The sequence below is a fragment of the Streptococcus sanguinis genome (assembly GCF_003943655.1).
GTDB classification, from domain to species: domain Bacteria; phylum Bacillota; class Bacilli; order Lactobacillales; family Streptococcaceae; genus Streptococcus; species Streptococcus sanguinis_F.
This window is the reverse complement of sequence record NZ_RJMM01000009.1, coordinates 1-57,671: the sequence shown is the minus strand read 5'-3', so window position 1 is coordinate 57,671 and position 57,671 is coordinate 1. Positions and strand designations below refer to the sequence as shown.

Annotated in this window: 57 protein-coding genes (1 of these 57 running past the window's edge); 15 read left to right on the top strand and 42 right to left on the bottom strand. The window is 43.5% G+C overall.

Going from position 1 to position 57,671, the window contains the following annotated elements; genetic code table 11:
• From essC to hisS, 7 genes are all read right to left on the bottom strand, one after another.
• On the bottom strand, nt 1–1,770 hold the 5' portion of the coding sequence (gene essC / locus D8886_RS05555; protein ID WP_125434485.1) for a type VII secretion protein EssC. The gene continues 2,646 nt to the left of window position 1, outside the view; only the first 1,770 of its 4,416 coding nucleotides appear in the window; it begins with the start codon at nt 1,768–1,770; the stop codon falls past the left edge of the window.
• A gap of 2 nt (nt 1,771–1,772) precedes the next feature.
• Nucleotides 1,773–3,032: a type VII secretion protein EssB gene (gene essB / locus D8886_RS05550; RefSeq protein ID WP_125434484.1), complete on the bottom strand. Its 1,260-nt coding sequence runs from the start codon at nt 3,030–3,032 to the stop codon at nt 1,773–1,775.
• A gap of 1 nt (nt 3,033) precedes the next feature.
• Nucleotides 3,034–3,273, bottom strand: a complete 240-nt coding sequence (locus D8886_RS05545) for an EsaB/YukD family protein (RefSeq protein ID WP_002894139.1) — start codon at nt 3,271–3,273, stop codon at nt 3,034–3,036.
• A gap of 1 nt (nt 3,274) precedes the next feature.
• Nucleotides 3,275–3,733, bottom strand: a complete 459-nt coding sequence (gene essA / locus D8886_RS05540; RefSeq protein WP_125434483.1) for a type VII secretion protein EssA — start codon at nt 3,731–3,733, stop codon at nt 3,275–3,277.
• 6 nt (nt 3,734–3,739) lie between these two features.
• Complete coding sequence (gene esaA / locus D8886_RS05535) at nt 3,740–6,643, bottom strand: type VII secretion protein EsaA (RefSeq protein WP_125434482.1); 2,904 nt, start codon at nt 6,641–6,643, stop codon at nt 3,740–3,742.
• A gap of 235 nt (nt 6,644–6,878) precedes the next feature.
• The gene (locus D8886_RS05530) at nt 6,879–7,166 is read right to left on the bottom strand and encodes a WXG100 family type VII secretion target (protein WP_227965047.1); all 288 of its coding nucleotides are present in this window, start codon (nt 7,164–7,166) and stop codon (nt 6,879–6,881) included.
• A 167-nt stretch (nt 7,167–7,333) separates the two neighbouring features.
• Nucleotides 7,334–8,614, bottom strand: a complete 1,281-nt coding sequence (hisS, locus tag D8886_RS05525; RefSeq protein WP_125434481.1) for a histidine--tRNA ligase — start codon at nt 8,612–8,614, stop codon at nt 7,334–7,336.
• 180 nt (nt 8,615–8,794) lie between these two features.
• Here hisS and D8886_RS05520 point away from each other — a divergent pair, with 180 nt between their 5' ends.
• Nucleotides 8,795–9,136 (top strand): metal-sulfur cluster assembly factor, encoded by a 342-nt coding sequence (locus D8886_RS05520; protein WP_002899327.1) that lies wholly within the window; start codon nt 8,795–8,797, stop codon nt 9,134–9,136.
• A gap of 82 nt (nt 9,137–9,218) precedes the next feature.
• On the opposite strand, the gene ilvD is transcribed toward D8886_RS05520, so the two are convergent.
• Nucleotides 9,219–10,922: a dihydroxy-acid dehydratase gene (ilvD, locus tag D8886_RS05515; RefSeq protein WP_023917059.1), complete on the bottom strand. Its 1,704-nt coding sequence runs from the start codon at nt 10,920–10,922 to the stop codon at nt 9,219–9,221.
• A gap of 256 nt (nt 10,923–11,178) precedes the next feature.
• Between ilvD and rpmF the strand changes: the two genes are divergently transcribed.
• Both rpmF and rpmG read left to right on the top strand, forming a co-directional pair.
• The gene (rpmF, locus tag D8886_RS05510) at nt 11,179–11,361 is read left to right on the top strand and encodes a 50S ribosomal protein L32 (RefSeq protein ID WP_002907528.1); all 183 of its coding nucleotides are present in this window, start codon (nt 11,179–11,181) and stop codon (nt 11,359–11,361) included.
• Nucleotides 11,362–11,376: 15 nt separating this feature from the next.
• Entirely contained in the window at nt 11,377–11,526 is a 150-nt protein-coding gene (gene rpmG, locus D8886_RS05505; RefSeq protein WP_001265622.1) for a 50S ribosomal protein L33, read from the top strand.
• Nucleotides 11,527–11,587: 61 nt separating this feature from the next.
• Here rpmG and D8886_RS05500 read toward each other — a convergent pair whose 3' ends face one another.
• The 23 genes from D8886_RS05500 to D8886_RS05390 form a co-directional block, all read right to left on the bottom strand.
• Nucleotides 11,588–12,106 (bottom strand): ATP-binding protein, encoded by a 519-nt coding sequence (locus tag D8886_RS05500; protein WP_185761258.1) that lies wholly within the window; start codon nt 12,104–12,106, stop codon nt 11,588–11,590.
• 149 nt (nt 12,107–12,255) lie between these two features.
• Nucleotides 12,256–12,480 (bottom strand): helix-turn-helix transcriptional regulator, encoded by a 225-nt coding sequence (locus D8886_RS05495; RefSeq protein ID WP_002894155.1) that lies wholly within the window; start codon nt 12,478–12,480, stop codon nt 12,256–12,258.
• 2 nt (nt 12,481–12,482) lie between these two features.
• Nucleotides 12,483–13,079 (bottom strand): hypothetical protein, encoded by a 597-nt coding sequence (locus D8886_RS05490; RefSeq protein ID WP_125434479.1) that lies wholly within the window; start codon nt 13,077–13,079, stop codon nt 12,483–12,485.
• 197 nt (nt 13,080–13,276) lie between these two features.
• Nucleotides 13,277–14,311, bottom strand: a complete 1,035-nt coding sequence (locus tag D8886_RS05485; protein WP_125434478.1) for a SepM family pheromone-processing serine protease — start codon at nt 14,309–14,311, stop codon at nt 13,277–13,279.
• Between the two features lie 51 nt (nt 14,312–14,362).
• On the bottom strand, nt 14,363–15,253 hold the full coding sequence (locus D8886_RS05480; RefSeq protein WP_125378284.1) for a hypothetical protein: 891 nt from the start codon (nt 15,251–15,253) through the stop codon (nt 14,363–14,365).
• A gap of 48 nt (nt 15,254–15,301) precedes the next feature.
• Entirely contained in the window at nt 15,302–16,216 is a 915-nt protein-coding gene (locus D8886_RS05475) for a hypothetical protein (protein ID WP_125434490.1), read from the bottom strand.
• A 167-nt stretch (nt 16,217–16,383) separates the two neighbouring features.
• Entirely contained in the window at nt 16,384–16,983 is a 600-nt protein-coding gene (locus tag D8886_RS05470) for a glucosaminidase domain-containing protein (RefSeq protein WP_125434477.1), read from the bottom strand.
• A gap of 34 nt (nt 16,984–17,017) precedes the next feature.
• Nucleotides 17,018–17,830, bottom strand: a complete 813-nt coding sequence (locus D8886_RS05465; RefSeq protein WP_185761257.1) for a prepilin peptidase — start codon at nt 17,828–17,830, stop codon at nt 17,018–17,020.
• Nucleotides 17,827–18,891, bottom strand: coding sequence for a VanW family protein (locus D8886_RS05460; protein WP_125434475.1), 1,065 nt, complete (start codon nt 18,889–18,891; stop codon nt 17,827–17,829). Before D8886_RS05460 ends, D8886_RS05465 begins: the two co-directional genes overlap by 4 nt.
• Nucleotides 18,892–18,898: 7 nt before the next feature.
• Entirely contained in the window at nt 18,899–19,987 is a 1,089-nt protein-coding gene (locus D8886_RS05455) for a PRC-barrel domain-containing protein (protein ID WP_125434474.1), read from the bottom strand.
• 55 nt (nt 19,988–20,042) lie between these two features.
• Nucleotides 20,043–21,758 (bottom strand): SSA_2305 family type IV pilus system protein, encoded by a 1,716-nt coding sequence (locus tag D8886_RS05450; protein WP_263280871.1) that lies wholly within the window; start codon nt 21,756–21,758, stop codon nt 20,043–20,045.
• A gap of 288 nt (nt 21,759–22,046) precedes the next feature.
• Nucleotides 22,047–23,633 (bottom strand): hypothetical protein, encoded by a 1,587-nt coding sequence (locus D8886_RS05445; RefSeq protein WP_125434472.1) that lies wholly within the window; start codon nt 23,631–23,633, stop codon nt 22,047–22,049.
• Nucleotides 23,617–24,198 carry a PilN domain-containing protein gene (locus D8886_RS05440; RefSeq protein WP_002908286.1) on the bottom strand — a complete coding sequence of 194 codons (582 nt, stop codon included), beginning with the start codon at nt 24,196–24,198 and terminating at the stop codon, nt 23,617–23,619. Before D8886_RS05440 ends, D8886_RS05445 begins: the two co-directional genes overlap by 17 nt.
• On the bottom strand, nt 24,198–25,610 hold the full coding sequence (pilM, locus tag D8886_RS05435; protein ID WP_125434471.1) for a pilus assembly protein PilM: 1,413 nt from the start codon (nt 25,608–25,610) through the stop codon (nt 24,198–24,200). The genes D8886_RS05440 and pilM overlap by 1 nt, the downstream gene beginning before the upstream one ends.
• Nucleotides 25,611–25,654: 44 nt before the next feature.
• Complete coding sequence (locus D8886_RS05430) at nt 25,655–27,142, bottom strand: type II secretion system protein (protein ID WP_125434470.1); 1,488 nt, start codon at nt 27,140–27,142, stop codon at nt 25,655–25,657.
• A gap of 12 nt (nt 27,143–27,154) precedes the next feature.
• Nucleotides 27,155–28,459 (bottom strand): VWA domain-containing protein, encoded by a 1,305-nt coding sequence (locus D8886_RS05425; RefSeq protein WP_125434469.1) that lies wholly within the window; start codon nt 28,457–28,459, stop codon nt 27,155–27,157.
• A 28-nt stretch (nt 28,460–28,487) separates the two neighbouring features.
• A complete protein-coding gene (locus tag D8886_RS05420; protein WP_125434468.1) occupies nt 28,488–28,976 on the bottom strand; it encodes a hypothetical protein in 489 nt (162 codons plus the stop codon).
• Between the two features lie 123 nt (nt 28,977–29,099).
• A complete protein-coding gene (locus D8886_RS05415) occupies nt 29,100–29,543 on the bottom strand; it encodes a prepilin-type N-terminal cleavage/methylation domain-containing protein (RefSeq protein ID WP_125434467.1) in 444 nt (147 codons plus the stop codon).
• Nucleotides 29,544–29,694: 151 nt separating this feature from the next.
• Nucleotides 29,695–30,168 carry a prepilin-type N-terminal cleavage/methylation domain-containing protein gene (locus D8886_RS05410; RefSeq protein ID WP_125434466.1) on the bottom strand — a complete coding sequence of 158 codons (474 nt, stop codon included), beginning with the start codon at nt 30,166–30,168 and terminating at the stop codon, nt 29,695–29,697.
• A 172-nt stretch (nt 30,169–30,340) separates the two neighbouring features.
• Complete coding sequence (locus D8886_RS05405; RefSeq protein WP_125434465.1) at nt 30,341–31,567, bottom strand: type II secretion system F family protein; 1,227 nt, start codon at nt 31,565–31,567, stop codon at nt 30,341–30,343.
• A gap of 3 nt (nt 31,568–31,570) precedes the next feature.
• Complete coding sequence (locus tag D8886_RS05400; protein WP_002899359.1) at nt 31,571–32,635, bottom strand: type IV pilus twitching motility protein PilT; 1,065 nt, start codon at nt 32,633–32,635, stop codon at nt 31,571–31,573.
• 1 nt (nt 32,636) lies between these two features.
• Nucleotides 32,637–34,319 carry a GspE/PulE family protein gene (locus D8886_RS05395; protein WP_125337742.1) on the bottom strand — a complete coding sequence of 561 codons (1,683 nt, stop codon included), beginning with the start codon at nt 34,317–34,319 and terminating at the stop codon, nt 32,637–32,639.
• A 1,124-nt stretch (nt 34,320–35,443) separates the two neighbouring features.
• Nucleotides 35,444–36,331 (bottom strand): cation diffusion facilitator family transporter, encoded by an 888-nt coding sequence (locus D8886_RS05390; protein WP_125408848.1) that lies wholly within the window; start codon nt 36,329–36,331, stop codon nt 35,444–35,446.
• 169 nt (nt 36,332–36,500) lie between these two features.
• Between D8886_RS05390 and D8886_RS05385 the strand changes: the two genes are divergently transcribed.
• Nucleotides 36,501–37,022, top strand: coding sequence for a TetR/AcrR family transcriptional regulator (locus D8886_RS05385; protein ID WP_002910979.1), 522 nt, complete (start codon nt 36,501–36,503; stop codon nt 37,020–37,022).
• 38 nt (nt 37,023–37,060) lie between these two features.
• Entirely contained in the window at nt 37,061–38,227 is a 1,167-nt protein-coding gene (locus tag D8886_RS05380) for a CynX/NimT family MFS transporter (protein ID WP_125408849.1), read from the top strand.
• 26 nt (nt 38,228–38,253) lie between these two features.
• On the opposite strand, the gene D8886_RS05375 is transcribed toward D8886_RS05380, so the two are convergent.
• Entirely contained in the window at nt 38,254–39,516 is a 1,263-nt protein-coding gene (locus D8886_RS05375) for a S41 family peptidase (protein WP_125434464.1), read from the bottom strand.
• A gap of 3 nt (nt 39,517–39,519) precedes the next feature.
• Nucleotides 39,520–40,101 carry a DNA-3-methyladenine glycosylase gene (locus D8886_RS05370; RefSeq protein ID WP_185761256.1) on the bottom strand — a complete coding sequence of 194 codons (582 nt, stop codon included), beginning with the start codon at nt 40,099–40,101 and terminating at the stop codon, nt 39,520–39,522.
• 280 nt (nt 40,102–40,381) lie between these two features.
• Here D8886_RS05370 and D8886_RS05365 point away from each other — a divergent pair, with 280 nt between their 5' ends.
• From D8886_RS05365 to D8886_RS05355, 3 genes are all read left to right on the top strand, one after another.
• Entirely contained in the window at nt 40,382–40,777 is a 396-nt protein-coding gene (locus tag D8886_RS05365; protein ID WP_125434462.1) for a hypothetical protein, read from the top strand.
• Between the two features lie 163 nt (nt 40,778–40,940).
• A complete protein-coding gene (locus D8886_RS05360) occupies nt 40,941–41,687 on the top strand; it encodes a DeoR/GlpR family DNA-binding transcription regulator (RefSeq protein WP_125434461.1) in 747 nt (248 codons plus the stop codon).
• A gap of 32 nt (nt 41,688–41,719) precedes the next feature.
• Nucleotides 41,720–42,547, top strand: a complete 828-nt coding sequence (locus D8886_RS05355) for a Cof-type HAD-IIB family hydrolase (protein WP_125434460.1) — start codon at nt 41,720–41,722, stop codon at nt 42,545–42,547.
• A gap of 30 nt (nt 42,548–42,577) precedes the next feature.
• Here the strand turns inward: D8886_RS05355 and D8886_RS05350 are convergent, their stop codons facing one another.
• Genes D8886_RS05350 through D8886_RS05325 form a run of 6 tightly spaced genes read right to left on the bottom strand, consistent with a single transcriptional unit; the run spans nt 42,578 to nt 47,566 of the window.
• A complete protein-coding gene (locus D8886_RS05350) occupies nt 42,578–43,063 on the bottom strand; it encodes a GNAT family N-acetyltransferase (protein WP_125434459.1) in 486 nt (161 codons plus the stop codon).
• 40 nt (nt 43,064–43,103) lie between these two features.
• Complete coding sequence (dltD, locus tag D8886_RS05345) at nt 43,104–44,372, bottom strand: D-alanyl-lipoteichoic acid biosynthesis protein DltD (protein WP_125434458.1); 1,269 nt, start codon at nt 44,370–44,372, stop codon at nt 43,104–43,106.
• Entirely contained in the window at nt 44,365–44,604 is a 240-nt protein-coding gene (gene dltC, locus D8886_RS05340; RefSeq protein ID WP_002894204.1) for a D-alanine--poly(phosphoribitol) ligase subunit DltC, read from the bottom strand. The genes dltD and dltC overlap by 8 nt, the downstream gene beginning before the upstream one ends.
• Nucleotides 44,605–44,623: 19 nt before the next feature.
• The gene (gene dltB, locus D8886_RS05335; RefSeq protein WP_125434457.1) at nt 44,624–45,868 is read right to left on the bottom strand and encodes a D-alanyl-lipoteichoic acid biosynthesis protein DltB; all 1,245 of its coding nucleotides are present in this window, start codon (nt 45,866–45,868) and stop codon (nt 44,624–44,626) included.
• Nucleotides 45,865–47,415 carry a D-alanine--poly(phosphoribitol) ligase subunit DltA gene (gene dltA / locus D8886_RS05330; protein ID WP_125331273.1) on the bottom strand — a complete coding sequence of 517 codons (1,551 nt, stop codon included), beginning with the start codon at nt 47,413–47,415 and terminating at the stop codon, nt 45,865–45,867. Before dltA ends, dltB begins: the two co-directional genes overlap by 4 nt.
• A gap of 19 nt (nt 47,416–47,434) precedes the next feature.
• Entirely contained in the window at nt 47,435–47,566 is a 132-nt protein-coding gene (locus D8886_RS05325; protein ID WP_002894209.1) for a teichoic acid D-Ala incorporation-associated protein DltX, read from the bottom strand.
• Nucleotides 47,567–47,824: 258 nt separating this feature from the next.
• On the opposite strand from D8886_RS05325, the gene D8886_RS05320 reads away from it, so the two are divergent.
• The 4 genes from D8886_RS05320 (at nt 47,825) to D8886_RS05305 (ending at nt 50,868) form a co-directional block, all read left to right on the top strand.
• Entirely contained in the window at nt 47,825–48,163 is a 339-nt protein-coding gene (locus tag D8886_RS05320) for a PadR family transcriptional regulator (protein ID WP_002913906.1), read from the top strand.
• Nucleotides 48,138–48,737: a DUF1700 domain-containing protein gene (locus tag D8886_RS05315; protein WP_125331274.1), complete on the top strand. Its 600-nt coding sequence runs from the start codon at nt 48,138–48,140 to the stop codon at nt 48,735–48,737. The genes D8886_RS05320 and D8886_RS05315 overlap by 26 nt, the downstream gene beginning before the upstream one ends.
• Entirely contained in the window at nt 48,730–49,770 is a 1,041-nt protein-coding gene (locus D8886_RS05310; RefSeq protein WP_125434456.1) for a DUF4097 family beta strand repeat-containing protein, read from the top strand. The genes D8886_RS05315 and D8886_RS05310 overlap by 8 nt, the downstream gene beginning before the upstream one ends.
• Nucleotides 49,771–49,914: 144 nt before the next feature.
• A complete protein-coding gene (locus D8886_RS05305; protein ID WP_125434455.1) occupies nt 49,915–50,868 on the top strand; it encodes a S66 family peptidase in 954 nt (317 codons plus the stop codon).
• 79 nt (nt 50,869–50,947) lie between these two features.
• Here D8886_RS05305 and D8886_RS05300 read toward each other — a convergent pair whose 3' ends face one another.
• The 3 genes from D8886_RS05300 to D8886_RS05290 form a co-directional block, all read right to left on the bottom strand.
• Nucleotides 50,948–52,207, bottom strand: coding sequence for a carbohydrate-binding domain-containing protein (locus D8886_RS05300; RefSeq protein WP_185761255.1), 1,260 nt, complete (start codon nt 52,205–52,207; stop codon nt 50,948–50,950).
• 19 nt (nt 52,208–52,226) lie between these two features.
• Nucleotides 52,227–52,940 (bottom strand): polyphosphate polymerase domain-containing protein, encoded by a 714-nt coding sequence (locus D8886_RS05295; protein ID WP_125434453.1) that lies wholly within the window; start codon nt 52,938–52,940, stop codon nt 52,227–52,229.
• A gap of 189 nt (nt 52,941–53,129) precedes the next feature.
• The gene (locus D8886_RS05290) at nt 53,130–55,553 is read right to left on the bottom strand and encodes a YhgE/Pip domain-containing protein (protein WP_125434452.1); all 2,424 of its coding nucleotides are present in this window, start codon (nt 55,551–55,553) and stop codon (nt 53,130–53,132) included.
• 373 nt (nt 55,554–55,926) lie between these two features.
• On the opposite strand from D8886_RS05290, the gene D8886_RS05280 reads away from it, so the two are divergent.
• The 3 genes from D8886_RS05280 to D8886_RS05270 all read left to right on the top strand — a co-directional run.
• Complete coding sequence (locus tag D8886_RS05280; protein WP_125434451.1) at nt 55,927–56,610, top strand: DUF4947 domain-containing protein; 684 nt, start codon at nt 55,927–55,929, stop codon at nt 56,608–56,610.
• 232 nt (nt 56,611–56,842) lie between these two features.
• Complete coding sequence (locus D8886_RS05275) at nt 56,843–57,373, top strand: TetR/AcrR family transcriptional regulator (RefSeq protein WP_004189391.1); 531 nt, start codon at nt 56,843–56,845, stop codon at nt 57,371–57,373.
• Between the two features lie 139 nt (nt 57,374–57,512).
• Nucleotides 57,513–57,671, top strand: a 159-nt coding sequence (locus tag D8886_RS05270; protein ID WP_142999460.1) for a helix-turn-helix domain-containing protein, incomplete at its 3' end; no start/stop codon positions are given.

The following is a 57,671-nucleotide window of genomic DNA, read 5'->3' as shown; positions in this document are numbered from 1 at the left end:
ATTGAGCGGCGCCAAAGTCCGAGCGATTCGTTCCTTGTCATAGCCTTCTGGGAAATGATCCAGTCGGAAGTCAATCTCTCTGAGGATTCCCTCTTCCATGACCAACTGACCAGTGTTGCGGTCCTTGATATTGACAACCGTCTTGATATTTTCAGACAGAGAGCTCATGACATCCTGCACGAAGATGAGTGAGCAGCCTAGGTCCGTCGGATCCTCAGTAAAGAACTCCATGATGATATGGTCGAGAATCAGCTTTTCATCTGTGACCAATACCACATAGTGAGGACTGTAGAGTGTCGTCTCCTGCCGGGTCGCTTCTTCCTTCTGAGCCTTGCGTAGTTTCAGGATTTGGTTCAGGCTGTTTAGAACCTGATCGTGCGTCCGTTGGTTATAGACAAAGCCACGGACATTCAGCTCTTGCAGAGTCGCATGCGGCAGCCAACGCAGCCAATCCCACTGGTCACGCTCCTCCTCTGGCATGATGGTAATCACCTGCACATCGTGGTATGAGTGAAAGACCGCTAACTGCATGACCAAGAGCTGGAGCTGTTCCAGGACCAGATTGCGCGGACCGATATAGCCGACCGGTCCATGGCTGAGATTAGCCACGATAGGAAGATCGGGAATTTTCTTATGCCGAGTGTAGAGAGCATAGCCCTCCTCTTCCAGCGCATCTTTCTTGCCGCTTCGCTCCTCTTGACCGTAGGTCAGCTTATAGGAGGTTGGCACCTGGCCAAGTCCCAAGCGATAGTAAAGAAAGTCAAAGTGCAGCGGTGTTTTCTCGTAGATGCGGTGGCTGTAGTCTGTCACCAAACCCGTCAGTTCGTTAATGTTTGGGAAATGGTAAAGCATCCCATCACGCTGCTCACGCTCCAGCTTATTCAGCTCAATAGCCTTGTCTTTTAAATAGAGGTGATAAAGATCGATGCGCTCCTTCTTGTCTTCCTTGAACTTCTTGCGATTTTTGAAGAAACCGCGCACCGAAAAGATAGCACTGGCAATGGACATGGTAACCGTTACTAGGATATAAATCCCCCGCGGCTGAACCAGTGTGATTAAGACCGTCACCCCAACCATGAGAAGTGGTGGCACAATCAGTCTCAAGAGCTCATCATTAGGCTTTTGAGGCTCCTTGCTTGGCGGAGCAATCTGAATCTTGTCCTCTGAACTCCGATAGATAATCCGCGGTGAGCGGTGATAGTCTGGATAGTCTGGATAGAAACCATGGCGAGAAGCCCCCCGCAAGGTGAGGTTAGAACTGACCGTAGCTGGACCAGTCACCCAGATTTCTTCTGGATAGACCTTGAGACAAATACCTTCCAAGCTCAGCTCGTCGCCGGCTTCCAGCTGGATTTGGTCTCCCGTCCACTCAACGTGATTGAGGTAAACTTGACCTCGCATCTTAGTCAAAAGCCAAGAATCATTCGTTCGCTTCAAGAGTAACTCCAAAGGCGCTTCCAGACTGATAGCTGCTCCCTTCTGGTCGCTGATGAGCAACTCTTTTCTGTCCAGCAGGTCATAAACAGCCGGTTCTGAATCAGATTGATACAAGGTGAGATTACCCAAGGCCATACCGTCAGTTACAACGCCCGTTTCTTCCCCCATCTGATAAAAGACTTGACCTTCAGCTAGCTGAATCTGGATAGGAGTCTCCTGATGAGGCAGGTAAAGCTGAGCCTTCTCACTCGCTGCTAGGAGAACTTTCTTATCCTCTGTCAGCTGCAGCTCATAGCGCAGATGGTCTGTATAGATGATGATTGTCTTGCCCATACTTACTCCTTCGCGCTACTGCTAGATGACGCTTCACTGCTAGAGGAAGAGTTTGCTCCTGAGGAACCTTCCTCGCTAGAAGCGCTTGAGCCAGAATCACCAGTTAGAAGCTCCTTGCGGCTATCCCAGTATTTCTTATACTCGCCTTCCAAGGACTCAAGCTTAGTCTCCCGATCCTTACCAGACAAACTATCGTCCTCACGCACCTTTTTCATCTCCTGCGTCAAGGCATAGATGATCAGATCTGAGTCATTAATCCGTTTGGCCGTGTCCAAAGCATCTTCAAAATCATTACGTCCAACTTGAATCCAGTAATTGAGATACAAATCATCTGATTTTAGTGTGACATTGTTCAGGATGACCTTACGCTGATCATCGGAAAACTCTAGCCCCTGGATATAAGAGTAGGCCAGTTCATATTTCTGTGTATTCGGTAGGCTCTTAGGAGAGATTCCTTCCAGCTCATCGATGACCTTGCTGTAGTCCACTTTGATAAAGGCAGTATCCGCCTGTAGCAACTTTTCCTTGAAAGGATTTTGTATGAAAATCAAGTAAATCAAAGGAATGGTCAAAATCACAACAGCTGCTGTCAGCCAGATGGTCGCCAGTTTGAAAATCTTATGCTGGCGCTTGGAGACCAGTGTCTGCTTCTCTGCTTCTTCTGCAACCTTTTCCTGATAGGATTTTTCTAAAACTGCAACCGCATCTTCCAGACTGTCAGCCTCACGCAGCTCCACTAGGAAATCCGGCAGATTTTCTAGCTCTAATGAGCCCTTGTAAAGCTCCATAAAGTCCAGATCTGCAAAGAGCGTCACCGCAAAGCACTTAGCCTGACGCAAGAAGTCCTCCCGAGAAATAGACTGAGGTGTCATGATACCTGGAACACCGCGGTAGGCTATCTTCGCCTGCGCATCCTTGGTAATAAAGAGATTACTAGGATGCAGCAAAAAAGTCACTGGCAACTCCAGTGCAGCTTCTAGAGCAAACACATTAAGAGCCAGACGAATCCGCTCAGAAATCGTGCGCTTTTCAATCTCTTCCTTGGACAGCCCCAAAGGCTCAATCTGATAGGTGAAATAGACACTATCATGGTCGGCCTTAGTCTCCTGCTCCAAGAAAAGTGGATGGTGCAGGTCCAAAAGCAAGAGCTCCCGCAAATCCTGCGTTGCCACATCCGACCGCTTCAGCGTTAGGCTCCAATTCTTGTCATTTTTTTCATAGATAAACTCTTGTTCAGCAAATACAAATTTTTCCTCAGTCACCTTAAATCTCCTCAATCTCTACTAAATCTCCCGTTGTGACTGGATAATCAGCCAAAACCTTGCCCTCGTCCAGTATCAACCCCTTGTTAATAATCCGCAGCTGATACTTATGGCGCTTTCCTTCGATATTGAAAATCTGATCAATCTCCCGAATGAAGCGACGGACCTCAATCCGCTTAGGAATGCGAATATCCACGTCCTTATCCCGCAAACGGAGGGTGATATTGATATGTCCTTCCATCTTATACTTCTCCCTTACTGATACGATAGCTGACAAAGACAGTCATACTGACCAAGAGTATGGCTGCTACAAAGTAGACTACTCCTGGCAGAAAATCATCCCAGCTGCTCTCTTCATCGCTTTTCAAACTCGTCTGCAACTTGGACAATTTTTCCGTTCCCGGCTGAAAAAGCTCCTTGGAATGGTAAATATCCGTCGGCCCCTGTATAGCAGAAAACAGTTGTCCCGCTTCTGTGGCCAACTGTTTATTTTGATACTGCTTCATTTCCTGAATTTTTTCCTGATTCTCAGCAACGAAAAGAGACTTGGTGCCTTCCGATTGTGCACCAAAGTTCAGTTCTTGCTCTTTTTCAATCCGCGAATTATCTATCTGCAGACGATTATCCTTTAGCTCATCTGCGGCGACAACTGTCACCGCAAACGAACTTAGGAGTAGGAATAAAAACAGAATTCTTTTCATACTCTTTTAAACTTCCTCAGTTTTTAATGTTCTAGTCTTGACAAAGATATTAGCTGCAACCAGCAGAGCCAGCAAGACAATCAGACCAAATATGGCAAAGAAACCAGCGGTCTTGCCGTCAAAGTAACCTGACAGCATGCCTTCTAGCACAGACAAGGCATTCAAGCTCTTGATAAAGGCTGGGAAGCCAGTCAAACTAGCCGTTGTACCAATAGCATTAGACAGGTAGACAAAGCTAATAATCATGAAGAAGGCTAAGCCCATACCCATCACGCGCAAGTGCTTGAGGATCAAATACTGCCCCTGAATCAAGACAAAGCTAGCAACTACAATCAGCAAGACCCAAGATGGTACATATTCCTTGCCGATGTGAAGCTGCATGCTAGATACAATCCCGATAACTAGCCCAATCGTCAGAGACAGGAAGCCTAGGATGCCCACAGTCGTAATATCTGTATCTTGTAGTTTATTAAGCTTAAAGCGGTCTTTAACCTTGCGTACAATGTTCTGTGTTGCAAAGAGATAGGCCGTAAAGAGACTGACAATCTCCAACAAGAGAATCCATGTGAATGGACGATAAACATTGACAGTCGCTTTGACAGATGAAGAAGATTGAGCAACTGGATTCGATAAGAAGTCCAGCAATACTTCATTAGGAACACCGTTCTCATAGGCATTGTTAAGAACCTTAACAAAGGACTCCACAAAGTTGCCATTATCTTCCAATTCCTTATTGAATTGCCCCATCAAGCTCTCAGCATTCGCAGACAGTTTCTCTGTCGTCCCTTGTGCATTTTCCAGCTCACGATTGAAACTGCTGAAGATCTGGTTGACACTATCAGCTGCTTGCACATTGGTCTGTGAAGAAGACTTAACGCCAGAAGTCGAAGACAGCAAGGATGAGAATTCTGAATTCAGAGATGACAAATCGGTGTCAGTTTTAGCCAACGCTTCTGTAGAAGAAGCCTGAGCTTTTGAAATATCTGTCATTCTAGTTTGTAGGTTTTCATAAAGGTTGAGCTGTTCTCCGATTTCTGTTGCGAGTTTAGCGTTAGTTCCTTTGATATCTTCAATCTTACTTTTCAGACTGGTAATCGTATTATCCAACTTCCCTTTGACACTATTCTCAGGCTTGCCATCTTTACTATCAGACAAACTATTTTCATAAGCACCCAGATTAGATTCAACCGCCTGTACTAAAAGCTTCGATAAAGATTCAGACATATCTTTATTTTTTAACTCATCAAAAGAATTATAAGCTTGAATTAAATACATAACGTGTTGATAGGCAGAAGAAATCTCCTGTACTTTAGCTCCATATGCCGCTGCAGCTTTTTGTGCATCCTCTACATTCACCGGCGCACTTGCAACCTTAATACCATTCAGAGAAATATCAATTGCGCTGTCAACTGAAGTGGCTGCAGCATCATTAACTACATTGAACTGCACATTAAAATTAGCGCCTTCAGCTAAATTAATTTCTTGCCCATTGGTTACTGCTTCACCATTGTATGTAATAGTTTTAATTGTTACNCCTGTTGGTGGAGTGACCGACAAAGTAGCCTTTCCAACCTGGCTACTAACTGGGCCGGTTGTAGAGCTAGCCGCTTTTTCTGCAACTGCTGCTAGTTCTTCTAACTTAGCCCCCCCCTCTCCTTGTGGTGTTCCAAACGGAGAAATGATTGAATTGTCAGGAACAGGAATAGTCAAACCAAATTTTATCTCTGATGGCAGATAAGCTGGCAAAGCAGCTACTGCTTCGGCTATTTGGGTTTTTAAGGAATTTTCATAGCTTGTTAAAGCATCTCCAAAAACTGCGCTAAGAGCAATAGGCTTACCTTCTTCAACACCATAGTAGGTCCTTAATTTATTATCAACAAAGTCCTTAATCTGCTGTTTATGGACATCTAATTGACCACGTTCTGTTTCCAAAGCAGATTCCAAATCCGCTAATTGCTTACTAACATTATCAGCATCAACATCTTTTACTTCATCGGTCTGGCCAAGCTGTTTAGTGAAATTTTTTTGTGTTTCTTCTAACTTAGCGTAGAGTTTTTGAGTATCATCATGGACAACTTTTTCATCCATTTCCATCAGTTGCTTCANAAAAGCAGCATAGTTGATTTGGTCATCCGCCCGCTGTTTGAGAAGGCTATCAAAATTCTTTCCATAAGTGGCCTGAGAATTATCTAAGTCATCGAAAGCCTTAGCATAAGTTTCCAGAGTCGTCTTCAGAGAGTTATTGGCTTCGACAGATGAGGCAGACATACTAACCAACGTTGGGAAGATATTCTTAGAGCCAATAGCAGACTCCAACAAGTTGGTTCGATAATTGCCAATATTGGTAATTTGCACCTCTGAACTAGCCTGCACATTTTGCTGAGCTGTATATAGATTGCTCAAGATGCTTGCCATATACATATCAACCAACTGGCTATTCAGATCTGCGATAATATCCTTAGCCAGATTATTAGCTTCATTTTCAATCTGCTGATTTCCAGCAGCATTGACCTTATAAGTAACGATTGTCCGATCTGCGCTGATAGCATTAACATCTAACACCTTCTCTGAAAAGTCACTTGGAATTGTTACGACCAGTTGATATTTGCCATTTTCAAGACCAGTATCCGCAGCTCCACGCGTCACAATATACCAGTTTTGAGAGTCATCTCGTTCCAGATTCTTGACATAGCTAGCACCAAGATTGTACTCTTTCTTGTCAACCTTGACAGCCCGATCCTCATTGACAACCGCAACATTTAGTTTAGTCTTTTGGTCAGTGCGAATCTTGCTGTCCCTAGCAGTGCTTGTATTCTTTTGCACTGCGACATTCAGCGTCACTACTGCAGCCAGCAAGGCAATAACCAAAACAACGTTTCCTATATACTTAAGTAATTTTTTATTTCCCATGGATGTAAATTTCTTTTTCTTTTTAAATTTTTTTAGTTTATTGTTACATAAAAAAGCACACAGAAAGACACAAACAGCTCTAACAGTCTAATTCAGATATTGATTCAGATTGTCAGAGCTTGCCTTTACATTGCAGCGATTTTCTTATCAAACATGAAAGAAACTGCCATTTTTTCATTTTTAATCTTTACAAAAATAGGAAGGCTCTTGCCTTCCTAAAGCCGTTATAACAAAATTAGTGAATTTGTGAAGCAATATTTTCATCTGTTTCTTCAACAATGTCAGCAACTTTAAGCAACTGAGCATTAATATCTTGAAGCAAGTGTGCAAATTCTTCAATCTTTGGAGATAGTGCTTCAAATTGTGCATCAAAGCTACGAAAAGCAGAACCATCCCAGTTTCCTCTGATAACTTCTTGTTCATGTTTTAAGCTGCTAAGAACTTGACTAACATCTTCAGAACCACGAGTATATTTTTGCGCAGAAGTCCGAAGATCTTCTGGAGTTAATTTAATTTGTGACATAGTTGTCTCTCCTTTAGCAAATTTATATAACGGGTACATTATATCAATAATCACTTTATGTTTCAAGCTTTTAAAGATATTTTTTTAGAAAATATATTGACATGTTGTCAACCAAATTCGCTCAAACGCCTGATACTATAGCATTTTCAATTGTTAGGATCAAGCCTTTAAAACNCCAATTTCTCAAAAATAAGCTGATAGTTTTCTTGGATTTGGTCTAGGCTAACAATAATCTCCTCACGATTATGATTGTTCTTAACAGTCACCTGACCGCTCTCCAATTCGCTTTCACCCAAGGTGATAAGAGTTTTGGCTCTAAAGATATCCGCTGATTTGAACTGAGCCTTGAGCTTGCGGTCGAGATAATCCCTCTCTGCCGCAAACCCTTGTGCGCGGAGAGCCTGCACTAACTCCAAAGCTCTGCCATTGGCACCTGCTCCTAAAACAGCTACATAAACATCTAGAGCGGTTTCAATCGGCAGCTCTACTCCTTGCTTGTCAAGCACGAGAAGTAGGCGTTCTAAGCCCATACCAAAGCCAACACCTGGCGTCTCTGGACCACCAAAGTAAGCAACCAGCCCATCATAACGGCCGCCAGCACAAATGGTCAGTTGACTGCCAGCCACCTCTGTCGTAAACTCGAAAATTGTGTGATTATAGTAGTCCAAACCACGGACCATGTTGGTATTGATGACATAAGGAATCTGCAAGGTCTCCAGCATGGAGCGAACAGCCGCAAAGTAGGTACTGCTCTCCTCATCGAGATAATCCAGAATGGACGGTGCACCTTCTACTGCCGCCTTATCCTCTGACTCCTTAGAATCCAGCACGCGCAGCGGATTCTCCTCCAAGCGACGTTGGCTATCTGCTGAAAGGCTAGGCTTCAGTGGGGTAAGATAATCAATCAAGGCCTGACGGTAAGCAGCTCTGCTCTCAGGATTCCCCAGCGAGTTAAGCTCCAAGCTGACATTAGTAATACCAATATCCTTGAAAAATTGAGCCGCCATGGCAATCATTTCTACATCTGTAGCAGGATTACTAGAGCCAAAACACTCTGCACCAATCTGGTGAAACTCCCGCAGACGGCCAGCCTGAGGCCGCTCATAGCGGAACATAGATCCCATATAATAGACTTTAACAGGCTTTTGAACTTCCGGAGCAAAAAGCTTATTCTCCACATAAGAACGCACCACTGGCGCTGTCCCCTCTGGACGCAGCGTGATATGACGGTCGCCCTTGTCATAGAAGTCATACATTTCCTTAGTCACGATGTCTGTCGTATCCCCGACCGAGCGGCTGATGACCTCATAGTGCTCAAAAATCGGCGTGCGGATTTCGCCGTAATTGTATTTTTTAAATGTCTTGCGGGCAAAGTCTTCTAAATACTGCCACTTGGCTGATTCCTGAGGAAGAATGTCCTGAGTTCCTTTAGGTTTTTGTAATTTCATCTTCTGACCTCCGCCTTCTTTAGTACTTATATTCTATCATAAGTCCGCCATTTTGAGGAGCCCGAAAGGGATTTTTCGTTTGGAAGAACTAAATCCGTTTTCATGTTCCAAAATAGCTTGAAAAAAAGTCTGAATTGTGAGAAAATAAAAACAATTCAACTCAGATAGAAGGGGATAGCCATGAGAGACGATATCAAAATCAATGACCGAGCAGCTGCAATTCAGGATAAATTGGTGGAAAAGCTCGAGCGTATTTACGATCCGGATGTAGAGCTGGATGTCTATAACTTAGGGTTGATTTATGAAATTAACTTAGACGAAAATGGCCACTGCAAGGTTGTTATGACCTTTACCGATACAGCCTGTGACTGTGCTGAGAGCCTGCCCATCGCCATTATGGACTCTCTTAAGAAAATCGATGAGATTGAAAGTGCCTCTGTCGAGGTTACTTGGTCTCCTGCTTGGAAAATCACTCGTATCAGTCGCTTCGGCCGCATTGCTTTGGGAATCAGTCCTAGATAAGAAGATAATTAACTTATCAGTATTTAAAATAAAAATATCAAACCCGCTAGAAAAACTAGCGGGTTCTTTTGTCATATATAGGCTATTTCTTACCTGTTTCTTCTGGTTTCCAGAAGTCAGTAACAGCACCTTTAGCGGCAGAGGATACCATGTGAGCATATTTACCAAGTACCCCGCGACTATAAAGCGGTGGAATAGTCGTTTCTGCCTTACGTTTCGCCAGCTCTTCATCAGAGACCGCCATGGAAATTTCCTTGGTGTCTTGGTCAACCGTGACCATATCGCCTGTACGAAGATAGGCAATCGGGCCACCATCCTGGGCTTCTGGAGCAATATGTCCAACAACCAAGCCGTAAGTACCACCTGAGAAGCGACCGTCTGTAAGAAGGGCCACCTTGTCCCCTTGGCCTTTCCCTACAATGATAGACGAAAGTGACAGCATTTCTGGCATACCAGGGCCACCTTTTGGTCCAACATAGCGAACTACAACCACATCGCCATCAACTACTTCATCAGCCAGTACCGCATCAATAGCGGCTTCTTCTGAGTCAAAGACCTTGGCTGGTCCGACGTGACGGCGTACTTTAACACCAGAAACCTTAGCAACAGCACCATCTGGAGCCAGATTACCATGCAAGATAATGAGTGGACCGTCCGCACGTTTTGGATTTTCAAGCGGCATAATGACCTTTTGACCTGGTGTCAGATCAGCAAATTCTGCCAGATTCTCTGCCACAGTCTTACCTGTACAAGTAATGCGGTCACCATGCAGGAAGCCGTTCGCCAAGAGATATTTCATCACAGCCGGCACTCCACCAACCTCATAAAGGTCTTGGAAGACATACTGACCGGACGGTTTCAAGTCAGCCAAATGTGGTACCTTCTCTTGAATGACATTGAAGTCATCAAGCGTCAGCTCAACATTGGCCGCATGCGCCATGGCCAGCAAGTGCAGAGTAGCATTGGTCGAGCCACCCAGAGCCATGGTAACTGTGATTGCATCTTCAAAGGCTTCACGTGTCAAAATATCAGACGGCTTCAGCCCCATTTTCAGCATTTTTACAACAGCACGACCAGCTGCTTCGATATCCTCTTGCTTGTCTTTGGACTCAGCAGGGTGAGAAGATGATCCTGGCAGACTCATGCCTAGAACTTCAATAGCCGTCGCCATAGTATTGGCCGTATACATACCGCCACAGCCACCAGGACCAGGGCAGGCATTACACTCAATGCGCCGCACTTCCTCAGCTGTCAAGTCACCATGGTTCCATTTCCCGATTCCTTCAAAGACAGAAACCAAATCAATGTCCTTGCCGTCCAGATTCCCCGGTGCAATCGTTCCGCCGTAGGCAAAGACAGCAGGAATATCCATGTTAGCAATGGCAATCATGGAGCCAGGCATATTTTTATCACAGCCCCCGATAGCTACAAAAGCATCCACGTTATGCCCACCCATTGCAGCCTCGATGGAATCTGCGATGATGTCGCGTGAGGTCAGAGAGAAGCGCATCCCTGGCGTCCCCATGGCAATCCCGTCTGCAACCGTAATAGTCCCGTACTGAACAGGCCAAGCGCCCTCTGCTTTAATGCCTTCCTTGGCTAGCTTGCCCAAGTCATGCAAATGGATGTTACAAGGTGTATTTTCCGCCCAAGTGGAAATCACCCCAACAATAGGCGTTTCAAAATCTTTATCAGTCATCCCCGTCGCGCGAAGCATGGCACGGTTAGGAGATTTAACCATACTGTCATAAATCTTACTTCTGTGACGAATATCCTTATCTGTCATAGCTTTCCCTTTCATTACAGTAATCTTTGTGCTTTATTATACCACACTTAGGCTATATTTTACAGAGGAAAATTTTTAAATTTTCAGAAGATTGGGAAAAATATAGAGGCGAATTTGAAACTTTTTCCTATCAAGCAAAAAGAAGAAAAAAATCTGTCAAGTAACTTTACTTTACAAAAAAGTTTTGTTATACTGTTAAAGTTGATGAAAATCATCAAATTGAATCGAATTCACAATCTAAAAGGAGAAACAAACAATGGCAGTACCTGCACGTCGCACTTCCAAAGCGAAGAAAAACAAACGCCGCACTCACTACAAAGTGACAGCTCCAACTGTAACTTTTGACGAAACTACTGGTGATTACTCACGCTCTCACCGTGTATCCCTTAAAGGATACTACAAGGGCCGTAAGATTGCCAAAGCTGCTGCAGAAGAATAATAGAAGGGAGCTACCATGCGCGTAAATATCACACTTGAACACAAAGAATCTGGTGAACGCTTGTACCTTACTTCTAAAAACAAACGCAACACACCAGACCGTCTTCAATTGAAGAAATACTCACCAAAACTTCGCAAGCACGTTGTGTTTACAGAAGTTAAATAATTGAGATAAAGAAAAGCCTTTGAAATCAGTATTTCAAAGGCTTTTTTTCTTTTATTCGTTCTTAAACAAAAAATCGATCTTCTGTTTTTATGAGATTCACAGTTTCTCTGATATCTAACTGATCCGTATAAAGGAAATGCTCCTGAGTAATATTTTTAGCTAGAAACTCTTTTCTAGATTTGATTGATAAGTCACCCGTTCTTTCTATTTCATTTCTGAATAGGTCCCTTTCTTTAAGCTTTTCTTCTTCTGCCAGCAATACACAGTATTTTAATCTTGTTTGTCTGGCCTTTAAAAAATCTGTAATTTTTTTGATTTGTTCCTCGAATATGACATAGTCTATGATGATAGTCATGCTTCTATTAAGTAAATTGCTGGTAAGACTAATGATATTGTCCCAGAATAAATCCATGTAGTAGCCATCGTCTTCCCAAGGTGCTACTAAGCCGCTTTTAACCATTAAATAAATCATGTCGCCTTCTATCACAGCACTCTTGTCAAAAGAATAGGCTAATTCTTTACTGACACTGCTTTTTCCAACACCTGGAGGACCCGAAATGATATAAACACAATTTTCCAACCTAATACCTCTATACTCTACATACTTGCTCATATTATAGCATTTTTTGGAAAAAGATAAAAACGATGATTCATATACAAATTGAATACTCTAAGCAGCAAACTGCCTAGAGTATTCTGGTTTATGTCACTAGCAGGTCTCGAAAAGAATTATGCCTCCTCTTTCTGTCTGAGTTCAAAGAGATCTTCTACTTTCAGATTAAAAACTTGAGCAATTTTGAGAGCCATTTCCAGCGAAGGATTGTAACGGTTATTTTCCAAGTGCAGAATTGTCTCGCGCCGCATGCCGATGCGGTCGGCTAACTCCTGCTGGGTCATGCCCATGGACTCACGAACAGATTTGAGATTAGTGATAATCTTGCTTTCTTTGGCCATGGTTATCCTCTCCGTTCCAAAATAAGATAGACAACCGCAAAGATGCAAATCAAGGCAGCTATGCTAATAAAGAACTGGCCCATGTAAAGAGTGAGAGAACCCATGTACCCAATGATAACTGCTAGGATTATCAGTGCGCCTAGTATAAAAACAAACATCAAGCTAGCTGCCTTAGCTAGATTAGCATAGAAGCGTTCGTCTGGAGTTTCCTTGACATTTTTCAAAGAGAAAAAACCAAATACAATCGCTTCAATAACGAGGCCGACTCCCAAAATCCATTCCTTAATACTGGATCCTTCGCTTGGGGTCGCAACCCAAATTCCTACTGTATAAAAAATGGTTGCTGCAAACAAAAGCATCGTGTAAAGCTTAGCAGACAAGTCAAAAATAGTCTTTCCCTTACCTTTCTGACTCTTATGAGGCCATGGTTTCATGTGCAGCCAGCCCCAAATAGCTACAATCTGACCTAATACTGAAATACCGAGAATAATCAACTTGGGACCCCAACTAAGATTAGAACCAAATAAAACAGTAAAATCAATAAAAAGAGCTGCGGCAATCATTGTAATGAGGCCACCCGTTTTTTGACTTTTTTTCATGATAGACTCCTTTCCTTATGTTATAAATATTTAACACTCTTTATGTTATAAACATATCACACTTCAATTTGGAAAGCAAGAATTTATGTGCCAAGGTGGCAATTATTTGAAAAAATTCTATAATAAAAGCCCTCGCCAGATAAATAACTAGCAANAGCTTGTGTTTCTATTGACTATTCATAGAGTAGTAAAGTCTCTTATTCCATCTCTCTGAGATAGTTCAAAGCTTCGTTGAAGGTTTTGACAGGGACGATTTTCATTTTACTCTTGATTTTGATAGAAGCACGAAGTGCCTCATGGTAGTTAGAGCGCAGCTTGGGATTGTACTGGGCAATATCAGCGTCAATGGTATCATCAGGAACAAAGAAAATCTCAGCACCTGCCTTATCGGCAGCCATGACCTTCATCTCTATCCCGCCAATCCGGCCAACATTTCCCTTGTGGTCAATCGTTCCAGTACCAGCAATAGCTTTTCCTTTGGTAATGTCTTCAGACACGAGCTGATTGTACAGCTCCAGACTGAACATGAGTCCACCAGAAGGACCTGCTACACCGTTGCTCTTAAACTCCGTCAGAGGATTCATGGCAACACTGGCTTTAGAACCCAATGCAATCCCTAAACCAGGCTTACCAGTTGTCTCATCCACAATCACAGGACCGCTAGCCAAACCGATTACACCATTTCGACTGTACTCAATTGATACCACATCGCCGACTGGCCGCTGTTCCATCTGATCAACGATGTCGTATGGGCTAGTGTAAGTCTGATTGTCAATCTTTAAAATCACATCGCCTTTCTGCAGCTCCTGAGCTAACGGCGTCTCTTGGCTGACAGCATCCACAAAAATCTCTTTATGTCTAATCTCAACAGTATGACCGGATGCTTGATAAGCTACCTGCAAGGCATTGAGATGGGAAGACCCCATAGTGCTGTTCTCTCGCTCTTCCCGTCCCTTCTCCTTATCGAAATAGTTTTCAGGTACAGAGACATACTCTGTTTCTAGCCTGTAATTAGGCAGCAAAGTCAAAAAGAGACTGAACACCCGGGCATCGGAAACACCGACAGCCATGACATAGATTTGACCTTTTCCTTGACTAGTTCCTCCTTGAACTTGGACAAAGTCTTTGGCATTCAAAGCCGGTCTCAAGGTCTCCACTTGATAAGGCAGGGGGATAAAGCCAATCCCAGTTAACACCAAAGCTGTTATTAAAATTCTTGTTACTGATTTCATATCCTTCCTCTTGTTTCTATCAAGTATTGTCTGGTCTTGCAACTTCCTAAACTAATCACCAAAATCCACCACTTCTACATCATTTTCCATCAGAGTATCGGCAAAAACTGTCCTAACAACCAGAACAAATACACAGTAAAAGCTACTGAAAACTAGGACAGGAATCATCTGGATCAGGCCAAGTAAATCATCCAGTTCCCCCAGCAAGGGACCAATATACTGCCTTATCAGATCCATCAGGAGATGAGTACCCAGGCCAATCAACCCACCAAAAGAAGCTAGAAAAAAGCTGAGCAGAACATAGCGACCCCTGCGCTCCTTCATCAACAGGACTGACTTTCTCAAACAGCCATAAAAAGAAAGCGGCTTGGCCAGATTGTCTCTGGAGCTAGTATCCTGAATGATATAGGACAGCAAAAAGAAGTGGGAATCAACCAGATAAGTGAAGAGCAGATAAAAGACCATGAACAAGAAAGGAAAGAGAAACTGGAAAATCACAATGGCCTCTGGACTTACTGCCCTCCGATAAAAGGCAAAGAGACTAGCCACCCCAAGATTGATGCCAATTGCCGACCAACCCATGTACAGAATCAGGACTTGGACTGCACTGACAATGAAGGAATAAAAGAGGCGGGTAAGCAAGCCATCTGAGATACTGTACCAAACTGCATAGCCAAAATAGAGCTTAACCATCTGCGGATTTCGTATCACTGTCAAGGCAAATTTATTGACGTAAGCAAAACCGAAGGCAATTATAAATGCCAAACAAGTCAAGACTAAAATGGACCGGTAAGACCAACTCGAAACCAGCGGAAAAAGAAACCAGCCCAGCACTGCAAGCGGGATTCCGACCAGCAAAAGGCCTTTCAGCCAGACAAAATAATATTCTGTAACAAAAATCCAAGCTTCTCTGAAAACCCTTGTTACTTTTACATCATTCATCGTTCATTATCCTAAATCCTAAAACCCTTTCTAATTTTTTCATAAATATTAATCTCCAAAATTAACTATTTCCCGATCATAAGACATCAGGATGTCAGCCATAACCGAACGGGCTGCCAAGGCATAAATCAGCAAAAAGCCATTTATCATACTAACAATCATTCCCACAACATTAGACACGCCATCGCCAAAAAGTAAACTCAAAACTTCTATTAGACCCAATACTACAGGAATAAGCTTTAAGACAAGCTCTACCAGTAAGTAACGCCCCCTCTGACCATTCATACGAGAAAAGGACTTACCCAAGCTGCCAAAGGCTGACAGAGGACGCAAGAGGTTATCAGAGGAGTTGGTATCCTGAATAATATAGGGCAACAAGAAGAAGTGAGAGACGATAAAATAACTGTAAAATAAATGGAACAACAAGTTAAACATTGGTGCTATCAAAAACATCAGAAAGAGTATACTTGTCATTTTTTCTCGATTATTTACAGCCCAAATAGCCAAAGCATGCCAGATTTCCCGAACATTTGAACCAGGCACCCACATATGATACAAGTATACAAAAAGAAGTAACATAGCCAAGAAAAAGATGAAGACGTAAATAGACATAGAAAGCAAACGCCCAAAAAAGCCATCAGAAATACTGTAGCCAACAGCCCTCCAGAAGTTTCTTCGCACCATCTGCGGATTACGAACCATGGTCAAGGAAAACTTATGGATATAAGCAATCACAAATGCACACAGAAATCCAAACAGAATTATACTTGGAAGAAATGTAGAAGTCCATGGAGAAAAAAATAGAATTAACAGCCCCAGAATAAAAAATGGCAGTTGAATGATAGCAAGCCCTGCTGTCCATACAAAAAAGTAATCGACAGTCAGTCCCCAGGCTTCCTTTAACACATCGCTTACGTCAAACTTTTTTTTCATAAATCCCCTAATTAAGTCATTTTTCGCCAGAAAAGACGATGTAGATATCACAGAAGCAATTTTTTTATTTTTTAGTCCCGAGAGGATGATTAGGAATTTTTAGAGCCCCAGAGAGCAGCAAAAACTCCATCAGTCGCCTCACCAAAAGAAATTCTTTCTATAATAAAGCAAGCTGAGACACAATTGTCCCAGCCTCCTTAACCTTTTTTCAAAAAATTTCGAATACGAATCATAATCTTGTTTGACCAAGTTTTGTCAGATGCGTATCTTACATTGATAGCAGCCATGCTCTTACCATTGTAGAACTGACCGCCAGGCTTGAGATAGTGCTCGCTAAGATAGCGGGCAACGGTATCTATACCATCGTCAAATGTTGCGAAATTTCCTGCACTGGAAAAAGGACTGGAGTCATAAGCCATGAAACCAAACAAGTTGTGCTTGGCCTGAGCAATCTGACTGCGGCCGTAATCCGATTCGTGAATAGCCAGCCCTACGAGAAAAATTGCATTAACTCCATGATCTTTCTCTGCTTTTTTGAAAGCTTTTCCCAATCCAGCCATCGGCGTGCCAGCCAGACGACTATCAATGAAATCGGCTGACACTGTGCTTGGCACTGTTACATCTTCTGAAAAGACGACTGCTCCTGTTTTCTTGGCCTGAAACTGATCTGATACCTGCACTAAAGACGGATCCAGACTGGCCTTTTCATTTGCCGCTAGGTGGCTGACAGGCAGTACACTGCCTGAAAGAACAGTAGCTGTCGCTAATGCTATGATAACTTTTTTCTTCCTAAACATTTTTTTATCCATTTCTATTGTCGCTTTTAGTTTCCTAGATTCCTCCCCAGAAATATAGGATGACCGCCATGATACTCATAGCAGGACCAAAAGGGACTTCTTCTTTCAACTTAAATTTGAATTTCTTAAAGATGGTTGCGATTAAGAGAATCGCTCCAGCTACAAAGAAAGAACCATATCCCAAAATCAGCGTATTCAAGGGGCTAAACCAACTGCTCAGAGCAGCTAAGTAAAGAATATCACCCATCCCGAAAGCCTCTTTCTTGTAATAAGCCTTGGCCCCAAAATAAATGAGAGAGTAGAGACCAGCGCCGACTAGCAGCGAAAGGAGCAGTTCCCAATTGAATTCATTGGTAAAAAACGCAACAGCCATGCGGCCCAGCCAGAAGACCAGCAGAACCGAGTCCGAGATGTACTGAGTATCAAAATCAATATAACCGATAATGAGGCAAAGCGACACCAAAAGACAGGCTGAAACAACCATCCATGGCCCCTGATCTTGAAAGATCAGATAAGAGGCCAGCCAGAGCATACCCGTCAGGAGCTCCACAATGAGATAGCGCGGTGAAATCGGCTCCTTGCAGTGCTTGCATTTAAAGCCCTGCATGATAATCGACACAACCGGAATCAGTTCCACCGAAGTCAAGACATGACCGCAGGACGGACACATAGACCGACCTTTGGCAATGCTCTTTTCTAGTGGCACACGGTAGATGACGACATTGAAAAAGCTCCCAAATACGACACCTAATATAAATACTAAACTTGCAATCATAATTTTTCCCTTTTTATACTCTTTGAAAATCTCAGGTGAAGATGTCAAACTTAGACTTCCCTTGAGTATCACTTAGATGCCAAAATAATGGATACTTGCCCCTCCTCCAAACTTAATGAAAATACCATATCTGCTTCTGTATTGTTTTGAATGGTCAATTCGGTCAAACCTTCAGCAGGCGTTCCGATGTTGAAATACTGTCCTCGATAGGAAATAACATTGGTCCGTGAAAAGGCGAGCTGCTGAATGGCATCTACAATCTGCTCAGCACCCTGACCGTAAACTTCTTTATTATCCTTGCCCTTGACTGGCAGGTAGCCGGACTCTGCATTCAAAGCGCCCAGCAACTCTGAGATTGACTTGGTCTCGCCAGGAGCCAAGTAAACATTCTGCAGCTTGTAAAAAGCTGTTTTCATGTTTTGAGCTTGGGCAGCGTTAGTCGGTAGTGGTACTTCCTTACGCTCAATAAAGTGCGTATATTGACTCAGAAGCTCACTCTGATCTTCTGCTTCGACAGGCGTGCTCTCAACCTTGACATCATCAAATTTACCAGTCTTAGCAATCTCCTCAGATGCTTGGATAAAAGCAGCAGGGTCAATCTTATAGCCATTAGACTTATCTCCCACCTTTACATTAGACTCGCCGTCCATAACCAGATGATTTGTCGTTGGAAGCTGACTGAGAACATCAGGATGGGCAGCTAAGACATCGTTTAAAGGTCTAAGCCAAAAAAGACGGTTAGGATAGATGGAAATCTGTAGATTTTCCTTGGTATCGAAAAACGGTGTAAACTTATCCCAGACTGTCTTGGCCGAGATATTATCCAGCCGCTTAAGCTCTTCTTCTGTGAAATAGCTCAGTCCTAAAAAGCGCATATCTACAGAGAAGTGTTGCCCCGTAGTCAGCTGAAATGTAGCCTTATAGGGCAGTTCTCTGTAAACTTCAATCTCAGCTTCGCTTCGAGAGCGTACCTTCATAGAGGGACGGCCATTGATACTCAGGTCAATCGTTGGATTAAAGACAAAAATGACATAAAATAAACTACCCAGCAGAAAGGCAGCAAGTGTCGCTGCTGGAAGTAGTTTTTGATATTTTGATGAAACCTTTCTTTTTCTTCTTGACATGAATCTCATCCCAACCTTATACTACGCATTCAGCTAAGCGGATAAGGAATTTACGGTCGATACGGCGAAGAAAATCAATGATGTCATCTGAAACAGTATCTCCGGCATTCAGGATAACTCCTCCATCTGCATTAACAAGATCTTTTTGCAGTGTTTTGCCTACCAGAAGACGTTTTTGCTGATCGATAAAGTCGTTAACAGCTTTTTTTGCTGCAGAGTCTTCCTCAGCAACTGGCGCTGTGCTGACTGTTGATTCTACTTCCTCAGCAGGAACTGCCAATACTTCTTCCAAAGCAGCATCTAGACTCAGCGCTGCATCTGTTTCTTCAACTTCTTCTTCAGCTGGAGCTATCATTTCTTGTACCAAGTCTTGAACTTCTGGCTCTTCTGCTGTCTCTACGACTGCTTCAGAAAACTCCAAGTCAGGAGCAGCAGCACCCAGACCTACAGCAGCCAAAGCCTCTGTCAAATCTGTCGCAGCTTCTTCTTTTACATCTACTTTTTCATCTACAACTGGCTCGAATACAGGTGCTTCAGCAACTACTTCTTCAATTTTTTTAGCTGGTTTTGCAGCTTCAGTCTCATGGAGCAGATCTGCTGCAGCCAGACGGCCCATCTCTACATCTGCTTCAAGATGAGGAGCTGCCTTTTTTTCATCATTGAGGATGATATACTCTTTACCAATCATCAAGATGCGTGATTTAGGAATCTGAATTTCCTCGCTGGCATCTTCAGAATTAACCACCAAGTAGCCAATTTCATTCTTCTCGTCAATATGATAGTCAACAACAGTTCCCACCTTGTTTCCATCAATTGTAATGACGATTTCGTCAAAGATACTGCCCTGTTTGTCATTCAATACTTTCAGGTCAGCTTCTTGCAGCTCTTGAAAGACTGAGCTGTTTTCTACCATGACCGCAAAGTCACCGATGCCTTGGATGTTCTTGCTAGACAGCAAGGCAAAAGGCTGTTCAGACTGCTTTGACTTAATGACAAAAGTCAGATTGACCCCCTCATCGACAAAGACTTCATGGACTTCACCCAGTCCCATCCCTTTTTCAATCTCAATGACAACGGTCCCTGTGATTGTTTTACAACTTTTCATAATTTCCCCTAAAACCCTTCTAATTGATTACTATCAATTGTATGTTTATATAGTATTAATTTTTCCCGATTTTGTCCAGCATGTTGAACGCTTCTTGACGAAGATTTTGATCTGAGCTGCCTTGGACAATCTCTTTCAGGTAGCTCTCAGCTTCTTGAACTGCATTAGAAGCCAATAATTCCTGACTTTCCAGTAGAAGGAATTGGAAATAGACTTCTTTATCTCCCGCAGTTGTTGCAGCTGGTTGTGCTTCTGCTGCTTCCTCAGCCTTGAGGATGTCAGTGATTTTCTGAAGCAAATCTTCTTCAGTCTCATCTGCAGCTGGAGCGACTGAAGAAGCCTTGATTTGTACCTCCTCAGCTTTGAGGATGTCTGTAATTCCCTTGAGCAAGTCTTCTTCTGTTTCATCTGCAACTGCTTCTTGAACAGGCTCAGCCTGTGTCCAAAGAGTGTCTTCAGAAACTGATTGAACAACTGCTGGTTCAGCAGCTTCTTCAAATTCAAACGTTTCAGCTGCAGGTTCGAAGTTGCTTTCTTCCTCCCAAGTTTCTGCCACTTCAGCAGTCAAATCTTCCTCTTCAGATCCCAGCAAATCATGCTGAATCTGGCTGAGAATGTCTTGATAGCCCTGAATATCAGCGCGATCACGACTAACCATAGACTCTTCAGCAGCAGAAAACTCTGGCTCTGCACTAGCTTGGCTGAAGACTGAGTCCATCTGAGCCTCTGACTCAGCTTTCTCCTCAGCAAAGAAGAGAGATTCTAAGCTGTTTGCTGCTTTTGACTCTTCTGCTCTAACTGGTTTGATATCTCCCGTAGCAGCAAAAACATCTTCCAGGCTGCTGCCTCCTACTTCTTCTGCCACTGGCTGCTGAGCTTGTTCTTGCTCAGTGAAAAATTCTTCCTCATCTTGAGAAACAACACCTGTTACCTCAACTGCTTGCGGTCTGAAGTTGCCATAGCTAGATTCAGTATAGGACATCGGTCTAATCTTAGACAGAACAGCTGTCTCAAAGGCTGGATCATCTATATCTGTATAGCCTTGATTGCCGGCTGCATTTGCTTCCGTAGGCTGAATCAGAGAGTTGGCCACCTTAATCTTGGTAGAACCCTTGCGGTGATGAAGCAGAGACTGCAAAAATTCATCATTGGCTTTTTGTGAGCTATGTTCCATACCCACCATGCCGACCTCAGCTGCCGCTAGCTGACTGTTTGGCTCGTATTCTCCAAAGGCAGGAGCTGTAGCCAAATTATCAACAGGGTAGAGAGGTTTGACTTTCTCATATCTTGTCATATCCTTTTTGATAGAACGGTCTGCTAGGGTGCGACCAGAAGCAGATACTCTCTGCCTTACCGGACTTTCCTCAGCCTGAACCCTTTCTTTACTTTCCTTTCTCATCCTGCCGGTTGAAGCATTGGAAAAGTTCAAATCTCTAGCGGATGACAAGCTTGCTTCCTTAGCTTGCACTTTCTTCCGCGAGCTCTTAGCATGCTTCTGGCTTCTGCTTCGCGTAGAAGCAGTTGCTTTTTTCTTGACCGGAGCTAGCTCCTGTGAAAAGAGCAGCACCATATAGACAGCCAAGGCCAAGGCACAGAGTCCAACAAAGGCTATGCCGGGAACTTGTTGAAAGAGGAATGGAGCACCAATCGCAAATAGCATGACCCATACTACGAGAAAAAGGCGCTTTATTAATGAAATCCTAGAAACAAATAAAATGCTAATCGTATGCAGCGCTATAAGCCCTGCTCCAAAAGGTAAAAAATATGCCATTTGAATATTTTCGACACCCCCCACTTTCTAAATGATATTAAACTTTTTCAATGCAAAACCAGTCTTGATTTTGTTTTTCCATAAACTCCATTAAAACCCAAAATAGACTCGGGCGTCTATTCTGAGTTTGCTTGTATTATACTTCAAATATCTCTATGTTTTAGTTTACTATAAATGCACCGTGAATACTAGTCTAATAACTTGGTTTTTAGCATTTTTTTAAGAAAAATTTAGTCATGCTCTTGAAATTTTAAACCATAGACTTATTTGGTATTTTTTCAAAGTGTTTTAGCTAACTACCAAGTTATTCACAGATAGGTTATCCAGCTTCATAGTCGTCTCAGGGCTTCCTTCGCTAGGAGTTTCAAAGTAGTAACCCACAATAGTCATTGGATAGCTGAATCCTGGAATGTTTTCAGGATCGAAACTAACTTCGCGCCAACCAGTCCAGCTGTTAGGACGAATGACGTGAAGATAAATCTTCTGACCGCTGGCATTCTTGACGATCAAGCCAATCTTGCCCTGCCATTGATTAGACAGAGACAGGGAGAAGCTGATAGCATCCGGCTTATTGTTCAAGGATACATACGGTGCTGCAAATTCCATTTCATACATAGTAGATGATTTTGTTGCTGGAATCTTAACCACGTTGGAACCTGAACCCTCAAGGAAGTCCGTGTTATCAACCGTCACATCATACTGATTGCTACTACCTGACTGAGTCAACTTAAGAGGTGACTCGAAGCGATAGATTGTTGATGAATTGTAATAAGCTGACAGACCATCGTTCCGACTAGACTGAGTGCTAAGCTGCTCCAGATAAGACGGAGCCAGATTGGTACTGCTGTTAGTATTCGCGCTGCTAGTTGTATTGGTTGTTGCGGCCCCCAAACTGCCCTTATTGCCAGTTGCATCAGTGCCGCCACCAGCTGTCGTTACAGATATAGAGCCTGCCTGCCAAGTCGGAATCGCAAATGGAGACTGCCAGTTTGCAAACTGAATCGGCGTCTTATCGACATTGCTCTCTAAGGTCACATAGCGCTCAACGTCTTTAACCTGATAGAAACGCAGCTTGATTTTACCGCTGGTTAGATCAGGGTTTTTGTTTTCCTCCGTGCTAGACAGGCTTTTCTTTCCACCCAATTCCAGCTCGCTGGAAACGATTTTTTGTTGATTCCCATCAATCAATTCCAACAATTTTAGAACCTGTGTATAAGTTCCTTCGAACTCAATGTCCGCTGTCATCTGCGTGATGTTAGTATTATTGGTCGTTCCGTTCCCTGGTGTCGCTGTATTAGCTGCAGTTGTTGTTGCAGTATTGGCGTCTGATGAAGAGCTGCTGCTAGATGAAGATGAGGACGATGTACCAGACGAGCTAGAGGTCGTACTAGATGAAGAAGACGTCTCACTCGAACTTGAACTGCTAGTCGTTCCAGAAGAGTTGGAGTTTTGACCATTGGACGAAGTCGCAGCCAATCCCTCCTGCTTGAGTTCCAACTCTGTGCTCTCAGTGTAGTTGACAGACTTGAATTTAATACCGCTTTCGTTGACCAACTTGTCAATCAGGAAGATGAACTCCCCTTGATTGGTCGTACCATAGTATTTCTTAGCCTGATCCAGAGTCTTAGCATTCAAAGTTTGGAGCTGCTTGGTAAGAGACTTCCTCTGACTAATCTTAGCATTCTTGCCTTCCAACTCTGTCGAGATAGTTGCATGCTCTTCAGCTAACTGCGCCATCCGTGTATAAGAATTTGTTACCAGATACCCTCCACCAGCAAGGACCGCTACTCCTCCGACACAGGCCAACAACTTCTTGTCACGCTCATTTAAATTACTCAGGATTTTTTTCTTTTCTTTCTCATTTTTGCTCTTCATTGAAATCTACATCCTTCGTCAAAATTTTAATGTTAAACTTGTACACTGTATTGTTATCCTTTTCCTCGCGAGTAATGTTATCCACAAAAATATGGTTAAACTTCTCAGACTTACGAAGCTCTTCCTCAAACTTAGCGATAGAAAGATGCTCTTGAGACGAACCATTGATTTCTACATTGTCGTTATTAATCTTGATATCGTCAAAGACCAGGTTCCGTGTCACGTTTTTATTAAGGAAGTCCATAAAGGCTTTGTTTACTCGGTGCAGGCGGCGGAAGTCGCCTTCTAGGCTGGTAAAGAGAAGTTCGTCATTCTTGACCGTAACAATCTTATCTTCAGTCTCAGAAACTGCCTTCAGCTCTTGAGCCATTTCTGGACTCTTGAGCGTCTGCTCCGCTCGGTCAATCTCGCCTTGGAGGTGCATAGCGCTAAACTGGAAGAAGCCAATCAGCACAATCATAATCGCTACAATCCCAGCAAAAGCGGAAATAGCAGCAAGTTTTAGTGGACTGGTTTTAGCCGGCGCCACATGATATTTTGAAAAGTAGTTTAAATCTCTCCGCATTAGTTTGCTCTCCTAATCAACATGGCTGTAGCTGGAATGAACTCCGCATTAAACTCGGCAGAACCTTCCCACAGTACATTCTCATAATCTACGTTATCAATTGAGATGAATTCCCGATTCATGTTCTGCTTCAGAATAGCTGCCAACTGCCAGCAGATATCTTGGTCACCAAAGACGTAGAAACTATCAATGTTGAGGCCGGTTGAACCACTAAAGAAGTTTTCAGTATTGAGAATGTGGTTCTTAGCATTGGCCACCCACTCATCCAAGGCACGCTTCAAAAGACCTGTATCCAGATCATCTGAAGCAACTGCTGGAAGCTTCTGCAAAAGACTAGCATCGTCTGCATAGCTCAGGATGTCCTTGTAACCACGGTTGAGATAGTTACTGGTCACAAACTTGCCTTCTGAGTAGAGATAAACACCGATGAAGCTCTTGCTCAGATGTACCATGCCGACATTTTCCTTGGTCAGCTTCTTGGCACGATTGTTAACCGCCTGAACGCGTTCCAGCCATTTTTCAAAGGTATTAGACTGAAGGTCAAAGACATAGGGTGTCAGCTTCAGATTATTAGCCAAGCCCAAGTATTGCTCTACCACACCTTTTGGCACAGCATAGACCATGAGTGAGCGAGTATCTTCATCAAGCGGAAAGGCTGAATTAGACTCCTGCTCTTGGAACTGGATAACATAAGAAGTCGGATCGATATCCAGATATTGCTGGAGCTCGTAAGATACCAAGCCCTCAATATCCTCATCATTCTGCACACTAGCTGCTACATCAACTGAACGGGCGATAATATTGGTATTGCCCAGAGCAAAGAAAGCGTACTTAGCAGTGATAGCATGCTGCTCCATCAGGTCGCTGATAATATTTTTGAGAGTAATCGGGTCGATAATCTCACTGTTCAGCACAACACCTTCTGGCAGATTGGCAGATGCCATCTTGATAATCTCCAGTTCATTGCGCTTCTGTCTAGCAACAACCAGATAGACTGATTCGTCAGTGAAGTCAATGGCCATCAGATTGCCCTTGATTGGCTTGCCAAACATAGTGTAAGGTGCATGCATTCTAGTAACCGGTTGGCTCGCTGCACCACTGCCTTTCTTAGCAAAGAGTGAACGATTTCCAGACTTAGCAGGCATGTCATCACTGCCACTATTCTTAGAAAAGAGCGGCTTGTTGAGCTTGGTTAAGAAGCTCCCTTTTGCTGTTGACTTTTCCTCATCGTCAAAGTCTTCTTGACGATCTGACTTGATCTGAACTCCTTGAATAGATAAGTGTTCTTTATGTTTCCCTTTTGATGAGAAGAGCGGTTTATTTAATTTTCCTAAAAATGAGCCTTTTTTCTCATTATCTTCTTCGTCCAGAGCTCTTCTGCGCCCCTTGGACGAAAACATATTTTTTGCCATAATCTCCTAATCTCCCTTATTTTTCCTAAAAACTATTTCCCTAATTATTTCGCTCTGTATTTGTCGCTGAAATACTCAGCAAGAATATTAATCTCGCTGTCTGTCAACTTCTTGTTATAGACAGCAAACTCATTTATAAAAGTTTCTCCGCCAAATATAATCTGACTTTTCCTAATATCATGAGTCACACCATTACGCTCCATGAAGAGTTCATGTGTGTGAACTAAAGCACCATTGACGAAGACTTCAAGTGTTAAAATCTTATTTGTCACAGAAGCGCGAACCTGAATGGAATTATCCTTTGTATAATCTAGTACGACATTCGCATATTGTCGACCACCGTTATTAGCATTAGTGTTGTCAACTGTCTCGATAGCAATTTTACCATTAGCTTCCAAGCTAACTGTCCAGTTCAAGGAATTATCTAACTTATAGGTTAACAGCGAGCCTGTCTGCTGACGATTCCCAATTAAAATCGAGGTCGTATAACCCTTATTGAAATCGTGATTACTAAACTGAATTTTGGAGTCGTTAAGAGCGATTAGCTGTCTGGTCTGATTGATAGCTGGTTCTTTATAGTTGATAACAGGAATAACAGCTCCATAAACTCCATTCTTTTTAGTCTCCGCATAGTTTGCCACAACAGTATTAGTATGCGCTACCCCATCAGCTGGTATCGCTGAAATGGTGTTATCAGAGTTCCGCATCAGAGCTAAATCAGCATCTGTATGAAGTACTAGATTAGGTCTCATTCCTCGATTGGGAAGCCCCATAACCCAAATTCTCTGTGGACCTTCTTGGTATTTTCCTACACGTCCAAATGAGTTAATTCCTCTCGCTGCAAAGGTTAGATAACGTCCGCGCATTTCATCTGTGATAGCAATCGGTTTCTCATTACTACTTATTTGTTGAAAATCATCTGGTAGCTTAGGTAATACTATACCAAAAGCAGTATTTTCTATATTAGGCCCCAACGTTCCTACTGGAACAATCTTACTATTATTATAATTAATACTGGTCTCACTCAGAAACCAAGCAGAACTGGTATGAATCTTNGCCTTTGTAGACTGTTTATTGTCTTTGAATCCTGCTTGACCTTCCGGACCAGTCTCACCAGCATAATAATAGTAACGCCTTGTGTCTTTTAATGAAACGACCAAATCCTCAGGAATATCCAAGGGTATTTCCTTTTTATTTGCGGCAAAGAGATGGATATTCTTGACTTTATTATCCTTATAAGACAGGGTCGTTCCCTTGACGCTAACGCTGTTACTCCGGCCGTTTTTACCTATACGATAGGTGAAAGTTTCAACATCGTTGCCACTTCCACCATCTTTTTTAATTTTTGCTAACCGGGTTTCAAAATCTTCCTGAATGTCAAAGTTCAAAGCATTTTGATTCCGCTGGCCCAGAATATTCTGGTAACCAGTAGAAAAGAAAGTCAATAATCCTGCTGCAATGACCCCTATCAAAACGAGGGCTATCAAAACCTCAACTAGAGTAAAACCTCTGGTTCTTCGCATTTTTTTCATCGCTCTTCCTTTCTACGGACCAGACACAAACCAAAGATCTTGTTGAATTTGCTTTTTTATGTCTGCAAATGTCTGTTCTAAAGCAGCTTCATTAGTCGCAATGACAAAGGTAGAGTCTACCTTTCCGACTGTTTTGATTTGATCAGCTATTTTTTGTCCGTCTTTTATTTCTTTTACATTCCCTGAAAAGCCGATGACACTAATACGCTTAACACNAGAGCCGAAGGTCTTTGCCACTTGTCCCACATATTCCGTAGTCAATGAAACAGGTTGATCAGCTTTAATTTGCTTACCATTTGTTGGGAAATTTGCTGTCAGATCATACTTCCCAATCCCGTCAGGAGAGGCTGTATAGGCATTTGGAATACCGTCAGTCAGCAAGACAACATATTTTAGCTGGGCTGGATTTCTCTGAAGACTTACCAAGCCATAGCGAAGCCCATCTCCAGGGTTAGTAATCCAACTTGTAGGGAGGGCTTTAATCTTAGTTTTAATTGTATCTGTGTCCTTATCTAGCTCTACAAAATCTTCTTGAATATAACTTGCATCACCAGAAAACCGAACCAAATTAACACTAACGTTCCCTATTTCCTTGAGGTCATCAACCAAAAGATTTGCTTTGGTCTTCAAAATATTCATCCGGGTTCTACTATCTGTTGGTTCCAATTTCTGATTCCACAGGCCATAACCCATAGAACCTGAAGTATCAAAAACGAAAGAAACAGCTGTATTTACCTGACCCTCAATAGGATCGTTCCGATAAGCAAGGGCAACCCCTTTCTTACCTTTGGCTACTTTAGATATAACCTGCTTGGTATTAAGAGCTGAGATTGCTGTATCGATGGAGAGTTTATTCTTAGAGTTTTTATATTGACCTGTCAGATTGTAGTTAATCAAGCGATTATCCTGATAAGATTCGTCAGCCTTAAATTCTAGGTCCAGTTGCATATCATAGAGGGAATTAGTTCCTAACACTGACTCGTCCCAGCGCTTGGTTGTCTTATTCCAAATATAATTTATAACTTTCTTCCCATCAGGGGATAATCCGATATAATTCCAGCCCTCTGTTTTTCTGACATCCTTGCCATATTTGCTCTCNTCAAGAACGAAAACAGAGGTCGCCTTACCAATGGTGCGATCCACATATTGCATAGAAGTTCGCATTTCTGATTGGATACTAGCTTCCCGCTCGATTATATTGCGGCCTGAAAACATTGTGTTAAATACAAGACCTATCAGAAGTCCCACCATACTTGTAAGGATGATGGCGATAATGATTTCAGTCAGCGTAAAACCTTTTTGTGTTTTTTTCATCATTCTTTCCTATTTAAATTTTTTTATCCATCTATTTAGCCGAGATTAAGTGACCCTCTTCGGAACGGATACCTTGCGTTTCCCAGTTAAAGATTACAACATGCTCATAATAATCTTTACTATTAGCCAAGGTTGACTTTGATTTAATGGTTATAACATAATTTCTAGGGCTACGATCATCACCCTCAAAGGATCCATTCATCTCAATCTCAGCTTTACCTCCATCTTTGAAGGTATGGGTCGAGATAATAGGATCTTTAGGGATTCTTCCTTCCTTATCTTGTGCCCGCCTGCTAAACTCTGCATAGAGAGGAGAAGACGCTCCCTCACCTAAAGCCCCCCAAGCAAGCTGAGAGCCAGATGTTGCTATATATTTGGCTTTAAGGTAGCTATACATACGCTGGGTTTGCATCTGCCCCGTATCTACAATAGACGCCATAATCCCCAGAATGGCCACCAGCAGCACAATAGCCACAATGACCATAGGCAGGGTTGAGCCTTGTCTTTTTTTTCCTTTCATGGATAATATCTCCTAATTTTCTCTTTTGATATTGCCAAAATAGTTGTCATCACCTGACAACTACTTTGGTAATATCCGACTGCCTTGGCAGTCGGAATAGAGATTTTCTCTAATTTTCTATTATTAGCTAGCGCTATTAGATCTCCAGTCAAATTCCCAAGTAATAGGCTTCCCACCACTAGCAGGCGTATAAGTCGAAATCAGCTTATGACTCGTCTTATTAACCTCATGAGCAATCTTGCCATTATCCGCTGCGAGAGTCTTAGAAAGCTCTCCTGAACCCTGAGATTCCTTGGCTATATAAGGCTTGAGTGCATCAAGGTCTGGCACATCAGCCGTTTCTGGTTCGACTTGCGAGCCAATATAGGACTGCACAGCCTGGATTAGCTGACGATGTTCCGACTGAATACGTGCCTTGCGAGCAGTGTCCTGGAAAGAAACAAGAGAAGGAATAGCGACTGCTGCGAGAACTGCGATAATAATAATTACCACAATCAACTCAACCAAGGTAAAACCTTTACCTTTTTTCTTCAAGTCCTGACGCAACTTTTTCAGCCTATTCAGCATTCGTTGATGTTCTCCTATTTCTTTTTTCTTATTATATTTAATTTCGTTATAAGTATCCCAAAGGTAGGGTTTTACTAGACTTTGAGATAACACCCTCAATGGAAACTGTAGTTCCTAATTATCTAGGAAATTGTTTCTAGATAAATTAAGACTATGGATTTCCTGCTGCTGGTGTAGCCGCTTTTGCACTACTATTTTCTTTCCAGTCATAAGTCCACGTTTTCGCTTTCCCGCCGCCTTTTGGAGTGTAGGTAGAAACCAATGTGTTATTTACGATTTTGTGAGCTGGGCCGTTATTTGCTCCATCTTTAGCAAGAGTATCAGCAAGTTCTGCACTNCCTTGTGAGCTCTTAGAGATATAAGGCTTCAAATCATTAAGTGTCGGAGCTGTAGCANTCTCAGGATCTACTTGNGAACCNAGATAAGANTGAATAGCTGATACCAACTGACGGTGTTCTGTTTCNATACGGCTCTTACGCGCACTGTCTTGGAANCCTGTGATAGCNGGNATNGCTACTGCTGCCAAAACAGCAATGATGATGATTACGACAATCAACTCAACCAAGGTAAANCCTTTACCTTTTTTCTTCAAGTCCTGACGGAACTTTTGCAATTTGTTTAACATTTGAATAGTTCTCCTATTTCTTTTTCATAAATTTTAATATATTCGCCCACAGAGGCATTTGTTTTGTTCCTAGCTGGGAGACCCCACAAACTCCCAGCATCAGAACGATTTTCCTAACTTTTTGTGCAGAGCAATTACTCTGCGAATCCTAACTTTTTCTGTAAATAATCTGTTATTGATTTGCTTCAGCGCCCTGTTGAACAGCATTAGCAATTTCAAACATTGGCAACATAACAGAGGCAACAATTCCCCCGATGATGACCCCCATGACGATGATCATGGCTGGTTCCAAGAGTGAGAGTAACTGCTTGATAGCTGCCTCCAGCTCTTCTTCATAAAAATCCGATGTTTTATTGAGCATGGACTCCAGAGACCCAGACTCCTCACCGATCTTTACCATCGAGAGCATCATAGGCGGGAAGAGACCTGTCGAGGTCAGCATACCCGTCAGACGTTCCCCTTTTTGCAGACCTTCATTGGCAATTCTCAGCTTGTCAATAACAACAGCGTTATTGGTCGTTGCGGCAGCTGAATCAATAGCCTCTACCAGAGGGATACCCGCACTGGTAAGAGTAGCCAAGGTGCTGGCGAAACGAGCAGTGACAATCTTCTGCATCGGTCCTTTGACGACTGGCATCTTGAGCTTGAGCTGGTCCAGCTGATAGCGGCCTGCCTCTGTACTGCGATAACGCAGGAATAGGAAGACTAGAAGCCCAACCCCTCCAAAGAGGATATACCAGTAAGATTGAACGAAGTTACTAGCTGCCAAGACGATACGTGTCGGCAAAGGCAAAGCAACGCCACTCTGCTCAAAGATTCCCGAGAAGTTAGGGATAACGACATAGAGCAAGACCAAGGTGGCAGCTACTGCCAGAAAGGCAAGGACCGCTGGATAGATCATAGCTCCGCGAATCTGGCGACTGGTCTTGAGCTCCTTATTATAGTGCTCAGACATTCTTTCCAGTACCTCGTCCAGCTTACCAGTCTTTTCACCAGCCTGCACCATACGGATTAAAAGGTCAGGAAAGAGACCGTTTTGCTCGATCAGAGACTTGGACAGCTGATTCCCTTCCTTCAGGCCTTTACTGATAACCTTAAGGCTAGCCTTTAGGTTTTTGGCATCTGTCTGCTGCTCTAAGATATCTACTGCATTGTTGAGCGGGATACCCGAGTTTAACATAACCGACATCTGCTTACAGAAGAGTGATATATCCTTGAGCTTGATCTTCTTGCTTTGGAAAAGGGTGATTTCCTTAGAGCCCATGACCTTTTCTTCGACACTAATCGGCTTACCTTTGAGACGGATCCGATTAACGGCGTCTGTCCGGTTAGGAGCATCTACCTCTAGTGTGACAACCCCTTGCCGAGTGTCTAAGTATTTACAAACATATATTGTCATGCTCTAGTACCCCACTATTCCTAGGGATTTTTCAACTTGAGCGCGGTCCACTGAGTAGGACAGCAGTGTTCTCTGATCGATAACATTGCGACGATAGAGTCCCATGAGCGAAGTGTCCATGGTAATCATGCCTAGCTGAGCCCCCGTTTGGATTGGCGTTAGCAGCTGGTGGGTCTTCCCTTCGCGAATGAGGTTGCGAATAGCGGGTGTTCCCAGCATGATTTCAAAGGCAGCTACACGACCTTTGCCGGTCGCTGTACGCATAAGCTGCTGCGATACAACCCCTTCCATAACGGCGGAAAGCTGCACACGAATCTGCTCCTGCTGCTCGGCTGGAAATACGTCGATAATCCGGTCCATGGTGTTTACGGCACCGACCGTGTGGAGGGTTGACAGGACTAAGTGACCTGTTTCCGCCGCACGCAGGGCGATTTCAATCGTTTCCTTATCCCGCATCTCACCGACTAGGATGACATCCGGGTCCTGACGAAGTGCACCGCGGAGGGCATTGCCGAAGCTCTGCGTATCCGCTCCCAGCTCACGCTGGTTGACCAAGCACTTATTATGCGTGTGCATGTACTCGATCGGATCTTCAATCGTGATGATGTGCTCGTCCCGCAAGCTGTTCATGTAGTTGATCATGGTTGCCAGGGTCGTTGACTTTCCGCTTCCTGTTGGTCCGGTAACCAATATCAGACCCCGGCGTTTCTCAGCTAGCTTTTTGATAACTGGTGGCAATCCCAGAGATTCCATAGATGGAATATCCTTGGGAATGACCCGCAAGGCAATCCCGCAGTTGTTTTTCTGCTTAAAGATATTGACCCGCAAGCGATAGCCATTGTCGACCTCGTAGGCACAGTCCACTTCACCGACTTCTAAAAGATGAGCAATCTGCTTCTCATTTAAAATGTGCTTGGTGAAGCGAACCGTGTCTTCGTTGGTCAAAATTGTATTGTTGAGTTGTGTTAACCTCCCGTGCAGACGCATGGTTGGCTCAGCGCCAACCGTGAAGTGGATATCTGATGCACCCGCTTCAATCGCCTGCTTAATTAACTCATCCAAATTCATCCTAAACTTCCCCTTCTAGACTAAAGGCAATCTTCATTGCTTCTTCAATCGTTGTAGTCCCCTGTTTTGCGATATCAATGGCCTCCTCCGCCAAGTCTCGCATACCATTTTTCTTAGCTTCTGCTCGAAGCTGTGACGTTGTTCCACCATCATTAATTAGTGATTTAATCTCCCTTGTCACTGCCATGATTTCGTGGATAGCTATACGTCCATAGTATCCCGTACCGCTACAGTAGTTGCAGCCGCGTCCGCGATACAAGGTGTCTCCCTTGTGAATACCGATACCTGTATGTTCATTTGTTTCTACAGTATATTCAGTCTTACACTTAGGACAGATGCGCTTAATCAAGCGCTGTGCGATAATACCGACAGTCGCCGTTGAGACCAGATAAGGCTTGATACCCATATCGACCAAACGGTTGACTGTACTAGCTGTGTCATTGGTGTGGATAGTCGAGAGAACGACGTGACCAGTGATAGCGGCCCGAACCGCGATACTAGCTGTCTCTTCGTCCCGAATTTCCCCCAAGAGAACGATGTCCGGGTCCTGACGCAGGATACTTCTCAAACCACTCGCGAAGGTCAGTCCAGCTTTATTATTTACCTGAACTTGGTTGACTCCTTCCAATCGGTACTCAACCGGATCTTCAACAGTGATGATATTTTTTCCTACATCATTGAGCTCACGGAGCGCTGTGTAGAGAGTGGTTGTCTTTCCGCTTCCTGTCGGACCAGTCAGCAAGATGATGCCTTCTGGCGCCTTAAGAATATCTTCAAAGAGCTTCTGATTGGTTGGCGAGAATCCCAGCTCCTCTTTACTGAGGAGAGTTGCATTCCGGCTCAAAATCCGAATAACGATTTTTTCACCGAATACAGTAGGCAAGACTGAAACCCGCATGTCGACTTCTTTGCCGTCGATGGTTGTTTCAATCCGTCCATCCTGAGGAATCCGCCGCTCGGCGATGTCCAGACCACTCATAATCTTAATCCGTGTCGCAATGGCTGAGTGAGCATTGGCTTTCAACTGCATGTTTTCCACCAAGGTTCCGTCAACCCGGAAACGTACACGAACAACTTTTTCAAAGGGCTCAATATGGATATCGCTGGTCCGCGTCTTGATTGCCTGACTGATAATCGAGTCAATCAAACGTACAACCGGAGCGTTTTTGATTTCGAGATCTTCTTCAATGATCTCTTCATCCACATTAAAACCTTCGATTTCGGTCGCTGCCTGTTGGGCTTCTTCTCCTTTAGAATAGTATTGATCGATATACTTCTCAATATCATCCCGAAAAGTTACATAAGGTTCTACCGCCATCTTAGAGACGATTTTAACGTCATCTAGGGCGATATAATTGCTTGGGTCTGCCATTGCAACTATTAATTTCGGTTCTTCATCCGCTTCTCCATCGGTGAAGGCAATCGGAATCAATCCATGACGTTTAGCAACTTTTTCTGAAACCTTCTCGACAGCTTCCTTTTCTATCACAAACTGTGATAGATTGACATGAGGTACACGATAATAGTAACTCATGACTTTCAGCATATCTTCTTCTGTCACATAGCCCTTGCTGATTAGATATCTCTCTAACTGCATGTTTGATTGTGGCATATCTTGAAGAATTTCTTCTTTTTGAGCTGCCGTTATCAGATTGAATTGAACCAATATAGCGATTAGTGCCATTTGTTTCTCCTGTCTGTGATTTTTTTGTAAAAATCCTTCAATTCTTTCTATGCGTTAATAGATAACAGCTTTCTTAAAAAAATCTCCCTCGCTTAAAGCTTCCTTTAAGGTTTCTTTAAGCTTTTTAAGTTAGGCTAGTACATGGAAAATTTACCAATAGAACCAAACTTAATGTTTTAAGTTAGATGCTTTGAGCAGTATCTCCATTTGATAAACCTAGCAAACAGTCCTTAAAACAATCCTAGGATTGATAAGGGGCGTTTTAGATTTGTCAAAAGGGGCGCAAAAAAGCAGATGCCAAAAACATTTGTTCTTGCGTTCTTAAATACTATACAAAGCAAGTTCTCTTGCAAAATTTCTCATGCTTTTAGATGCAGGTTAAACCGTGTGTGTGTGAAGTNGGTTTAACCCGAATCATCAAGCAGCCATTGCCATAAGATAAGAATTCTTATCTTATGGTTTTTCTTTTTACCGATATGCATATTGTGGTAGGAAATGCTAGGAACAAAAGCTTTATTTGCTTTAAAAAACATTTACCTATCCCAGTATATGACATAATTGACATCTTGTCAACAGGTTTGCCTCGAAAAAAATGACTGCATTTAAAAAAATGTTTAATTTTGACAAAACCTTGTTATATCAAGCTTTTTGACACTTTTTTAAAGCGTTTTTTTTACTTCGAGGATAAAAAAAGCAAATTTTTTTGAGGAAATTTCCCCTTTACTGCTTCTTTTTCAACCTTCAGATGGACAGTGTGACAGCATCTGTCCTCTTCTAATCGGTAGTCGATATGCTTAGGAAAGGCGCTTCAGGACAAGGCTTAGCAAGCTTTGCCTGTTTCTTCCTACCCAATAGTATATGCTAAAGAAAAAGCATTGTCAATGCATTTGCATTTTATTAGATGTAAAACCTATCTAAAAATGCACATTGTGCGCGGCTTGTCTATTTTTTTATAGAAAAACTACAAAATCAAAAAGGCTAGAATTTTCAGACAGGGAAAAAGACATGTTAAATAAGAAGAAAATCATAAAAATAGAACCAGTTAAGCGATGGAAATTAGACTGTAAAACGAAAAAACAGCCCGAAATATCGGACTGTAGAGGTATAGTTTACAGTGGTACAATTTAAGTATGAGGTTTTAAATCGCCCTCTCCACCTAAACACCACTCTTCATGCTCTTCCAAGCTACTATCCGTCTGGATAGTGATTTTGGTGATACCGTAAGCTTGCAGTTCTTGACGCATAGTAGCTTGGGTCTCGGCCAGCAGGTCTGGATTTTCAAGACAGATATGGATCATGGCAAATTTTTCTAAACCGTCTGTGGTCCAGACATTGAGCTGGGTAATAGCCTGAACGTTTTCAACTGCTAGAATTTCCTGATAAAGCTGACTCAAATCAATATCGCTTGGGATGTGATCCAGAAAAATCTTGATGTTTTCCCAGAACTTAGGCAGGGCCTTGCTGAGGATGAAGCCCGCAATGAGCAGGGAGAGCAGTGGGTCAAGAAAATACCAGTCAGTAAAGCGCAGAACGATGGAGACTAGGATAACAGCTACCCAACCCAAAATGTCCTCTAAGAAATGGAGACTGAGAATAGACTCATTATGACTGTGTCCATGACCATGGCCGACTACCTTGCTGGCTGCTAGATTGACTATAATGGCAAAGATACCCAGCACCAGCATGCCGTCATAATTGACCTTTTCAGGCGCAAAGACCTTGGGTACATTTTCGATAATCACCAAGGTCGAGCCGACCAGCAAGATGACCGAGGTCAGCAAGGCTCCCAAAAGGCTGTAGCGCTTGTAGCCCAGAGTGTATTTCTTGTCTTCTTTTTTATTAGAAATTTTTTCAAAAAGGGTAGAGAGTCCGATAGCCATCGCGTCTCCTGTGTCGTGCACAGCGTCGGCTAATACAGCGCTGGAATTGAACATGAAGCCAAAGATAAACTCAAGAATGGCAAAGGAAAAGTTTAACAGAAAGGCAATAGTCATATTTTTACTAGATTTCACGGCAGCCTCCTTTCAGTTTGGCTAAATTTATAGTATAATGTAATCAAAACGGAACACCTTGTTCAGTTTTCTTCATCTTTATTATCCCTTATTCTCAGAAAGGAAACAAGAAGCAATTGAGGGGCTTTGTCTGTTATTGAACAATCCTGCTCTTTTGTTCCGAAACACTATGGACAGACGAGTCAAGAAATCACGCGCAGCTATTTACCAAGCTTTTATCAGCCTGCTGCATCAAAAAAGTTATGAAAGCATCACCGTGCAAGAAATCATCGACCTGGCAGACGTTGGCCGGTCGACTTTTTATGCCCATTTCGATACCAAGGAAGCCTTGCTAGAGGAGGTTTGCCAAGACCTCTTTCAGCATACCTTTCTTGAACGTGACGACGGCAAGGATCTCTTTGAAGCAACCGCCCATATTTTCAAGCATTTCCAAAAGAATCAGGACAAGATTGCGACCTTGCTGCTTTCGAAAAATATCTATTTCACCAATCGCTTAAAGATTGAGCTGGAAAATTATCTCTTTCCGATGATTCAGGAACAGCTCCTGCAGAAAAAATCTCAGCTGCCAGAGCCCTTTCTAAGAAATTATGTGACTTCTACTTTTGTGGAGACGGTCAGCTGGTGGCTCCAGCAGAAGAAAACATTGCCAGAAACAGTTATCAGCCAGTATTTTCTGGATTTGATGGACTGATTTTATTTTGATACTTATATAGGAGGAAACTTAACTTTATGAAAAAGACACATTCGAAATTTTTACTTCCAGGTATTCTGATGGTGGGGGTTGTCCTACGGGCACCTTTTGCAGTGCTGCCTGTTGTGCTGGGCGATATTGCTAAGGGACTGCAAGTTCCCGTCAACTCTCTGGGACTGCTGACTAGCCTGCCCTTGATCATGTTTGCCCTCTGCTCAGCCTTTTCCCCACGCCTGGCTCAAAAGGTCGGTCTGGAAAAGCTCTTTACAATAGCCATGATTGTGCTGACTCTGGGCTCTTTTATTCGTATCTTTAACCTGCCTCTACTCTACGCAGGTACAATCATGCTAGGGGCTTCCATCGCTGTCTTAAATGTGCTCCTGCCTAATGTCATTCAGGCAAATCAGCCAGAGAAAATTGGATTTCTAACCACGCTCTATATTACTTCTATGGGACTGGCCATCTCAGTCATGTCTCCCTTGGCTGCGCCTATTGTCCGCTTAGCTGGCTGGCAAGGATTGATTCTCGTCCTGACCCTCATCTGCTTACTAGCCTGCTTGATTTGGCTTCCTAACAGCCGTCACAATCACAAGCTGACTAGTAAAAATCGTGAACAGCAAATGGGCTCCCTGCTAACAAATCCTAGAGTATGGGCTCTGATTGTTTTCGGTGGCCTGCAGTCCTTACTCTTTTATACGGCTATCACTTGGCTGCCGACTCTTGGCCAGTTGGCAGGACTTTCCGATGATGCTACTGGATTCTTAGCCTCTATCTTTTCAATTATCAGCCTTCCTTTGGCTATGACGATACCTAGTCTGACAACGCGTCTATCCGCTAAAAAACGCTTGGGGATGATTGCTCTCTTTTCTGTAACTGGTATGGTTGGTCTGGGCATGCTGCTGGTCAAGACAGATTCCTTTATCTACTGGCTCATTCTCAATCTGCTAATTGGTATGTCCGTCAGCGCCCTCTTCCCTTACCTTATGGTTACTTTCTCGCTCAAAACCAGTACTCCTGAGCAAACCGCTCAGCTATCTGGCTTAGCCCAGACTGGTGGTTATATTCTGGCCGCCTTTGGTCCTAGCCTCTTTGGATACAGCTTTGATTTATTCCATTCCTGGACTCCAGCCATCCTCATTCTCATTGGCTTGGCTGCCATCGTGACACTAACTCTCTTTTACATTGAGAAGTTTGACAAGATCTAATATAGACGAAAAAACGCTTAGAAATCCTAAGCGTTTTTGCAATAGTTGAGACACTCTTCTAGATCCACATCCCGTTCTAGGTGCTCTGGTGTCCAAGGAATCAGGATATCCGGTTCAACTCCCTTATCATTCATGCCCTTTCCTTGATCAATCCTAGTGTCACGTGAAGTGGGAAACAGGAGCTCATAGTCACCAAAATCCTTCACGCAGCAATTGGAATAATCTAAAATTCCCATAGTCGGACGCCCTAGGACCGTAACCTTAGGCATCTTTTTCATGGTATCAACAAAATTATCACCTGAAGACCCGCAGGTAACATCTGCTAGTACAAAGACTTTTTCAGGTCGAGCTAGGCCTAGAACGTCTGGCAGAAAGTTTTGATTGCTGTCTTCATCGCCATAAAGGACATACCCTTTCCCCCGATTCTCTTCCAGCTCTTTTAGAAATTCTTTGAGAATCTGGTGAGTTTCTGCTGACAAGTTTGGATCTTCTAGGATATTTTGCATCAGTTGCTGGCGCAAATCAACATTTCTATCAGTATAGAGAATCTCCATCCCATCGTCGCTTGGCAAATCTAAGTCACTGAAGCCCTTTCCCTGAGGGAGAGTGTATTTGAAAAGTGGATAATAAAGCGAGTCCGTCCCGCCATAATTGACTCGAACATCAATGATTAAATACTTAGCCTGCTCAATAGCTGCTTGACTGTCTGCATATAGCTGAGTGATAGCTGCCTCATCCGTAAAATCTTCTAACTTAAGATAGACGACATCCTCAGAAAGGCTGCGCCATTCAAACTGCGGCGGCTTCTTTGGGTGGGCAGTCGGCTGAACATGCAGTTGTGCTTCCTTGCCATTGCGTACTACCGTAACTTCTCCGGCATGCTCCACAAAGTAAGCCCACTCCTTGTGCTGTCGCTCTGGTGTGGCACTGACAAAATAATCCTTGTGCTCTTGATAGACCTGAGGCAAGGCTTTCCCATCCAAGGCTAGAATCTGGTCCCCACGTTTCAGCCCCGTGTCATTATTTGCCTGCAGTACGTAGAGGCAGTCTTGGTAGTATCTCAGTTTAAAACCGGGCGTTTGCGTTTCCTTAAGTCCAAACCAAACATGAGACAAAATTCCAAAACTGGCTATATAACGATGCATCTGGTAGAGAAAGTCCTCTTGGCTCATCTGGTCTGTGATACGCGCTCGATATTCTTCGGGATTTGCACACAGAATGTCTTTCTTTGTAGAGGAATCCTCTCGCATAATTTCTACGACTTGGTCAAAAATCTCTGTTTTCTTCATCCTTTACTCCTTCTTCCAGGTAGCCTCATCATCCAGCAGGCCTCGCTTGGGCATTTTTGAGACATGACGATTGCCGGCCACATAAAAGCCCAAGTGCTCCTCCCGCCAGGCATCTGTACAGGTCACGCCAATCCGCGGACGGCTGGCAATCTGATTTGGAGTCAGGCCATAGGCTAATTGCAGACTGGAGGTCGCTAAACTCTGTCCATCAAAGTGCTTATCAATCCCAGCATACTTGGTTAACTTGCCAGGACCGTTAGCTAAAAGGCGGCCATCCGGGAGCTCCAAGGCTCGAATCAGTACGGCTTCGGCCACATTTTCAGCCTTGGTCACCAGATTCAGCATCTGATGGCCATGAATCTGATAGATATACCAGTGACCAGCTGGCAGATACATGGATTCATTCTTAGGGGAGCGGCGCCCTCTAGCTGAATGACAGGCACTGTCCTGACTTCCTAGATAGGCTTCTGTTTCGACAATCCGGCCTAACTTCTGGCCATTTAGAATCAGCTGCATACCTAGCAAAGCTCGCGCTGCTGCAACTGTGTCTGTCTCGATTAGTTTCTGGAAATTTCTTGATAACATAGGTTGATTATAGCATGATTTCTCCATTTACAGAGGAAAAGAAATGTTGCAAAAATGTTATTTTTCTCCTTCTCATGGACAAGAATTATGTTACAAAACAATTACGCACTAAATAAGCGGAAAATCGTGAAAAAGCTTATAAAATCTATGTTTTGTCTACTTGTTTTGCATATATTTTGTAACATTTTTATTAACAGAGTATGTTATTTATGTATCAATCCGGTTTTTCATTGCTTCAAATGAAATATTTGTTTAATATTATACTAGAAGGAGGGGTAAGATGNAAAAATTATCTAAAATTTCTTTATTTTTATTACCACTAATTGCACTTTTCTTTTTGGCAGCTTGCGGAAATTCTGCAGATAAGAAGACTGAAGAAAGCTCAAGTTCAAGCTCAAGCGTATCTTCTTCATCTAAGGCTAAGACAAGCTCTAGCAGCACATCTGAAGAAAGCGGTAGTGCCAAAGTCAACGTAAACGGCGGAGATGCTAGCGTTAATGTAAATGGCGGAGACGAAAGCGGAGATGCTTCTGTTGAAACTAACGGAGACGGTAGTGCTAATGTACAAACTGACAACGCTGGGGTTAGCGTAAATGAAGATGGCGTTCATGTTCAAGGCGGCGGTATTGATGTTAAGGTCGGCAGCGATGGATCTGTCAATATCCAAACACCTTAATTGAAAAACATATTTCGATTATTATAAATAATAAAAACCGAGAGTTACTCGGTTTTTTTGATTTTCTCCTGTGTATTTCAAAAAACTTGTAAAACATTAAAAAGACTTGTAAAAACTTATCCGTCGTGTTATACTCTATTTAGAAAAGCAAGGAGGGAAAACCATGTACCAAGAACAACGCTTAGCTGAAATTTTAGAGCTCTTGGCTGAGAAAAAACAGCTGTCAGCCAAGGATATGATTGAGCATTTTCAGGTTTCTAAAGATACTATTCGGCGAGATTTTTCGATTTTGAGCGAGCGTCGGCTTGTGCAGCGCACCCACGGAGGCATTATCCCGCTGGATACTAGCCGGCAAATCCCCTCCTTCAACGACCGTATCAACCAACTAAGTCAAGAAAAAAAGGCTATTGCTCAGAAGGCCCACGACTTTCTCAAGCCGGGGCAAATAGCTTTCTTTGATGTCTCAACCATCGTTCTCCATCTGGCTCAGCGCATCAAGGAGCCTATGACAATCTACTCCCATTCTCTGGATAATGCAATCATGCTGAGCACTCAGGACAAAGTGGACTTTCACCTCTTAGGTGGGAAATTTTATCCCAAAAACCGATTCTACTACGCGCTCAATGAAGCAGAGCTGCTGCAGCAAATTTCCTTTGACATTGCCTTTATCGGTGCAGCTAGTGTCTCTGATGGTCTAGTCAGCTTCGAAGACAAGGCCGATGCTCACCTGAAAAGACTGGCTTTGAAGCACGCCAAGACTAAGATTCTGCTGGCCGAGCAAGACAAATGGCAGAAAGAGTCTAAGTACATCCTGGGTCCTGTCAGCAACTTTGACTACTGGATTACGGACCAAGAGCCCAGCCCAGAAGTCCAAAAATTGCTTGGAGACAAGGTTCAAATCATTTATTAAATCAGTTCATTCGATACAAAGGAGGACGACCCATGACAAAACAAGCGATTCGCCTGATTATCAGCGACATTGACGGCACCATTTTGGACGATCAGCACCAAGTGGATCCTAAGCTCAAGGATATGATTCCCCTGCTAAACCGAGAAAAAATCCCTTTCGTCCTCGCTTCTGCCCGCTCTCCTCTAGGCATGGAGCCCATTGCGCGTGAGCTGGGACTGGGAGATAATCCGCTGGCCTGCTACAATGGCGCTCTGGTCATCAAGGGAGACCCGCAAGCTTATGAGACCATTATCGAACACCCTCTAGATAAGGAAGAAATCCGCACTTTTCTGGAACTGGTCAAGGCTGAATTTCCTAGCGTGTCCATCAATCTCTATTCCGGTAAGGATTGGATTGCCGACCGTTTGGATAAGTGGGTGCAGATAGAGGCTGCTATTACAGGGGAGCAGCCGATGATTCAGAATGTACTAATGCCAGTACTAGATGCGCAAATACCCGTCCACAAGCTACTTCTCATTGATCAAGCGCCTGTCATCCAGAAACTCCATGACTACCTACAGACCTTGGATTTTCCCAAGACAGCCTTCTACCTCTCTAAGGACAACTACATGGAAGTCACGGCCAAGCATGTCTCCAAGGAGCAAGCTTTGTACGAAATTGCCCAGCACTACCAAGTGCCACTAGAGCAGGTCATGACAATTGGAGACAACTTCAATGACCTTCCTATGCTGCGGCTGGCTGGACTCGGAGTCGCTATGGGCAATGCTCCTGAAGCAGTCAAAATCGAGGCAAAAGCCGTGACCAAAAGCAACAATGAGCACGGGGTCGCGGAAGCTATAGAAAAGTATGTTTTGATATAACGCAAAAAATCTGCTCAAGGGCAGATTTTTTTATTGATGATAATCATAAGCCAGGCGAGGACTGCCGTCTGCCACATAAATAATGCCGCACTCCCTAAACCCGTAGTTCAGCACTGCTGCCTGCATAGGCTGATTAGCCTCATGGGTATCGATTCGCAAATAGGGAATCTGCTGGCAGCAAAAATCAAAGACCTGACGGGATAGACCTCTGACTTGTCCGTTCGAAGCGATGCGGTGAATGGTGCCGTAAAGCTCCGCAAAATGCCAGGCTCCCTTTTCGATGACCTGATAGGTCGGGTCTTCTCCAATGATAAAAGCAAAGGTGCCGACCAGCTGCCCTCCTTCCTCGACAACAAAGGAGTGGCCAGCCGCTATGTCTTCCTCAATCAAGCCCGCGCTGGGATAGCCTCCATCCCACTGAGTCGGATTGCCCTGGTCTTTCATGAACTGACGGGCCACATCATAAATCGCCATAATAGCTGGGATATCTTCTGTTTGGGACAAACGAATTTTCATCTTTCCTCCTTTATAAAAATAAGGCTGGAAAGTCCCAACCCTATTTGAATTCTTCTGGTTTGCCAGTATACTGAGACCATTCCTTAGTGAAGAAGCGGTCATTGATCTGGTAGTTTGGCGCCGGCTGTGGATTGGCCACAAAAGGATCAACCGCCTTGTCAAAGGCCAGCCAGCCATTCCAGCCCATGTGAATAGTATCCTGCATGAAGTAAGGCTTATCGCCGTCCTTAGAAAAGTCAGCAATGTTGGTAAAACCCTGACTTTCCAGCTGGTAGCGAATCTTGGCAACCGTCCGCTGGTACATTTCAGGACTAAGTCCTGTATACTCCATCCACTTAGAATTGACCGGTGGAATGATGAAGATGACATTGGTCTTTGACTTGGCAAACTGGTCCAGAACCAGCTGCAAGTCATTGTACTCAGGGGATTTTTCATAAGATTGCTTGGTTTGAAAACCTCTGAGCTTGGCAACCTTGCCAGCCAGACGGGTCTTGTAAAATTGATTGTCTATGCCGAATTGATTGTTACTGGTCTTCTTCTTGGCCTCTGCTGTGGCAATCTCTTCCAAAGCCTGATAGGAGAAGGTGTCTGGCAAATCAGCCATATAAGGCAAAATTCGCTGGTCATAATTTTCATTATTAAGGGCAGCAAAGTTGCTAAAAAAAGCATCTTGGCGCTCATTAAGATGAGCCATCATCTCAATATGGCGCTCTTCAAAGCTGCTCAGCTTCTTACCTTCAGACAGCTTCTGCACGCTCTCTGCCATAGCAACATCTGGATAAAGCTGCAGAAGGCGCTGGGCTGCATATTGCGCCGCCGCATCTCCCTGCTGCTGAGACAGATAAGCCGTCAGCTGATCACTGTTGAAGTACTGCTGAAAGGCCGAAGCATCATAGCCAGTCTTGGTAAACCACTGGGGCGACACTACATAGACCGCCGTTTGCCCCTCCAACTCAGAGGACATCTGCTGCATACCAAAGTACTGATTAAATGATGCTGCCCCGCGCTGACCTAGAAAATAAGGCCGATAGGAGCGGTCGTATTTCTCAGCTAGGACCGCCGGATGCATGCTATCAAAGCGCAGCCATTCGCTAGAGCCAAAGAAGGGAACAAAACGCATCTTCTTATCGGTCAAGGCTGTCACTTTCTTACTGCGGCTCTTGAAGTTTTCTGCTGTCAGGGTCACTGCCGAGCGCTTCTCTGCTTTTATATCATGCTTTTTATCAAGCGGATAGAAGAAAAAGAGCAGGGCAACCATGACCATGGCGCAGAAAACCGGCCCCAGAATCAGCCAGAGTCGTTTAAGCATTGCGAAGCTCCGTTACACCTTCAACGATTTTGTTGGCTGTGTTCCAGTCATCGCGGCCAAACTCTGACACTGGCACGCGAATATCAAAACGGTTTTCCAGCTCAACAATCAGCTCGACCGTTCCCATACTGTCTAGGACACCAGCGTCAAACAAATCCTCGTCCATCATATCTGACACATCTTCCATAAATAGTTCTTCAATAATTTCAATTACTTCTGCTTTTATATCCATTTTTCTTCCTCATTCATTTTTATTTTTTAAACCAAAGCTCATTTAAAAATCCAGAAAAGATTAAAAATGAGAACATGACTGCGTGAAAGGTCACCACAATCCCCAAAGCTTGAGTCCATTTGTTGTCTGGCAGAAGCGGAAGCCCCTTAGCCTTGCGCTCTTTGTTTAGCGTTTTCTTCTTGCGCAGCCAGGCATCATTGACCACCAAGCCAGCTCCATGAAAGAGACCGTACGCGATATAGTACCAGGTTACACCATGCCAGAAGCCCATAATCAGCATGTTGATCAGATAGGCCACACTGGATGTTGTATTACGGTTTTTAAAGACCTTATTGCGCATCAGGACCATGACCAGCCGCATAAAGACAAAATCACGGAACCAAAAGGACAGACTCATGTGCCAGCGATTCCAAAATTCTTTCAAATCGCGTGAGAGAAAGGGCTTATCAAAGTTGATAGGGCTCTTGATTCCCATGAGATTAGAAATAGCTAGCGCAAACATCGAATAACCGGCAAAGTCAAAGAAGAGATCCAGACCAAAGACATACATGACGCCCAGAGTTCCCAGATTAAAGAAACCGCCGGTATAGAGAGCGTAGGTCTTGACATGCCCCAGCAAGAGATGTCCAAAGATATGTGCCAGGATAAACTTATAAAGGAAGCCTAGCATGATATACTTGACAGACTGCTCCAGCATATCCAGCAGCTCATCTCGCTCAGGAATGTTCAAATAGTCTTCATTGAAACGCTTGAAACGATCAATGGGGCCACTCGAAAAGGTCGGCATGAAGAGCAGGAAACGCAGGAACTCCCAGAGTGTGAACTCTGTCAAAACTCCATCCCGCATCTCAATCATCATCCCTACCGAGCGAAAGGTCAGATAGGAAATCCCCAAAAAGCCAAAGAGAGATTGATGGCCGCTGATTGCGGGCTCTACCTTGACAAGCACAAGCGGCAGAACCGCCAGCAAGGTATGCAGATAAAAGATCCACTTGCTGTCCCGCGACCGGCGATAGAACTTGTATGAATAAACCCAGACTATCTGCCAGATAACATAGCCCAGCAGAGCACAAAGCTGCGCCAGACTGGGACCTGTCAGCATCAGGATGATAAAGACCAAACTGACCAAGGCTTCATAAAGGGGGAAACGTTTCTTAAAGAAAAGTCCAACAAAGATTGGCAGAACTGCTAGAACGATATAGACAAAGTAAACTGGATTGCCGTAGGGTTCCAAGTGAGGCAGCTGTTTCAAGAAATCCATCATCGCTTATTGACCTCGCTAATCAGCCCCTTGATGTCAATCTTGCCATTTGGAGTCAGAGGCAGGGTCTCTCGATAGAGGAACTTGGACGGCATCATATAGGACATCATGATATCCTGCAGATCTTCCTTGATTGCCTTGGTAATATCGATTTCTCGCTCAAACTGCTCAGCCACACCGTCTTTGAGAATGACATAGGCCAGCAGATTTTGAACCTTGTGGTCCTTGTTGTAGCGGGGCACAGCCACTGCAGATTCAACGTATTTCGATTTGTTCAGGTTCTGAGACACATCCTCCAGCTCAATACGGAAACCATTAAACTTGATCTGGAAGTCCATCCGGCCACCGTAGAGCAGCAGACCTTCATCTGTCATTGAGCCGACATCTCCCGTATGATAGGCTGGCAGACCTTCAAATTTAAAGAAAGCCTCCGCTGTCTTCTCAGGATTATTCAGATAGCCCTTAGATACTGCTGGACCGCAGACGATGATTTCTCCCTGCTGGCCATTCGGTACCTTCTGTCCCTCTTCATCAATGACAAAGGTAGGAGAGTCCGCCTTGGTATAGCCAATCGGCAGGCGCTTGCAATTTTGCAGCATCTCATCTGTCACTGCTACTGCAGACAGGGCCACTGTTGCCTCAGTCGGACCATAGGCATTGATAATGCGAGCTTGAGGGAAGCGATCGCGCAGCTTCTGAGCTGTCTTGACTGTCAACTCCTCGCCGTCAAAATAGAAATGTGTCAGCTGAGGTAGCTTCTGGCTGTTAAAGTCATCCGACAGCAAGGCCATATCCGCGAAGGAAGGTGTCGAAGTCCAGATAGCAATAGGCAGACTGAGAATCGTCTCAAACAGCTGCTTGAAATCCTGAGTCACAGCCGAAGGTAGGGCAAAAAGAGTCCCTCCTAAGGCCAAAGTCGGCGCCCAGTACATGACTGACAAGTCAAAAGAATAAGGCGGCTGAGCCAACATTTGAGGACGAGCCGGAGTCGCAAACTCCTTATCTGTAATCATCCAATTCGTAAAGCTGAGCAAATTATTGTGAGAAATCTGCACTCCCTTAGGTTTACCAGTCGTTCCCGATGTGAAAATAATGTAATAATTATCATCTCCTTGCACCGGATGGCTCAGTTCATAGGACGCTCCCTCTCTGAAGGCTGTCTGAACTTGCTCCGCACTAAAAATAGGCGCTGCTACATTTGCCAGCGGAAAATCATTGATGGCAATAATCAAACTTGGCTCAGCAACTTCCACAATCGCTGCCACGCGCTCCAAGGCTGAGTGGCTGTCAATAGGAATGTAGGCATGACCAGACTTGGTCAAGGCCACAAAAGTAGCCAGCATTTCGTATTCCTGACCGCCAAAGACCACAACCGGAGACTTGTCAGGAAGTCCCAAACGGTCAATATGAGCCGCCAACGAATCGGAATCCTTCTTTAAATCGCCATAAGTATGAACTTGACCTAAAATATCATAGACCGGAAAATCCGGCTGCACCTGAGCAAAATGCTCAATCGCTTCAATCATATCATGTATCACTTTATTTGACATTATTTCCTACTCTCTCACATTAAAATTCATTATAGATAAAGCCACCCTGACCCTGACCCAGATAGCTAAAGAAATAAAGTAAGGCCAGAAAGATAACAAAATATAGTAGGGTTTGGCCCAAAAATTTATATAGGGTTTGATGTTTTTTCATAGATCTCTCTTATATTTTTAGTTAGACTTACACCATTTTACCATTTTATGGAAGATGTTTTCAACACAAAAGCTAAGGAAGATGTAAAGTTCTTATAAGGAAGAAAGGTACTTTGATGCACCTTATAAATAACCATAAAAAGGCATTTTCAAAAAATATATAAAAATTTTATATATTTTGCTTGACTTTTTTCCTAAGAGGTTGTAGACTATATATAGAAAGATTATATATAAATATTTTACACAAGGAGGTGGTCCTATGTCTTTCCCCACATCATCGGCTTTGATTGAGTTTCTCATCTTAGCCATCCTTGAAAAAGACGATTCCTACGGTTATGAAATCAGCCAAACGATTAAGCTGATTGCCAATATCAAAGAATCAACACTTTACCCTATTCTGAAGAAGCTGGAGCAAAATGACTGCCTCACGACTTATTCGCAGGAGTACCAAGGACGAAAACGAAAATACTATTCACTCACTGCCTACGGGCATGAACATCTACTCACTCTAAAAGAAGAGTGGCAAACTTATACTACGACCATCAGCGGTATCATAGAAGGGAGCATCCGTCATGACAAGAACCGAGTATCTAGCTGAGCTAGAAAAATATCTGAAAAAACTGCCACGCAAGGACTATCAGGAAGCTATGGATTACTTCACTGAATACTTCGACGAGGTAGGCCCAGAGGGCGAGGAAACCGCTATTGCTGAGCTAGGCAGCCCAAAGGAAGCGGCCCACGAGATTATGTTGAATCTTTTGGACAAAAAAGTCGAGGAAGATAATCAAGACAGCAGTTCATCAAAAAACACTAAGAACATCGTCCAGATTGCTATCCTATCCATTTTGGCAGCACCCTTGGCTATTCCGCTCTTTATAGTAGCAGCACTTTTGACTTTCGTTTTCTTCCTCTTAGTCTTTATCTTTGCTCTAGTCATGGCTATAGGCGCCTTTGCATTCTTTATCTTTGGCATCAGCCTGATCTGGGACACTTTGACAGTGGGACTGACGACATCGATCCCGGCCTTCCTGTTCACTCTGGGGCTCAGTGTTCTAGCTCTGGGACTGTCTGGCATCTTCTACGCAGGCATTTCTCCTGTTACTCAGTTTGGCAAGGCTGGCTTTGTCAAACTAGCTCAACTTTTCGCAAAGAAAGGAGCACGTCATGGCTAACATCAAATTGAAAAAACCTCTTTTATCCGCAGCTATTTTAGCCTGCCTCTTTGGTGGAGCCCTGACAACTATCGGCTCCATTACAGGCGGTGTCAACGACTTGGTCAATTCTGCCAAAAGCAAGGTAAAACTAACGAAAAAAGAAGAAAGTTTCTCTGATCTTTCTTCCCTAAATATTAATTTAGCAGCTAGAAACCTCGTCATCAGCGAATCTCCTGATGACAAGGCTCACTTGACCTATTACCAAAGCGATGGTAACTATCAGATTGATGGAAGCTCGCTTGGAAAAATCACGACAAGTTCTGAAAACGGAAACTTAAACATCAAGGAAGAAGGTGCAGGCTCCTTCCACATAAGCGCTGGCATCCGCTCTTTACTCAGCTTATTTGACCAAGAATCTCAGGGGAAGCGTACTGTACAGCTTTCCCTGCCTAAGGGGACCAAGCTTGAGACATTCAGCGGCAGTTCGTCATTAGGAGATGTTACGCTGTCCAATCTATCAGCCAAAAATGCTGACTTCTCTCTATCCAATGGCTCGTTGACTGTGAATGATAGCCAATTCGAATCTGGTAAATTTAAGAACTCTCTGGGAGAGATTTCCTTTAATAACAGTCAGATTAACTCTGGAAAAATCAATGCTTCTTCGGGTACCATCACTCTGAGCAACAGCCAGTTCGCATCGGGCGAAATAGCAAACTCTCTGGGAGATGTCAACCTAAACTCGAGCAAAATCTCCGACAGCACTCTGAAAATCTCAAGCGGCTCACTGAACTCCGAACAATTGGAATTAGCTGGTACAATCTCTATCACTGACCAATTGGGCGATATTAATCTGCATCTGGTTTCTGGCAGTTTGTCGCAGCTATCCTTTGATCTGAAAACAGATCTAGGTGAAATTGACATCCCTAGTGGTATGAATGTAGAGCACACCAAAGGCGATGATGTTGGCGACTCTGCCATCCGTAAAGTCGAAAATCCGACAACTACACTTACTGCCAGCGCCCAAAGCGGTAGCATTAAGCTCAGCGAATAAATCATAGAAAAGAATATATACAATCAGGGAGTCCTCAGCGGCTCCCTTTTTTGATAAAAATTCCCGTAATACCCTAAGATTGCTTTACAGGCCTTGGCCTTTGTGCTATGATATTCTATAAAAATTTATCACAAGGAGGTTCCTATGAAAAAACTCACACCTGGTATGCACATTCGGGTCGTCAGCCCCTCGGCGTCAATTGAACACATCGGTGGCTTTGAGGCCAATCTAGCCGCCAAGGAGCGCTTGGAAAAGCTAGGATTTACCGTGTCTTTTTCGGAACATTATCTGGAAAATGATATATTAGGCTCTGCCTCCATCGAAAGCCGGGTGGCAGACATCCATGCTGCCTTTTCAGATGACTCCGTTGATGCCATCCTGGCCACCATCGGCGGTTTCAACTGCAATGAGCTCCTGCCCTATCTGGACTTTGAGTTGATTGCTAGAAATCCTAAGATTTTCTGCGGCTACTCAGACACAACAGCCTTGCTCAACGCTATCTATAGTAAGACCGGCATGAAAACCTACATGGGACCGTCTTACTCCAGCTTTAAGATGGATGCCCTGCAGGACTATCAGACCGAGAGCTGGCTCAAGGCCGTCAGCCCGACTTCTTATGAATTGACTCCTAGTGAAAAATGGGGCGACAATGCTTGGTATCTGCCCGATGCCCCACTGACCTTCCATGAAACTGAGTGGAAAGTTTATCACCACGGGCAAGCCCAAGCCACTGCTATCGGCGGCAATCTCTCCACCTTCTCACTCCTACGCGGCACCCCCTATGCCCCGACAGATGAAAACTATGTCCTCTTTGTTGAAGAGGCTGAGGAAGATGATTATGTGGAATTTGACCGCAATCTAGCTGCCCTCCTTCAGGTCTATCCCAATCCGCAGGCTCTTCTCATCGGCCGCTTCCCAAAAGAATGCCAGATGACAGAGGAGCTGCTCCTTTATATCTTGGATAAACATCCGATTCTCAAACAAATTCCTGTCCTCTATGACTTGGACTTTGCTCATACTCAGCCACTCTTTACCATTACCATCGGTGCTCAAGTGACCGTGGATACGGAGAAGATGTCTATCAGAATTGATGAATAGCAAGAAATCCTCATTCCAGCTGGAATGAGGATTCTTCTCTTTCATTAGACACTATTTCATTGTTATCTTGCCGGCTTTTTTATCGCCCACCAAAACCGCCTTGGCCGCCTGGGGCACCGCCGCCACCGGGTCCACCAGCGCCAGGTCCGTCGGCAGTGATTTCTGTCCGGCTTTCACCATTGACCGTGATGGTACCGCCAGTGTAGGTGGCCGTTACGTCAAAGTCAAAGGCAGATACCGTAGAAGTAATGTCTAAGTTTCCTCCTGACATAATGACATCGCCGTTGGAGTCGATAGCATCGGTATCGCCTTCACCGACCTCGACCTTGATATCGCCACCGGTAATCTTAATAAAGATATCAGCTCCAGTTACGTCACTAGCTGCATTGATACCATCATCTGTCGCATAAAGATCCAGCTTGCCGCCATTAATGGTGACATTGGTTCCTTCCAGAGCTTCTACACTCTTGGAAACCGTAATAGTCCCACCATCAATCAAAGCTATATTGCTCGCGTGCAGACCATCATCACCTGCATTAATCGTGATGGTACCGGACTGGATATAGAGATTCCCCAGAGAAGTATCTTCATCATTGTCCGCGTGGATGGCATCTTCTGTCGCTGTGATATCGATAGTAGCGTCCTTGATATTAATGGCTGAAGATGCTGACAGACCATGCTTAGCTGCTTTGAGCGTATAGGTACCACTTGTCACCCGCAAGGTCTGCTCAGACTTAATCGCTGTTTCATACTTGCCGTCAACTGTCAGGCTTCCAGATCCATTGAGAGTCAGATCAGAGTTACTATAGATAGCTGCATCTGCATCCGTATTACTGTGATTAGATGAATCTGAGATGGTGTTTTGGCTGCCGTCAGCCAAAGTCAGGCTTGTTTTACCCGCATTTTCTACCAGAATAGCTGCGTCTGTCCCGCTCATGGTTACGCCATTTAGGACGATTTGAACCTTGTCGCTATCACCTGCTTTGACGACAATCTGCACATTTTCACTCGTTCCGGAAACGACATAGGTCCCAGCCTCAGAGATTGTCACAGTAGAGCCGGAGACACTAGCGCCGTCACCAGAGGTCTTAGCACTGGAGCCACTCAGGCTGATGGTCGTCGCCTTGGACTCATCATAAGAAGCGTCTGAATCCTCTGAGGCAAAGTAATCAGAAGTATTGGTCTTAGTCTGACTGGTGCTTGTAGCATTAGCAGTCTGAGTGCTGCTTGAAGCTGTAGAGCTGCTGGCGTTTGCGCTGCAAGCACCCAGCACTGCTGTCATCAAGACCAGTGGAATCATCAATTTAATTTTTTTAAGGGTTGATTTTGATTGTTTCATTTTTCTTTTCCTATCTATTTTATTTGCTGCTGATACAGTTTGCTTTTTTATAAGCAAAGCCATATTTGGAGAAAGAGCTAGGAGACAGCTGATAGCGATCCATGATCTCGCTGAGCCATAGCGGACAAGCTTCTGGAATCTTAACTTCCATAATGACATGATTGGCTGGCAGGAGATGATCTCCATGGCGACCAGCCAAGAGACTCAGATCATAAGGACGGTAGGTCAGGTCGTGATCAAAGGTAATCCGAATCCGCTCATCCTCAATCCCCTTCATCGAATAACGATTGTAGCCGATATACATCATAGGCTGAATATTGCCAAAATGCTGGGTCAGCCAGACCATTTCCTTATCTATCTGAAGGTCAGTCAGCTGACTGTAATCACCGTCCAGATAGGCTTCCGCTGCCAGCAAATCTGCTGCAAGACGGCGTTTGGTGACCAGATTCTCAGTCTTTTTCTTGATTTCCAAAAATACTTGACTATTCTCGGTCGGATGCTCTTGATAAGTCCGCAAGCGCACCTTCTCGTCAAAATGAGGATTTTCCAAGGACTCACGAATGAGCTGATAGGACGGCGTATCGTAGTAGAGATTGTTAATGGTCGAATAAGCTCGCTCATCCTCCACCAGATAGCCTTCAAACTCTAGCAATAGATCCAGCAAGGTTTCCTTGGAAATGATGTATTTGGTTTCAAAGCGCTGAAAATGATTTTGAAAAAATTTTTCTGCCATGGGCTTCTCCCCTTTCTATCTTTCTTAAATGTAATGCAATTTTAAAGATGAAAACTTAAAAGAAAGATAAAGAAAACTTAAAGAAAACAAAACATCTCCCTTTTCAGGAGATGTTGATTAGAGAAAAAGTAAACGAATTACAGATAGACTTTTCATCTACATTTTTACAGATTCATAAAAGCACGTGCCCTAAGCTAGCTGTTTTTTATCTGTTCGATAGACCAGAGTACCAAGTGCCATGAAAAGAACTAAAACAAAAGCAAGGAAGATCACCTGAGTACCTATTTGGCCATTCATGGAAATCGTTTGGCGTAAGCCCGATACAGAATAGCTCATTGGCAGCCAAGGGTTGATAACTTGGAAAATCTTACTAGTCAACTCCAGCGGATAGGTTCCTGCACTAGAAGCCAGCTGTAAGAGCAAAAGAATCAGAGAGGCAAAGGCGCCGAGCTTGCTATCCCAAGTAACCAAAGCGGTTACAAGAGCCATAAAGGTCATGCTGGCTAGTACAATCAAACCAAGGGTTGCCCACTCATGGTTAGCAGATAGGCCTATCAAGTGCACAGCACCATAGACCAAAACACCCGCCACGACAGAAATGACTCCATTTACCTCTATACGGGCCTTCAGCCAATCTCGTTTCGTCCTAGGTTCTTGACCCGATGGAAGTGTACTAAAGATGATGTTAGTTGAAATAGCCGCCACAAATAAAGCTACTGAAATCATATAAGGCGCCATCCCAATGCCGTTTTTCTCCACCTTGTTCTCATCTGTCTTGCTCAGTGTCAAAGGATCTGCTAGAGTTTTTGCATTGTCTTCCTTGGTTGAAACAGTTGACAATTTATCGCCTGCATCTGAGAGGCCATTGGACAAATCACTCGTTCCCACAGTAAGTTTAGAGAGATTATCTGTTAAAGCACTGCTGCCATCAGCCAGCTTTTCTGTGCCGCTCGCTAATTGATTGGTCCCATCTGCTAATTTCCCGAAACTAGAGGTCAATTCTGGTGATTTATCTGTTAATTGGGCAGCCCCGTTTGCTAATTTTGTTGTATTTGCTAGCAAATCAGGGTTCTTACTTGCCAAAGCTGATGTTCCCTCAGATAGCTGACCAACTGCATTGGTATAACTTATCACCCCTTGTTCCAATTGTGTCGCGCCAGTCGTTAGTTTATCATTTAAGGTGTCTACACCTGCGACTAGTTGATTGGCTCCTCCGCTTGCTAAACCGAGGCCAGTACTCACCGTTGATAAGCCATTATAAAGGCCATTAATCATGTTAGCTGCCTGTGGCAGAACTTGATTTGATGCACCTTCTAACTGACTAAGTTTTGTTTGACTAGCGCCTTTTATAGTTTCAAGAGAAGTCCTCATTGTATCAACTTCTGATAAAATTGCCTGAGCAGATTGATTACTTCCTGCTTGACTAGCACCGACTGCTGCATCAATCTCAGCCTTAGCCTCACTAGAAAGCCCTTGATAAGCACTGGTCCCTTGGACACTTGCCAAAGCTGCGGCCTTGGCATCCTGATTGTTATTGATAATAGCCTGAGCGGATGTTGCTATGCTAGTCAGTGAAGCCTCAATGCTATCTGTCGAAACAGCTGAGTCACTTGCTGCAGCTTGAATACTAGCATTCAACTGAGTCAAGCCAGTTGCCAAATCATTCACGTTTTGCTGATTGTTAGCTAAGGTTGTATCTACCGATGACTTTAATGTAACCAAGCCAGTGTTCAGATTCGTTACACCTGTTGATAAGGCCTGAACTCCATCTCCTGACTGAGTAAGCTGTTGGACTCCACCCAATAAGTCTGCTGATCGACCCGACAGCTGATTTGCACCTGCGGCCACAGTACTTACACCATTTGCATAAGTGTGTATCCCGTTTGACAAACTACCCAGTCCAGACGATACTTGTGCAACACTCCCAGTATAAGTCTGTAGTCCTGTATTAAATTGAGCTGCACCGGACGATAATTTGCTCGTAGCTTGATTCAGAGTTCTTAAGTTATCTGCAATTGTCCGACTGCCTGAACCTAGTTGTTGACTGCCAGATGCTAATTGCTGAGCACCATCAGATGCCTTAACCAATCCCGTTTTTAGATCTCCCATATTCTTAAATATGGCGCTTGTATAAGTATCCGTCACATTTTGCGCCACCGTCTGCTTCAAAGAAGCCATGGCTGAATCACTCATCTTACCAGCAATAAAACTGTGGCCGCTAGACGTTTGATAGTCAATCTTCATTTGCTTAGGATTATCGGTCAAAATACTAGCTGCACGTTCAGATAAATCACTTGGAAGCGTCACAACCATATAGTAATCACCCTTTTCCAAACCATTTTGAGCATCTTCTTTACTGACGAAGTGAAAATCCAGATTTTTATTTTCCTTGAGGCTGGAAACAACATCCTTGCCTATAGACAAGGTCTTACCACTAGCAGTTACAGCTTTATCCTGATTGACGACCGCCACTGGCAAGTTCGATACCTTTCCATACGGATCCCACATGGAGCTCAAGAAAATAACATTATACAAGGCAGGAATCAAAGAGACTCCTAACATCACAATGATAAAAGTCGGCTTTTTTAAAATAGCTTTCCATTCTCTTAACATGTCTACCTCCTAAAATTATACACAGTGTCCAAATTTCAATAAAATTGATTATACACCAATCGAAAATTATTACAAGTTTATTCTTTAAAAATTGGACACCGTGTCTAATTTTGTTTAAAAAGATTGTAGAGAAGCGGAATAAGTTAGTCCTAGTGTCTTTAATCCCTGAATAATCTGTAAATAAAAGGTATTCTTCCATAGGTAGGTACACAGAAAATCAGTATTATGTTAGAATGATAAGCGAGGTAAATGGAGGCAAGCATCGAGCTCTTAACTTGATGATAGGGTTCCATGTGAAACACTGCTACCAGCAGATGCCTCACATGACAATAGCTCAAGTCAGATTGAGCATAGTAAAGAAAGGTTTAAGACAATGAAAAAAAGAACACTATTTAGCTTATTTTCTCTAGTTGCAGCACTATTTCTGCTGTCAGCCTGCAGTTTGTTTTTGCCACAAAGGTCAAATCGTCCAGCTCAGTCTTCTGAGACTAGAAAGCTAGAAAAGAAAGATAGCTCCAACAAGTCTAAAAGTTTTGACAGCAAAAAATCTGAAACAAAAGAATCTTCATCTTCCAGCAGCTCTGAACATCAAGAGGACGGAAAAGAACAAGAAAAAACCACAGATGGTCTTCCAGAAGATGCCGATCATGCTAAGAAAGATAAGATTTATGCGACTGGCGATGCCAAGGTTTATTACCAATCATATGAATCTGGGGGTTTTGAAGCTCAAATTCCTGAATTTAAAGGATATACCCAAGAAAAAGTTAAAAGTATTTTCGGCGAGCCAGAAAAAGTAAGCACCGACCTCGCTTCTGAATACGAAACCTTCCAAAACAAAGAATTAGAAAATCTGAAGAGGCTGGTTCAAGAGCAAAAAATCAACACCGAACAAGCGCGTGCTTTCTTAGCAGGTGTAGTTGATATTTCTCAAGCATCAAGGTTACAAAACACCTATACGGTTTACTCTTATAAAAATGAACAAATTTCTATTATCTTCTCGCAAGAGGGTGAGTTGCTTTACGTCACTCCCGACCCCGACTACCTCTACTTTAAATAATGCTCAAAACGAAGGCCGAGACTTTGCTTTAAGTCTTGGCTTTATTATTTTACCAGTCTAAGAAACCTAATAAAATAAAATTTTGCCTATCTATGCCTATTTTCGGAATTTAACTCTTTTCCACTTGAAAAACATTTGATATAATAGTACATGGAGAAAAAGAAAAAGTAGTTTGCTATGATAGCTATTAGTTTGAAGAGCAGACTGAGGCTTAGCCTCAAAGGGAGATTTTATGTTAGAAAGCAATAAACGCCGAAAAACCAAGGCTATTATTGAGAGAGCCATGGTTTCACTGCTGCATCAGCAGTCCTTCGACCATATCACTACTGTCCAGTTAGCTCAAGCTGCTGGCATCAGCCGTAGTAGTTTTTATACTCACTACAAGGATAAGTACGATATGATTGAACGTTATCAGCAAAACCTCTTTCATCAACTGGGGTATATTTTTGATAACAATCAGGAGGATATTCAAACTGCGATTACGGAGGTCTTTCAGTTCCTCCAGCTAGAGCCGCTTTTAGCTGCTCTTCTGACAGAAAACGGAACGAAAGAAATTCAAAATTTCCTGCGCCATAAGCTGCAGATGATGCTAGCTGATAGCCTTCAGGATCGCTTTAGCAATCGCATTTACAATCATTTTGAAAAAGAATACAGCCGAGTCTTTCTCGCTAATGCCTTCTTCGGCGTCTGCCAGATGTGGGTTTCCAGAGGGAAAAAAGAAAGTCCTGAACAAATAGCAGAATTTCTTTTAAAAATGATATAAGAAGTTGCTTAAGCCCATCGGGCACACTTCTACTCAAATTTTTGAACAATTAAACAGGGTGTACGAAACCAAAAGAGGTTCTGTTGAACCGCACCCCAAAAGTTAGACAGAAAAAATCTAACTTTTGGGGTGTTTTTAAATGAAATTAACTTATGAGGATAAAGTTCGAATCTATGAACTAAGAAAACAAGGAATCAGCTTAAAGCGACTTTCAGAAAAATATGGGATGAACCTTTCAAATCTTGACTACTTAATTCGATTGATTGATCGCTACGGAATAGATAGTGTCAAAAAAGGG

Excerpts from the sequence above, each read along its gene's own strand:
- ilvD (WP_023917059.1), bottom strand. The coding sequence starts at position 10,922 with ATGACAGATAAGGATATTCGTCACAGAAGTAAGATTTATGACAGTATG.
- dltA (WP_125331273.1), bottom strand. The coding sequence starts at position 47,415 with ATGTCAAATAAAGTGATACATGATATGATTGAAGCGATTGAGCATTTT.
- D8886_RS05495 (WP_002894155.1), bottom strand. The coding sequence starts at position 12,480 with ATGGCCAAAGAAAGCAAGATTATCACTAATCTCAAATCTGTTCGTGAG.
- D8886_RS05315 (WP_125331274.1), top strand. The coding sequence starts at position 48,138 with ATGACAAGAACCGAGTATCTAGCTGAGCTAGAAAAATATCTGAAAAAA.
- D8886_RS05520 (WP_002899327.1), top strand. The coding sequence starts at position 8,795 with ATGAGAGACGATATCAAAATCAATGACCGAGCAGCTGCAATTCAGGAT.
- D8886_RS05325 (WP_002894209.1), bottom strand. The coding sequence starts at position 47,566 with ATGAAAAAACATCAAACCCTATATAAATTTTTGGGCCAAACCCTACTA.
- rpmG (WP_001265622.1), top strand. The coding sequence starts at position 11,377 with ATGCGCGTAAATATCACACTTGAACACAAAGAATCTGGTGAACGCTTG.
- pilM (WP_125434471.1), bottom strand. The coding sequence starts at position 25,610 with ATGGCAAAAAATATGTTTTCGTCCAAGGGGCGCAGAAGAGCTCTGGAC.
- D8886_RS05375 (WP_125434464.1), bottom strand. The coding sequence starts at position 39,516 with ATGAAGAAAACAGAGATTTTTGACCAAGTCGTAGAAATTATGCGAGAG.
- D8886_RS05450 (WP_263280871.1), bottom strand. The coding sequence starts at position 21,758 with ATGGCATATTTTTTACCTTTTGGAGCAGGGCTTATAGCGCTGCATACG.
- D8886_RS05470 (WP_125434477.1), bottom strand. The coding sequence starts at position 16,983 with ATGTTTAGGAAGAAAAAAGTTATCATAGCATTAGCGACAGCTACTGTT.
- D8886_RS05355 (WP_125434460.1), top strand. The coding sequence starts at position 41,720 with ATGACAAAACAAGCGATTCGCCTGATTATCAGCGACATTGACGGCACC.
- D8886_RS05290 (WP_125434452.1), bottom strand. The coding sequence starts at position 55,553 with ATGTTAAGAGAATGGAAAGCTATTTTAAAAAAGCCGACTTTTATCATT.
- D8886_RS05360 (WP_125434461.1), top strand. The coding sequence starts at position 40,941 with ATGTACCAAGAACAACGCTTAGCTGAAATTTTAGAGCTCTTGGCTGAG.
- D8886_RS05320 (WP_002913906.1), top strand. The coding sequence starts at position 47,825 with ATGTCTTTCCCCACATCATCGGCTTTGATTGAGTTTCTCATCTTAGCC.
- D8886_RS05415 (WP_125434467.1), bottom strand. The coding sequence starts at position 29,543 with ATGCTGAATAGGCTGAAAAAGTTGCGTCAGGACTTGAAGAAAAAAGGT.
- essA (WP_125434483.1), bottom strand. The coding sequence starts at position 3,733 with ATGAAAAGAATTCTGTTTTTATTCCTACTCCTAAGTTCGTTTGCGGTG.
- D8886_RS05420 (WP_125434468.1), bottom strand. The coding sequence starts at position 28,976 with ATGAAAGGAAAAAAAAGACAAGGCTCAACCCTGCCTATGGTCATTGTG.
- D8886_RS05405 (WP_125434465.1), bottom strand. The coding sequence starts at position 31,567 with ATGACAATATATGTTTGTAAATACTTAGACACTCGGCAAGGGGTTGTC.
- D8886_RS05490 (WP_125434479.1), bottom strand. The coding sequence starts at position 13,079 with ATGAAAAAAAGTCAAAAAACGGGTGGCCTCATTACAATGATTGCCGCA.
- D8886_RS05395 (WP_125337742.1), bottom strand. The coding sequence starts at position 34,319 with ATGGCACTAATCGCTATATTGGTTCAATTCAATCTGATAACGGCAGCT.
- D8886_RS05275 (WP_004189391.1), top strand. The coding sequence starts at position 56,843 with ATGTTAGAAAGCAATAAACGCCGAAAAACCAAGGCTATTATTGAGAGA.
- dltB (WP_125434457.1), bottom strand. The coding sequence starts at position 45,868 with ATGATGGATTTCTTGAAACAGCTGCCTCACTTGGAACCCTACGGCAAT.
- D8886_RS05400 (WP_002899359.1), bottom strand. The coding sequence starts at position 32,635 with ATGAATTTGGATGAGTTAATTAAGCAGGCGATTGAAGCGGGTGCATCA.
- D8886_RS05530 (WP_227965047.1), bottom strand. The coding sequence starts at position 7,166 with ATGTCACAAATTAAATTAACTCCAGAAGATCTTCGGACTTCTGCGCAA.
- D8886_RS05350 (WP_125434459.1), bottom strand. The coding sequence starts at position 43,063 with ATGAAAATTCGTTTGTCCCAAACAGAAGATATCCCAGCTATTATGGCG.
- D8886_RS05480 (WP_125378284.1), bottom strand. The coding sequence starts at position 15,253 with ATGAATGATGTAAAAGTAACAAGGGTTTTCAGAGAAGCTTGGATTTTT.
- D8886_RS05440 (WP_002908286.1), bottom strand. The coding sequence starts at position 24,198 with ATGCGGAGAGATTTAAACTACTTTTCAAAATATCATGTGGCGCCGGCT.
- D8886_RS05380 (WP_125408849.1), top strand. The coding sequence starts at position 37,061 with ATGAAAAAGACACATTCGAAATTTTTACTTCCAGGTATTCTGATGGTG.
- rpmF (WP_002907528.1), top strand. The coding sequence starts at position 11,179 with ATGGCAGTACCTGCACGTCGCACTTCCAAAGCGAAGAAAAACAAACGC.
- D8886_RS05305 (WP_125434455.1), top strand. The coding sequence starts at position 49,915 with ATGAAAAAACTCACACCTGGTATGCACATTCGGGTCGTCAGCCCCTCG.
- D8886_RS05310 (WP_125434456.1), top strand. The coding sequence starts at position 48,730 with ATGGCTAACATCAAATTGAAAAAACCTCTTTTATCCGCAGCTATTTTA.
- D8886_RS05280 (WP_125434451.1), top strand. The coding sequence starts at position 55,927 with ATGAAAAAAAGAACACTATTTAGCTTATTTTCTCTAGTTGCAGCACTA.
- D8886_RS05300 (WP_185761255.1), bottom strand. The coding sequence starts at position 52,207 with ATGAAACAATCAAAATCAACCCTTAAAAAAATTAAATTGATGATTCCA.
- D8886_RS05295 (WP_125434453.1), bottom strand. The coding sequence starts at position 52,940 with ATGGCAGAAAAATTTTTTCAAAATCATTTTCAGCGCTTTGAAACCAAA.
- D8886_RS05455 (WP_125434474.1), bottom strand. The coding sequence starts at position 19,987 with ATGAAAAGTTGTAAAACAATCACAGGGACCGTTGTCATTGAGATTGAA.
- D8886_RS05460 (WP_125434475.1), bottom strand. The coding sequence starts at position 18,891 with ATGAGATTCATGTCAAGAAGAAAAAGAAAGGTTTCATCAAAATATCAA.
- dltD (WP_125434458.1), bottom strand. The coding sequence starts at position 44,372 with ATGCTTAAACGACTCTGGCTGATTCTGGGGCCGGTTTTCTGCGCCATG.
- D8886_RS05370 (WP_185761256.1), bottom strand. The coding sequence starts at position 40,101 with ATGTTATCAAGAAATTTCCAGAAACTAATCGAGACAGACACAGTTGCA.
- D8886_RS05545 (WP_002894139.1), bottom strand. The coding sequence starts at position 3,273 with ATGGAAGGACATATCAATATCACCCTCCGTTTGCGGGATAAGGACGTG.
- D8886_RS05485 (WP_125434478.1), bottom strand. The coding sequence starts at position 14,311 with ATGAAATCAGTAACAAGAATTTTAATAACAGCTTTGGTGTTAACTGGG.
- dltC (WP_002894204.1), bottom strand. The coding sequence starts at position 44,604 with ATGGATATAAAAGCAGAAGTAATTGAAATTATTGAAGAACTATTTATG.
- D8886_RS05445 (WP_125434472.1), bottom strand. The coding sequence starts at position 23,633 with ATGAAGAGCAAAAATGAGAAAGAAAAGAAAAAAATCCTGAGTAATTTA.
- D8886_RS05385 (WP_002910979.1), top strand. The coding sequence starts at position 36,501 with ATGGACAGACGAGTCAAGAAATCACGCGCAGCTATTTACCAAGCTTTT.